The following is a 55658-nucleotide window of genomic DNA, read 5'->3' on the forward strand; positions in this document are numbered from 1 at the left end:
CATTTACAACGGATAGTATAAAAAAAGATGCATCTGTCCAGATTACCATTCCTTTAACCGGACAAATCGAGACAAGTGCGGCTACTCCAGATACAACCATTACCTACAATGACGAGAATTTTGATGAGGAAACTAGCACACTAGAAGCAACGGACTCTTCTGTAGAAATTACTAGTAATGAAGTACCAACAATTACAGGAGAAACAACAACGACTCTCCAACCAGGAGATACATTTGATCCAACTAGTACAATGACTGCTTCGGATAAAGAAGACGGTGATATTACTAGCAATATTCAAGTCATAGACAATTCTGTTGATACATCAAAATCCGGTACTTACAAAGTGACATATGAAGTAACAGATAGCGACAATAATACGGCACAATTTACACGTACTGTGATTGTGACGGAAGCTCCTATCATTACTGGAGATATTGAAACACGATTGAATCCAAATGAAACTTTTGATGATCCGATGAGCACGATTCAAGCAACAGATAAAGAAGATGGTGATTTAACTGACCAAGTGAAAATCACTAGTAATAATGTGGATATTAGTACACCGGGAAGCTATGAGGTTGTTTATGAAGTCACCGATAGCGACGGAAACAAAACGACATATACACGTAGCGTCATTGTAACCGAAGCACCAACGATTTCAGGTGATACACAAACGGCTATTAATCCAAACAGCACCTTTGATCCAATGAGCACGATGACAGCAAAAGATAGAGAAGATGGTGATATTACCGGAGATATTCAAGTTGCAGATAACCCGGTTAATACATCAAAATCAGGTAGCTACGAAGTGACCTATGAAGTAACAGATAGCGATGGGAATAAAGCCACCTTTACCCGTACAGTTATTGTAACCGAAGCGCCAGCCATTACTGGCGACAGTGAGACTATTTTAAATCCGAATGCTACGTTCGATCCAATGAATACGATGATAGCAACGGATAAAGAAGATGGTGATATCACAGGAGACATCCAAGTTGTAGATAACCCAGTTGATACGTCAAAACCAGGAAGCTATGAAGTGGCATATGAGGTAACAGATAGCGATGGAAACAAATCCACTTTCACACGTACTATTACTGTAACAGAGCCACCACGGATTTCCGGCGAAAGTGAGACGTATCTAAGTCCCAACGCCACTTTTGATCCGATGAACACCATGACAGCAACAGATAAAGAAGACGGTAATATTACAAGTAGTATAAATGTAACAAACAACACAGTTGATACATCGAAACCTGGCAACTACGAAGTGACGTATGAAGTAACAGACAGCGATGGCAATAAAGCGAGCTTCACACGTACCGTCGTTGTAACCGAAGCGCCAATCATTACTGGAGATAGCGAAACCCAATTAAATCCAAACGCAGACTTCGACCCAATGAGCACGATTCAAGCAACAGATAAAGAAGACGGCGACATTACAAACGCAGTGAAAGTAACCAATAACACGGTTGACACATCGAAACCAGGCAGCTACTTTGTAACGTATGAAGTGATAGATAGCGATGGCAACATTTCGGACACCTTTATTCGCACTGTAATCGTGACCGAAGCACCAACCATCTCAGGAGACAGCGAAATACGTTTAAATCCAAATGCAAATTTCGACCCAATGAGTACGATTCAGGCAACGGATAAAGAAGATGGCGACATCACAAGCACAGTAAAAATAACAAACAATACTGTAGATACATCGAAACCCGGCAACTACGAAGTGACGTATGAAGTAACTGACAGCGATGGCAATAAAGCAACCTTCACCCGAACTGTAACCGTGACGGAAGCACCAACCATTACCGGAGATAGCGAAACCATCTTAAATCCTAGTGCGATATTCGATCCAATGAGCACAATTCAAGCAACGGATAAAGAAGATGGTGATATCACAAGTAATGTCAAGGTGATAGATAACCCAGTGGATACATTAACACCGGGAAGTTATGAAGTGACGTATGAAGTAACTGACAGCGATGGCAATAAAGCAACCTTTACCCGAACCGTTATCGTCACTGCAGCACCGACCATCACTGGTGAAAGTGAAACCATTTTAAATCTAAACGCGGACTTTGATCCAATGAGCACCATGAAAGCAACAGATAAAGAAGATGGCGATATTACACAAAATATCCAAGTAACCAATAACACGGTCGACACGTCGAAACCAGGAAGCTACCTAGTAACCTATGAAGTGACAGATAGCGATGGCAATATTTCAGATACCTTTATTCGTACCGTAACCGTGACGGAAGCGCCAACTATCACCGGAGACAGCGAAACCCGATTAAATCCAAACGCAGACTTCGACCCAATGAGTACGATTCAGGCAACGGATAAAGAAGACGGCGACATCACAAGCGCAGTAAAAATAACAAACAATACTGTAGATACATCGAAACCCGGCAACTACGAAGTGACGTATGAAGTGACCGACAGCGATGGTAATAAAGCGAGCTTCACCCGTACCGTAACCGTGACGGAAGCACCAACCATCACCGGGGACAGCGAAACACGATTAAATCCAAACGCAGACTTCGACCCAATGAGTACCATCCAATCAACGGATAAAGAAGATGGTGATATCACTCAAAATATCCAAGTGACAAATAATACTGTAGATACATCGAAACCAGGTAGCTATCTTGTGACGTATGAAGTGACCGATAGCGATGGCAACATTTCATCCACTTTTATTCGCACCGTAATCGTAACTGAAGCACCGGTCATCAATGGGGACAGCGAAACACATATCAAACCAGAAGGTCATTTCGATCCAATGGAAGGGATTACGGCAACAGATAAAGAGAATGGTGATTTAACAGAGCGAATAAAAATTATTTCTAACAATGTAGACGTCAATGTTCCAGGGAATTATCAAGTAGTTTATGAAGTAACTGATAGCGATGGAAATGTAACCACCTTTACCAGTACAGTTGTTGTAGATTTAATCAATCAACCTTCTGAACGATCAAAGGATATAACAAATCCACCGAAAGATATGCAATCTGGAAAAAATGAGGTCGAAAAAAAGATAACAGAAACAAAAAGTGATGCGAAAACAGAAGAAAAAGTATCTCTTCCAAAAACAGGAGATCAATCAAATACTCCAACTGGTCTAGCAGGACTTGGATTGTTTGTGGTAGGATTATTCTCTTTCTTCCGTATAAAAAAATAAGCGTAACAAATGAAAAAGTAACTATCTAAACCACGGAGTCGAGTTGTTTAGATAGTTGCTTTTATTTTGTCATAGTTTTGAAATCAACATAGATAACAATGGAAAGGTCTTATATTTTAAAAAGAAGTATTTTTAATAAAAGTGTATTATGACGATTTATCTGGTGAATATAAAATTTCAAACATGACTAAATAGGGTATACCCTATTTAGACACATAGGTATTATTACAAATACATCTGTGTGAAATTAGGATGTATATTAAATGGTTTTGAAAAAAGGAGATTTTTATTATAATAGCTTATCTTATTCCAGTGTGAGTTCTACTAATCAAATTGCATTATTAATCTTACTACTTATAATTGTACTTGAATTAAATTTCGACTGATTGAAAAGACTATTGTCATTTTTAATTTTATTTTGCAGGATTTTAAAAGATAATTTGCACTAAAATTGGTGGAACTCTGATAACAATGGTCTCTAATTTTCTTCCTATAGACGTTCACCAAGCACTATAATCCGAGCCTGTGCAGCGTGAGTAGTATTTCTCAATCGTAACGCCATATGCAATTTTTTCTTTAGAAGGGTGCAATTTATCCTTAAAAATGACAGTATTATATCCCTAAAAGCGATATTTTTATATTAATCTATTTCAATAATCTGATTTACATAGTAAAATAATCATAGTTCTACATTTAATTGGATGGGAGTGTTGGGAAATGGAGTTTTGGAATAGCTTTTTCGGAATAATGGCCTCTGCATTATCTATTATCAGCATATTAGTAGGAGTCTTTCTATCTAGGAAGAACTCAAAAAGAATTAAAGTAGCAGAAGAAGATATACAAAATATTAAGATTGATAATTCTAAAAAAGCTACCTCTGGAGACGGCGGTATGTCATCAGTTGGAGATGGCAATAAAATAATAAATAAGAGTGGCTTGTGATGGAGCAGAGAAACAAAGCGCAATCGGGCGATTATAGTATATCATCAGTTGGGGATGGTAATGCAATTAGTATATTTAATGGATCAATACCAAAAACGATAAAACGAAGTATTGTATTTGATGTATGTATGTTGATAGCAGAGACTGAATTAGATTATGTGGATGAGTATTCAATAAGAGAGAATGTAGATTGGAATGAAAAATTAGAGTTTAATCGTGTAGGTATATTTGTTGATATTTTTGAAAATTATAGCAATGGCTACACAGAAGTTGAAAAAATATTACGCGGATATACTAAAAGGGAGGTAATGGTAAAGAAGATTCATACTATATATTTAAAAAAGGAAAAAGAGCGAGAGAAATTAGATAAAGATAGCGACTTTGTACTTGAAGAAGTATTTAATCAAATAAAAGAAAATATTTGTTCAGTATATTTTCTTTCTGATTCAGCAGATACTCTGATTGATGAGGAAGTTGATGAAGCAATCTATCTTATCATGTTTTATGTTTTTACCAAATGTAAATTATTGAAAAAAACGATAAAGTAGGTGACTTTGGTGCTAATTAATAAAGATGCCAAACCAAAAGATACAGTTTTGTACATCTCGGCTTGTGTATTAGATATAGCGAGTAAGCGGTGTTTGAAAGTAGACAACTTATACCAGAAAGTTAAAGAAATTTATAACATAGATATTGATTATCCTACATTTTTACTTGCTTTATATTTTTTGTTTTTACTTGAAAAAGTTAATTTTAATCAGGAGGAGTTGCTTTGTGTATATTAAAAAACTTTTACTTCAAGAAACTTATCCTGAAGTAAAATCTATAAGAGAAGTTTTGTTTAAATTAGGCACTAATTTTATAGTGGATGCAGGGAAATATAAGGAAAAAGGTAATGGTGTTGGTAAAACCACGGCGTTGAAATTAATAGATGTTTGTTTGGGTGCAAAGGACAAGAAATATATTTATACTGATTACGAGATGGATAGCGAGAATATAGATTTAAAGAATTATATTCATGAGTCCAAGATTCAAGTGATTATAGAGTTAGTGGATAAATGGGAAGATGAAGATGCTATACATAAAGAGTTAAAAGTGGATCTTTTTAAGGGTGGGAAAAAGTATATCAATGGTGAGAAATACAAAGAAGCTGATTATTGGTGTGAATTGAACAAGGCAATTTTTAATAATTATCAAAACGTACCTACTTTTAGGCAATTAATAGGTATGTTCGTAAGGATTAACCAAAAGTTTGATAATAATAAATTTTTAAAATATTTAGATTCACACACTAATGCTGCTATATATGAAAATATTTATTCTTATCTATTTGACCTTCATTCTCAAGATATAAGTACTGAGATTTTGAGGCTGAAAGGGGAGATAAAGGAAAAGGAAGATGATATACAACACTTAAAAAAAATTAACAGATTTAAATATGTGGATGTTATCAAACAGAAAATAGGTGTATTGGATAAAGAAATAAAGGAACTTTCGGAGGATTTAGCTGTATTAATAGATACAACTAAATTTAAAGAAAATGAACAAAAAATAAATGAGATTAAGCTAACTTATTCTAAAATAAATGACTTGATTGATGAAAGTATGTTTAAGAAAAAACGTTCACTCTCTATACTAGAGAGTGCTAAAAAAGAGAGTGAAGAATCAATAGATACATCATTACTTGAAAAACTTTATGAAGAAACCACTAAAAATTTTGGTAAGCTCGGAAAAACTTTTACTGAGTTAGTTAATTTTAACAAACAATTGGTGCAAAATAAAATTAGCTACTTTGAGAAGCAAGTAATTAAATGGTCAAGTAAGATACAAGTATTGGAGGAAAAACGAGAGAGTTTATTTAAAGAGCATAAGAGTGTCATTATGCTTATTGAAGATAATAAAATTAATGAGTATACAGATATTCAAGATAAACTAGGAAATGCCAGAGAAGATTTGGGAAGAAATAAACAAATTATTACAGTTTACAATGAGTTGAATAAGGAGTTAAGTTCGACGCAAACAAATTTAAATACACTTTTGGATTCACTTGAGAAGAAAGAAGATTCATTAAGTCTTTTTAACCGAAAGTTTTCTGAGTACAGTAAAATGACTAATGGCGAGGGTTATATTTTATTTCACAAAGAAAAAGGATTTCCTTTAGCAATAGAGGATATCGAAAAAGGATTGAGTACTGGGGCAAAAAAATCCGTAATAGCCGCATTTGATCTTGCTTACCAGGCATTTGCTGTTGAGATTGGGAAGAAAGTTCCGAAATTTATTGTTCATGACGTTATAGAAACTCTTGATAGAATTGCATTAGAAAGCATTGTAACTATTGCTAATGACGTTCAATGTCAATACATTGCTGCAGTCCTAAATGAAAAGATTGCCAACCATCACTCAATCAAAAATGAAGATATTATATTAACACTTTCTGAAAGCGAGAGAATGTTTAAGATGTAATTTTAAAGTGCAGGAAGCTTTAATACCAAAATGAGGACGGAAATAATGTTGCACATGTATTCGCTTGAACCCCTTAACTGTTGAAGGCAGTTAGGGGGTTATTTAGGTGCTAAAGGAAATTAATTAATTATAATTGTATAGTTTCTCTTATCATGCCTTAAACCATGTGAGAACAAAGCTCGCAATAATGGGGTAATAATATTGGGAATTAATGTGAACATGAATAACACTTATCTTCGGCGAAATTTTTTGTCTAAAGAGAGGCTAAAATATATTATATTATTTATTAGGCATCCCAAATTGGATAACTTAGTGCATATTTATTAAATAGAAATTCTTATGTAAGGGTAGATGGAAGCGCTATGTCTAAATAGAGTATACCCTATTTAGTCACAAAGGTGTTATTACAAACACAGCGTTTTCTGAGTGAAATTAGGATGTATATTAAATGGTTTTGAAAAAAGGAGATTTTTATTATAATGGCTTATCTTATTCCAGTGTGAGTTCTACTAATCAAATTGCATTATTAATCTTACTACTTATAATTGTACTTGAATTAAATTTCGACTGATTGAAAAGACTATTGTTTAAAGAGGGTCAAAAATTTTTAAGTTTTTGACATTCTTATATTTTTTGTCACTTTTCAATTTAAATGACAAATATAGGATTTTTTTTAAAAATGAGTGTGCAGAAAATCAGGCGTTTCTGGACACGCTCTTTTTTTATTCTATTTTTTAAAAAAGGAAGCTATTTAGTGTTCATAAACTCGTAATAAATTCTATGTTCAATTATATGTTATAGATAAAGTTATGGTACAATAGAGGTAATAAAGGAGTGATTTTTTTGAAAATAGGATATGCCCGAGTCTCTACCGGATTACAAAATTTAGATTTACAAAAAGACAGTTTAAATAAATTTAGTTGTGAGAAGATTTTCACGGATCATATGAGCGGAGTAAAAAGTAGTCGCCCTGGATTAGAAATGGCTATTGATTTTGTTCGCTCTGGAGATACGCTTGTTGTTTGGCGTTTAGATCGTTTAGGAAGGAATATGGAAGATTTGATTTCTATCGTCAATCGCTTAAATGCACGTGGAGTGAGTTTTCATAGTTTGCAAGAAAATATAACGATGGATAAATCTAGTTCTACAGGACAACTTATGTTTCATTTGTTTGCGGCATTTGCTGAATTTGAACGAAATCTAATTTTAGAAAGATCTGCGGCAGGACGAGCAGCTGCTCGTGCAAGAGGGCGATTTGGTGGTCGTCCTGAAAAATTAAAAGCACAGGACTTAGAGTTACTGAAGACACTAGTTGACAATGGGACTCCGATAAAAGCTATTGCCGAACGTTGGAATGTTTCTCGAACAACGATTTATCGTTATTTAAATAAAATGGAGGGAAAAGATAGGAAAAAAAATACTCACTAGTTTTTCACACTAACAAAGATTAGAGGGTACATAGTTTAGGTTTATAAAACATCAAAAGCCGGAACAAAAAGTTCCGGCCGGGATGAAAATGAGTATAATCAGTTCCTTTTATTATATGGGTAATAAAAGACTTATTGGATAATTATAGCAGAAAATAGAGCGTGTGTTAGTGGAAAATAAACAACGATGAGACCCCCTGGTTCGTTTTTTTATGTAAAATCGTTCACAATATGCTCACAAATGCTTTCTAACAAAATGCTATACTAAAAGGTAGGGAGAAATCCCCTCATTTTAGATAGAGAGGAAGCGACGAGATGAGCGAGATAAAAGTACGAGAAACCACTTTCCAAAGCCATGCAAGCAACTTGGCAAGCGCCAGTGATGGGAGCTATTTACCACTGAAAAATGGTAATATGCCCTATTCAAGAGCCAATTCGATTAATGAATTGCGATCGGCACTAATTGATTTATTGGATGTAGTGGAGTGTTTTCAAACAGTCACGAAAAAAGATAGCGAGCGACTGACTCAAATGGGAACTGCCTATGCGACACAAGATAAAAGCGCTGGACAGAAAATCAGTCAGCTGGAGGTGCGCTAAATGGATGCGACTTACAGCAAACTAGAACAACATCTTCAACAAGTACAAAAAGAAAAAACAACTGCAGAAACCCATATAGATCAAACTCGCATAAAGCAAAATAAACAAGACTGGCTGGAAGAAGACACGAAGCATTTTGAACAAGAAAAACTAGAACTCCTGGAGTATTTGCGTACTGGCTGGCTAGGAGAAGAAGCAAATGGGTTCCATCGTTTCTTAGAAGACCAACAGCAGGAAGAAGCGATTGCTTGGAAGAAAGACCTCCACTTGAAAAAAGCCCATTTGGAAATGGAACAACAAGAAAATAAGGCGCAACTCCACGCACTAGAAACGAAACAAACGACCTTGCAGAAGGAGCGGAGAGCATGAGCCGAATAGACATCGCAGAATTGAACGATTTTCTTCATGGTTTACGTAGTAGTAATGCAGAAGCCAAAGATATGATGGGAAATATCACCCAAGCAGCTGCCGATTATGCACAGGATGATAGTTTGAAAGGCGCAGCAGTGACCACATCCAAGCAGTATTTTACGGATACATATATGCCCATTATTCAAAGTATTATCGAAGCACTTAATGAAAGTGAAGAACGGTTGGCCCAATATATCCGAGAATTTGGCGCTCAGGTAGATCCTTCTCCTTCTGCCAAAGTCGATGCGCAGATTTTACAAGAAGTAATGGAAAAAGTCAGCCAGCTGCAGCGAAAAGAAGAAGATTTACACCAACAATTAACCGCTCCAAATACACGGCCAGACATGGAGCAAGTTTATGTCGTGAAATCAAGAAGTGTTCATACGCAACTTTTGCGAGCAATCGAAAAGGAAAATATTCTGGAAAGATACCTGGCATTTGAACAAAGTCATGGGGATTTCTTTAGCGCATTGCATGAACTTATTCTCGCAACCAGTCGTACGGTACAAGAATTACTTCAACATGTGACATTCAATGCGCAAACAGGTACTTACACCGTGTCACCAAGTATCACTTCGAGTTTGCAGCTCATGAAAAAAGCCCTGGATCATGCTCGAAAAGAAAATGACAAAGACCCCTATCCGGATGGTTTCGAAGACTATACCTTGTTTGCTTATACTTATGTGAACGACCAAGAAAAAAATGTGACCATGTGGTTAATTGAAAAAAATGGTAAACGGGTAGAAAACAAGGAATTACAAGACTTTCTCGAAAAAAACGGCCAAGATTTACCCCCTATTTCTTATACAGAACTATCAGGAGAAGCCTTGGAACGCAAAGTCAATGATTCCTGGAAAGAAGGAGTGAATTATTTAACTGGCCAAAAAGTAACGGATGCTAGTGCTGGTATCTTAAGAACCTCTGCGTATATTGCCAGTGGGAAAGATGTCATGGACGATACTGGGTTAACAGATATGGCTTTAAGCGCAGGATTTGGTATTGCAGCAGCAAGAAATAAACCAACAATAGTAAAACCGAAAACATCATCCATTCATGCAACACGTAGGTTTAAAAGTAGTGAAACGCTAAATGAACACTACGGGAAACATCACAAGGAGATAATGGATGCTTTAGACTTAAAAAAATATTCTTTGGGTGACTATGTAAATGATGCAAATCATGTGATTAATACAGGAAAATATGTTCCCGAACTAAATGGCTATGTGAGGCTGGTTGGTGGGAAAGGAAGGGCAAAATTCGCATTTGTTGGATTAGATAGAACGACTGGAGAGATAACAACATTTCATTTGAAGACAGTTAAGCAACTTATAAAAAAGGCACCAAGTCTGAATTTAGAGAAGTAGGAGGTTACAAAAATGATTACAATAAAATCAATAAATTGGTTAGATAAAGATGCAGAAGAAGCTGAAGTAATATTAACAGATGGGAGATACAGTGTGCTATGCTTCTCACATCCATGTACGTTAAAAATAAATGATGAATATGATGAAATAATTTATGGCTTTAACCCAGTAAATATTTTTAAACTTAGTGAAAAAGCGTATAGTATTGAAGAGGGAAAATCAGGTGGATTTAAACTAAAAGGAGAGCTTGTAGATTCAGTTGAATCAATTATTCAAATTGGTAATTTTAAAATAGATATATCTGACGGAGATATTGCTGGAGATATTTATAATGGGGATTTTTTAGAATTAACTGTTAGTAGAATAGATACCATGTGAAAGTCAATGACTCCTGGAAAGAGGGAGTGAATTATTTAACTGGCCAAAAAGTAACAGGTGCCAGTGGTGGCGTTTTAAGAACATCTGCTTATATTCCAGTGGGAAAGATGTTATGGACGATACTGGGCTAACAGATATGGCTTTAAGCGCAGGATTTGGTATTGCAGCAGCAAGAAATAAACAAATTTTAGCTAAGGAATTGGAAAGAATAAGGCTAGCTAAAGTAGGGCGTTGGATGTCGAGTGTTGAATATAAAAAAATGAAAAATACTGGTAAAGTTCAAATGTCAAAAAATGGAAATAGGACTTACGTGTCTTATCCAGCAGATAAAAATGCTTTTCCGTCAGCAGCTGATGATGCTCTATATGCAGAATTTAAAGTAGATGAAAAAACGATTTTTCCAGCTGGCAAAGAAGGCTGGGCGCAAATACCAGGTCCAGGTTCTTTAATTGACAGGTTTAATCAGAAAAAAGGATTGCCTGCAATTACAGAAATGCCAGAAGCTATTGATATAACTAATTTAGGAGGGAAGTAATATGCAAAACAATATTTTTAATAGCATCCGATTAGGCATCATCGCATGGTTAGATTCTAATATAGAAAGTATTGAGGAAAACGATATAAAAGTTACCATCATAAAAAATGAGAAAGATGGTTATGTGGTAGAATTTGATAATGACATATGTATGGCAGAAATTGTAGTTGAAGAAGCGACTTATACACCATATAGATACGTTTCTTTTGAAGTGGTATCTATAGTGGACAGTAAAGTTAAAATTATTTATTCCTGGTATGACGATGATACAAGTATGTTGACAGATATCGAGAAGGAATTAGATAAAGGAATTCAATTTCTAACTAATAATGAATAATTGGAATGGTTATACTAGAATGGACAGTAAAAATAAGCGGATTTGAGAAAAGGAGTCCAACATGAAAAGAAAAAACTATTCTAAAGAATTTAAATTCCAAGCAGTCAGCCTTATAGTAAAGGAAAAACATCCAGTTCGTTTTGTTTCCAAGCAATTAGAAGTACATGAAAACACACTCTATCGGTGGGTATCGGAGTATGAAAAACATGGTAATCGAGCCTTTCCTGGAAACGGTAGTAGAGAATTTGCTGCACAAAAAGAAGTAAAACGATTAGAAAAAGAAAATAAAAAGTTAAAGGAGGAACTGGAAGTTCTAAAAAAGTTCCAAGTTTTTCTGGAGCGAAACCATCGCTAATTTTCGCTTACATACAAAAGCATTTAAAAGGAAAACTTTCTATCAAGCGACTTTGCAGCTACTTAAGTGTCTCACGTTCGGGTTATTATGTATTTTTGAAACGTAGCCCATCTAATCTAGAATTAGAAAATGATGTGCTTAGCGAATACATTCGAACGATTTTCTTTGAGCATAAAGGAAGATATGGGGCAAGAAGAATACAAGTAACTCTAAAAAGGAAATATGGATTCTCTATCAGTCGAAAACGCATCGGACGTTTACTTCGTAAACAAGGTCTTTACACAAAAGGGATACGTAGGAAGTACCGAAAACAACCTACTATTCGGGATGCTAATCCTAATTTATTGAAACAACAATTTTATGCAAAAAAAGCAAATCAAATTTGGTTTGGTGATATCAGTTATATTCCAACCCAAGAAGGGATGCTGTATTGTAGTGTTTTTATCGATTGTTACTCACGTAAGTGTGTTGGATTCGCCATTCGTACTCATCTGCGTGATAGTCTTGTCATCGATAGTTTAGAAGCAGCTATCCATCAAGAAAAACCTAACAACGGGTTAATCATCCATACGGATCAAGGATGCCAGTACACAGGCCACCGCTTTTATGAATGTGCGATGCAGTATCACTTCACTCACAGTCAATCCCGTAAGGGAAATCCCTACGATAATGCCGTTATGGAATCTTTTATAAATCATTCAAATGAGAAATTCTACCAGGAAAACAATTTCATACTAAATCACAAGCAATCTTAACAATCATGGACTATTTAGAAACCTATTATAACTATGAACGAATTCATTCAAGCTTAAATTACCTTACGCCCCATGAATTTGAAACAATGAACGAATTCGCTTAATTTATATGTCTATTTTTCTCTTGCCATTCCATTAATAGTCATTTTTTCAACTAATGACAGATAATAAAACTACAATCAACGCCAAAATTGCAGGTAGACCTTGCTTTACTAGAATTCCTTTTGAAGAAGTCGCCCCTCCAAATAATGCTGCAATAACCACACAGCTTAAAAAGAAAATTTGTACAGTGCTGGCATACACATCACCCGCAAAAAACAAACCCCAAGCAAGACCTCCCGCCAAGAAGCCATTATAAAGCCCTTGGTTCGCAAACAATGTCTGCACTTTTTTATTCTCAAGTAATTCTTTTTCGACACCAAAAGTTTTTGCTGCCAGTTTAGTATTAGCGAAAAACATTTCTAAAATCATAATATAAATATGCTCAATCATTACGATGAAAGTTAAGATAAAAGCTAAAATAGTCATGAAAATCCCTCTTTTCTAACCCAAAGTATAGCATATAATAAATTATTTCTGATGAAATTAAGGCACAAATGTTGACTTCTCTCCCAAATCTACATAATATCAAACGTAGACTACTATATTTTAGTCTGAAAAGGGGGAATTTATATGCAACAAGAAAGAGCAATGGAGCGACAGATTCGGCCAATTCCGATTATCGCCTCATTTTTAATGGCAGGATTTATTGGGTTATTTAGTGAAACGGCATTAAATATGGCGCTTAGTGAATTGACTCAGGTATTTGATATTAGTTCAGCGACAGTGCAGTGGCTTACAACTGGTTACTTGCTAACGCTTGGAATATTAGTACCGATTTCGGGATTGCTTTTACAGTGGTTTACAACGCGAGGACTATTTTTTACAGCAGTAAGCTTCTCGATTGTAGGGACATTTATCGCGGCAATCTCACCAACTTTTGCAATATTGATGGTGGGGCGTGTAGTACAAGCAATAGGTACAGCATTGTTATTACCGTTAATGTTTAATACGATTTTATTGATTTTTCCAGAGCATAAACGCGGCTCAGCAATGGGAATGATTGGACTCGTAATTATGTTTGCTCCGGCGGTTGGTCCGACGATCTCTGGGCTGATTTTGGAAAACTTAACATGGAACTGGATTTTCTGGATTTCTTTACCATTCTTAATTATTGCATTATTATTTGGAATGAAATATATGCAAAATGTGTCGGTTGTGACGAAGCCAAAAATAGATGCTTTATCAATTATTCTTTCTACATTAGGTTTTGGTGGAGTTGTATTTGCCTTTAGTAGTGCAGGGGAAAATGGTTGGGGAAGTACGCCGGTATTAACTGCAATTATTGTTGGTGGGATTTCACTCGCTTTATTCGTATGGCGTCAACTAACAATGGAAAAACCGTTAATGGATTTAAAAGTGTTTAAATATCCGATGTTCACTTTGGGACTTATCTTGGTATTTATTAGTTTTATGATGATTCTTTCGACAATGATTTTACTACCACTTTATTTACAAAATAGTTTAGCGCTCGCAGCATTTTCGGCGGGACTTGTGTTGCTTCCGGGTGGAGTTTTAAACGGTTTGATGTCACCATTTACGGGAAGATTGTTTGATGCGTATGGACCGCGAGCATTAGTTATTCCTGGATTTGTTATCGCAGTTATTGCGTTATTCTTTTTAACAAGAATCGAAACGGATACGACTGCATTAACAATTATTATACTTCATTCCGTGTTGATGATTGGGATTTCAATGGTAATGATGCCAGCACAAACTAATGGCTTAAATCAGCTGCCTCCTAAGCTATATCCAGATGGCACAGCGATTATGAATACGTTGCAGCAAGTTTCTGGAGCAATTGGGACAGCAGTTGCAATTACGATTATGACAGCTGGGCAAAAAGCATATATGGAAACCGCGCAAGGAGCAGGACCTGAAGAAATGGTCGCATCACTTACTGCGGGCATTCAAAACGCCTTTATGTTTGGCTTAATCATGGCATGTATAGGATTAGTTTGTTCGTTATTTGTTCGAAAAGCAAAATAATTATCAGAAAAGGACTTCTCGCTTAGGTGAGGAGTTCTTTTTTTGACAAAAATTAGCAAAGCAGTTAAAATGATATTGAATAAAGTTTATAAAGTTTGTTTATTATTATGGTGAGAGGATGGATTTAATGGCACTCCCGCGTGATTTAAAAGAACTAAATAAGCGAAATATCAAATCAATTTTACGGCAAAATGGAGCAATGACAAAAGCAGAAATTGCGGAAATAACGGACTTAAGTGTAGTTACAGTGAACAAATTAATTCGTGCTTTAGAAGAGGATGATGAAATTTTAGAGCAAGATAGTTCGGTTGCAACAGGTGGAAGAAGAGCGGTTTCCTATACAATTAATCCGAATTTCCAACAAGTTTTAGTTGTAAGTTTGCAAGAAAAATGGAAGAAAATCACTTATTCCTTTTCTGTATATAATTTGTTAGGTGAAGTGGAATTTGTGGAAGATATGTCAGGCGAAGATTTAGATATTCATGCTCTTAAACGAAATATTAAAGATCATGTGTGCGCATTTCCAAAGATTTCTTGTATTGTGATTGGTGTCCCCGGAATTGAAATTGGTGGGAGACTGCGCGCTATGGATTTTCCACTACTTTTAAATGTGCATTTGCGAGAAACGTTGGAATCGGAAGTGAATTTGCCGGTCTTAGTTGAAACCGATACGAATGCTGCCATTTTAGGTTATAAAAATCGTCCCGTTACAGAAAATAACATTGTTGGGCTTTATTATCCAGAACGTTTTCCTCCGGGTGCGGGTTTGCTAATGAATGGCGAAATTTTAAAGGGGAGGAACGGATTAGCTGGAGAGATAAAACATATGCCGCTGCAAATTGACTGGGATAACTTTGATTTTTCGGTGGATAAGATTAAAGAACATATTCGAAAAATGGTGCAACTAACAATGAGCTTTTATGATCCGGAAACAATTGTTATCTATACAAATTTTTATTTTGGACAAAAAGATTTTATGGAAGAATTAGTGCAAGATTTGGCCAAAGTATATCCATATGCTATACTTCCCAAAATACAGTTATCGCGTAAATTTACGACTGACTATCGAATTGGTTTATTGGCTTTTGGGATTGATTATCTGGAAAATAATTTGACAGATTGGAGAATATAAAAAGATGAACCTTGAAAAAAGGCTCATCTTTTTTGTTTATTTAAAGAAATTTGGTAGGTATTCTTTATGGGCTTCTAGAAGTTCATCAAGCATTTCACGTGCAACAGATTCGCTTGGAGTTAATGGATTGATAGTCATAGCAAGTAGCGCTTTATCATAGTCACCAGTAACTGCGGCTTCTGCTGTTAGGCGTTCAAAAGTCTTGATTTCTTGGATAATTCCATTGATAGCAATTGGAAGACGTCCGCTTGCTAGTGGAATAGGGCCTTGGCGAGTGATAACACAGTTTGTTTCTACTGCGGAATCAGGATCAATATCAAGGATTGCGCCATTATTACGAGTATTTACGATTTGAATATCGCGTTTGTCGTTATAAATGGAATTAATTAGGTTACATGCTGCTTCACTGTAGTAAGCGCCACCGCGTTGTTCTAGTTGTTTTGGTTTTTCTGCTAGTTCTTCTTGTTTATACAGCTCAAATAGTTCTGCTTCTACTTTTTTAACAACTTCGGCACGTGTACCATGTTCTGCGTAGGCACGAGCTTGGTCTTCCAGTTGTTGTTTTGTTTGCCAGTAGTAGCGCAAGTAGTCGATTGGAATCATGTTTAGTGTACGTAAGAATGTTTTATCCCAGCCAGTTGCATTGATATTTTTCAAGCTTGAGCCAGCTTCATCTTCCGTCATTTTGTAAACAACGTCTTTGGTTACGTCTTTACCATTATGATAAACGGTTTTTGCGAATACCATATGATTTAAACCAACGAATTCTACATAAATTTCAGATACATCTACACCAAGAGTTTCAGCAATATTGCGTTCGATGCCAATAGGTCCATTACATAAGCCAACTACTTTCTTTTGGTTACTATAACGAAGAACTGCTTCTGTTACCATTCCAGCAGGATTAGCAAAATTGATTAACCAAGCATCTGGACAAAGACGTTCCATATCTTTACAAATATCTAAAATAACTGGAATTGTGCGAAGTCCTTTAAACATGCCGCCTGGTCCGTTAGTTTCTTGACCAACCACACCATATGAATTTGGGATACGTTCATCTTTAACACGAGCATCTAGTAAACCTACGCGAAGTTGTGTTGTAACAAAATCAGCGTCTTTTAATGCTTCTTCACGATCAAGTGTTAAATGTACTTCCATATTAACGCCAGCTTTTTTCACCATACGTTTTGCTAGGTTGCCAACGATTTCTAATTTTTCACGGCCTGCTTCTACATCCACTAACCAAAGTTCGCGAACAGGTAGTTCGTCTTGACGTTTAATAAATCCTTCAATTAGTTCGGGTGTATAACTTGATCCGCCACCAATAGTAGCGATTTTAATACCTTTACTCATTATTCATACCTCCAAGGATATTTTTTGAAAAGGCTTACTTCATTGTTAGTTACCTTTTCTTCTCACAGTTATAGTATAGAAATATTATGAAAAAATAGCTAGTATTTGGCTAGTTTTAGGTAAGGATTTTCTAAGTAGGAACTTGTTACATTTGAGTAACGAGGTGTTACATGATAAAATAAAGCGAAAAGAGGTGCGGAAATGCTTTTTTTGGATAAAAGTTTAGAATTAAATGACACGGAATTAGATATTTATAATTATATTGTGGCAAATTTAGATAAAGTTGTTTATATGCGAATTCGTGATTTGGCAACGGAAGCGCACGTAAGTACAACAACCATTCTGCGCTTTTGTCGAAAGTTTGGTTGTAATGGTTTTTCGGAGTTTCGCGTGAAATTGCAACTTTATTTGGAAGAACAAAAGCTTTCACAAATTGATATGTCAGACGAAACTACCTATATCGATTTTTTAAAACGGACAGCCCAACCAGAATTTAAAGCGCAAATTCAAAATGCTGCTCGAATTCTTCGCGATCGGGAATTAGTTTTATTTGCGGGAGTGGGTTCCTCAGGAGTTATCGCGGAATATGGTGCGATTTATTTTTCATCTTTATTTACATTAGCGCTCCATATTGAAGATCCACTAAATCATCCGTTTTATCATCTATCAAGCAAACTTTCCGATAAAATTTGTATGATTGCCCTTTCAGTCGAAGGGGAAAATGAAGATATTATAAAATATATTCACCAGCTTAAAGCGCAAAATTGTAAGGTGATTTCAATTACTAATAGCTCCAAATCAACTATAGCAAGGCTTTCTGATGCGAATATAGCTTATTATATTAATAAAGAAATGTATCAAGAAGCGAATATTACTTCCCAGTTACCAGCACTATATACAATTGAAAATATTGCCCGGGAAATAAGAACCCAAATTGATAAAGAAAAGAACTAATATTAAGTTTTGCTTGGATTTCTAAGCAAAACTTTTTTTGTAACAAAATTGTCACTTACGAAGAATTTTTTTATTTGCTACGATTATTCTTTGGGAGGTGAAATTATGTACAGTAATATGAAAGAAAAAGTCGTGTTTACATTTATTATGTGTTCTTTAATGATTTTATGTATGAGCTCTTATAATATTTTTCTTGAAAATGGTTTTGATACAGAGTCTTTTGTAATTATCTTAAAAGCTTTTGTTCCATTTGTTTTTGTGGGATTTTTATTAGACTTTTTTGTAGTAGGAAAACTAGCATCGCGTATTCAAATGCTATTAGTTAGTGAGAAAACTTCGAAATTCAAAAAAATTATTGTGATGCAATTATTAATGGTTACTTTTATGTGTGTTTTCATGTCAACGCTTAGTTTAATTATTAATCAGCAAGAATGGAGTCATCTAGGGATACTTATATTGCGCAATTATTTTGTTGCTTTATTTTTACAAATCGTTATTGTTTCACCATTTGTTCGTTTGATTAGTCCGAAGATCTTTGGGCTTTTGTAAAAGGAATAAGAAAAGCTTAGCATGAGATTAAACTCGAGCTAAGCTTTATTTTTATTTTTGTTTGCTATGATAAGCATCAAGTGCATCTTCCACCGTTTTCTTCGTATAACCATTATCAATAAGGTAACCAAGATCATGTTTTCTAAAACTTGTTTTTAAATGGTCGATAAGATCTGCAAAATAATATTCAATTCCTCTATCGTCAAGCCATTTTAGTAAGTCTTTCATAGATTCTGTAGCGGTAGTATCAATATTTATAATCGCGCTAGCTTCAAAAATGACTAATTTGGTATCATCTTGAATTGCTTCTTTTAAACCATCCGCAAATTTATTAAAGTTACCAAAGAAAAGAGAAGCGCTATAACGATAAATAACGACATTTGGAATTGGTTTGGCTTCTGGTTTGCGTTTTAAGTCAAAGTAGCCATGACGACCTTCAATTACTCCAAGAATTGCAATTGGAGAGTTTATCGAGCGACTTACGACATTAATGAAAGATAAGGCGATTCCAAGTAGAACTCCAAAAATAACTCCGACCAGAAGTGTTCCAAGTGCGGCAACAATCCAAACAGTTGCCTCGCGACGAGATACTTTAAATAAACCTTTCAAAACATCCACATCAATAATTCCAACAAGCGCTGCAAAAACAATTCCGGAAAGAACTGGCTGTGGCATATAATAAAGCAAGCCACTTAAGAGAGCAACAATAAGTGCGATAATAGTCGCTGCAACGATAGAAACCATTTGTGTTTTACCATGAAATTGTTCGTTTGCCGCTGTTCTTGAAACACTGGCACTTGCTGGAGGGCAACCAGAAATAGAAGCAACAAAATTGGAAATACCATAAGAAAATAACTCGCGATTATCGTCAATCGTATATTTATTACGTAGTGCAAAGCTCTCACTTGGTAATAGAGAACCAGCAAATGTTGCTATCGCGCAGATTAAGCCACCGCCAATTGCTAATGCCCAAGAACTTGCACCAAAATCAGGAAGCGCAAGAGAAGGAAACCCAACTGGGATTTTGCCAACAATATCTACATTGTACTGATCCAATTTAAAGAAATAAGCTGCAAGAGTACCTAGCATTAACACAACTAAAGACATAGGAACTTTAGGAATAGCTTTTTTACTGGAAATAACAATGATGACCGTAGCGACACCCATTGCAAGAGAAATCCAATTAGACTGGAAAAACTGGCCAACGATAATACCTAGGCTTGAGAAAAAACTATCTCCGCTTTCTTTTAGGCCCATTATCTTCGGGATTTGCCCCATAATAATAGAAACACTAAGTCCAGAAATAAAGCCACTAAGAACAGGCGCTGATATGTATTTAGCAAAACGACCTAGTTTCAATACAGAAAAAAGGACTAAAAATACTGCACAAAAGAATGCAAGAATTGGAGCAAGTGCAATTGCCTCTTTGGAACCTGCTGCAAGACCCGCAGTTCCTAAAATAATCGAACCAGTAATTGCGCTTGCAGTTGCATCGATACCAAAAATGAGCTGCGGCGAACTAGCAAAAATTACATAAGCGATAACTGGTAGAAAAGATGCATATAACCCGTAAATGGGTGGAAGTCCTGCTACTTGCGCATATCCCATTGCAACAGGAATCGTCAGTGCGGCGACTCCAACACCAGAAATAACATCATTTTTTAAATAGGATGCTTTATACCCATTTAATGACAGCAAAATGTGTTTAAACATAAGTTCCTCCCTTGAAAATATAATAATCATTTTATTCTACACTACAATAGTGATTAATGAAATCTATAGTATTTACCCTGTTTTTACCTAGTCCAATCATGAAAAGCCAAAAAACTACTCCGCTGTTGGATGTGGTGAAATAAAAAGCCACGATTCCATTAGTTCGAAATCGTGACTATCTTTAATTAGTTGTTTTTAGCATAAACAGCCATTGCATCTTTTAGGAAGGCGGATAATCCGTCACCAAATTGATCAATATTTTTTGTGAATCGTTCATCGGCTACGTACATTTCCCCAAGTCCAGCAAAAACTTCTAAACTATAAATATTTCCATGTGTATCATTTAAATAATGGAAAAAATGGTCAATTGCTTGTTGGGCTTTTTCAGAGGAAGGGGACAATTTACGAACTGCTGCTAAATGCCGAAATTCAGCATTAAAGCTTTCTTTTAAGGAAAGTTGTTCTTGTTCACTTTTATTTTTGATTATTTTATTAGCCTGTTCAAAAGTTTTGTCACCCCATAGTTGTCTTGCTTCTTCTTCATAGGGGTTCGTGGAAAAATCAAATCCAGTAAATTTTTCTTCATTAGTCATTGTTATTTCTCCTTTTTCATTCCTGATGGTTTGGTCAAGTGTTATTAACATCGTCTCAATACGATGTTTTTTTTCTGCCAATAAATGCTGTTGTAATTCAAGTGCTTTCGTTTTATCAAATAACGGATCATCAAGAATTTGTTTTATTTTTTTCAAAGGGAAATCAAGTTCTTTAAAGAAAAGAATTTGTTGTAATTTGTCGACATCTGATTCTGAATAAATACGATAACCGTTCAAATTATCTTTTTGAGGGACAAGAAGACCGATTTTATCATAGTGATGAAGCGTGCGCACACTTACACCTGTTAATTCAGCTAATTCTTTCGTTTGCATGAGTGATTCCTCCTTCTAATGCCACTATAAAGTATGACGTGGCGTAATAGTCAAGGTTTTTTTTGTTTATTATACTCTTTTTAATAGGAAAATAAAAAAACATGGAAAATAAGAGAAATTTCTCGTATGATGAAGGATGAATGTGTCTAAAATGTGACGAAATGTGATAGTAATTTAAAAGGGGATAGCGGCATGGGTAAGAAAATGAAATCCATGACTATATGGCTGTGGCACCATTTGACACCGCAAATTTTTGCGGTTATTTGCGTTTTTTAGCGAGGGTATTCTTTATATTGCAGCGGGTTTTTTATTATTATTTCAACATAAATATAATGATTATGCGATGTTAGCGATGATTTTTTGGCTTCCTTCAATTTGAAAGTGAAAAAACACCACTCGATTTCATTGATTTGGCGACAAAAGAATTAGAGTATGACGTGTAAAAATAAGAGTAACCTTCTATAATAGAAATTAGGAGGTAGCTCTTACTTTTGATTGGAGGGAAGACATGAACCTAGAAGAAATAGTTGCTTGTATGTTACTTACAAATAAAGAAATAAAGCAGACACAAACGGCGTATCAGCGGAAACAAGTATTTAATGCAAGATAGCCGTTGGGAAATCGATTATACAACCAATTTTATTGCAAAAGAACTGGAAGCGGATTTAGAAGTTTCAGATAAGTTTAAAACATTGTTACTAAGTCAAACTACGCAAATTAATTTAGAAAATAGTCTACCAATGGCTTCATACTGTACTTCTTGGCAGACGAAATAATGTTGTTTTCTTTTTCACAAGATTTAGATTTTTATGTTATAATGGAACGTATTAACGAACTAAAGGAGTGTTGGGTGTGAGAGCAGTATTAACAGTAGTTGGAAAAGATAACGTGGGTATTATTGCTGGTGTTAGTAAAAAACTAGCGGAACTTAACATTAATATAGAAGATGTATCACAAACTATTATGGATGGTTATTTTACCATGATGATGATGTGCGAAATTAGCCAAATCACCAAAGAATTTGATGAAGTAAAAGCAGAATTAGCCGAAAAAGGCGAGGAGCTTCAAGTGAAAATACATATTCAGCGAGAAGAGATTTTTAACGCAATGCATAAACTTTAAGGTGGAGGTGATTCAAACATGGAAACCAATCAAATATTTGAAACAATACGAATGATTGAAGAAGAAAAATTGGATATTCGGACGATTACAATGGGAATATCTTTACTTGATTGCATGGACGGTAATGGGGAAGTTGCAAGAAAGAAAATTTACCAAAAAATTGTCACAAAGGCTCGGGATTTAGTTTCGGTTGGAGAAGCGATTGAGTCTGAGTTTGGGATTCCAATTATTAATAAACGTATTTCTGTGACACCAATTGCCATTATTGCGGGTTCAAGTACGGACGCGGATTATGTGGAATTCGCAAAAACGTTAGATGCAGCAGCGAAAGAAGTGGGTGTTAACTTTATCGGTGGTTACTCCGCACTTGTTCAAAAAGGTTATACCAAAGGCGATGAAATATTGATTCGTTCAATTCCGCAAGCATTGGCTCAGACAGAACGCGTTTGTTCTTCGGTCAATGTAGGGTCGACACGGACAGGAATTAACATGGATGCTGTTCGTCAAATGGGTGAGGTCATTAAAGAAACAGCGAATCTAACGGCGGATACTCAGGGCTTAGGTTGTGCGAAATTAGTCGTTTTCGCCAATGCAGTGGAAGATAATCCTTTTATGGCTGGGGCATTTCATGGCGTTGGTGAGGCGGATTGTGTCATTAATGTCGGCGTTAGTGGTCCGGGTGTAGTTAAACGTGCCATCGAAAAAGTGAAAGGTGAACCATTTGACGTTGTGGCAGAAACAGTGAAACAAACCGCTTTTAAAATTACGCGAATGGGTCAACTTGTTGGTCAGGTAGCTTCCGAAAAGCTTGGTGTTCCTTTTGGAATTGTGGACTTATCACTTGCACCAACTCCAGCTATTGGTGATTCAGTAGCACATATTTTAGAAGAGATGGGACTTGAAATGGTCGGTACTCACGGAACAACAGCTGCATTAGCACTTTTAAATGATGCAGTGAAAAAAGGCGGCGTGATGGCTTGCGGACATGTTGGTGGTTTATCCGGTGCTTTTATTCCCGTTTCTGAGGATGCTGGAATGATTGAGGCAGTGAAGCAAGGAGCGCTTAATCTCGAAAAACTAGAAGCGATGACAGCAATCTGTTCTGTCGGTCTTGATATGATTGCTGTGCCAGGAGATACAACGGCGGAAACCCTCGCTGCGATGATTGCGGATGAAGCGGCAATTGGCGTTATTAACAATAAAACAACTGCTGTTCGGGTGATTCCTGCCAGTGGAACAAAAGTTGGCGATATGGTTGAATTTGGCGGATTACTCGGAACGGCTCCCGTAATGCCAGTGAACGGCAAGTCTTCTGCAAGTTTTATTGCTCGTGGCGGACGAATTCCAGCACCAATTCATTCTTTTAAAAACTAATAAAAAGGTTTCCTCACAAATTGGAGGAAACCTTTTTTAGGTTGTTTTTCGTTCTACTAAATGGAAATCTAAATCAAGTAGAGGTAAATTACTACCGAATAATTTATTCATAATAATTGTAAATGCATTTTCAGCTTGTGAGTATACAGGATAATGAATCGTTGTAATATCAAGTAAGTGAGCGATTTCCATATTATCAAAACCGCAAATCGCAAAATCCTCAGGGATGCTGTGTCCAGAGCGCCTAGCCTCCGTTAATAACCCCGCTGCAAAATAATCATTTGGTGTCAAAAAGGCATCAGGTTTATGTTCGATTTCTTCCCACCAATGAGCAATTTTTTCGCCATCTTGTCGACTTCCCATACCGTAAAACTGTCGAAATTCATGAGAATCAAGCTCGTAACGTTCGCAAAAATCCTTAAAAGCAAGCATGCGACTCTGTGTGTTAAGCCCAGTTGTATTTCCATAAACATTTACAAATTTCCGGTAGCCTTTTTTATAGAGATGTTCTAATCCCAATGTATAACCATCATATTGATTCATAAATACAGAAGGGATTTTTTCGCTCTCCACTCGTTGCCATGTCACAATTGGACCGTATTTCGTATAATGTTCAATCGTTTTCCAGTCATTAGAGCGAATAACCAAAACAAGTGCATCAATTTTCTTTTGTCGTAACATTTCTAGGGCTTCAAGTTCTTTATCTTGATCAATTCTGGTCATAAACAGCGTAACATTATAACCATGTTCTTGTGCCATCATTGTAAAACTCTTTAAAAAAACATTAAGTGAGTCTGTAAAACTAGGAATTACCATACCAATTAACTTAGTTGCTCCTTTTTTTAAAGAAACGGCATTTAAATTTGGGACGTAATCCAACTGATCTATTATAGCCTGAACGCGCTTTCTGGTTTCTTCACTGACATAATCACGTTTATTAATAACTCGTGAAACGGTTGCTGATGAAACGCCAGCTAGTTTCGCGATTTCTTGTATATTTGCCACTTGTCATACACCTCGATTTCTCGTAGCTCTATAATTAGTATACCAAAAAAGCCCGTCAAATAGCCAGTTTAGAAAAATTTAAAGTTATTGCTTGACCTGTAATGCATTACATGAATTATGATGAATTTGTAAAAGAAAACGCTTTTAAATTTTTAGGAGGTACATTAATTATGAAAAAAGGTGTAAAAATCGTTACAATTGGTGGAGGTTCTAGTTATACACCAGAACTTGTTGAAGGATTTATTAAACGCTATCATGAACTTCCAATTAAAGAACTTTGGCTAGTAGATATTGAAGCTGGTCGTGAAAAACTAGAAATCGTTGGTAATATGGCAAAACGTATGGTTAAAGCAGCTAATATTGATTGTGAAGTACATTTAACACTTGATCGCCGTGAAGCATTAAAAGATGCAGACTTTGTCACTACACAATTTCGTGTAGGATTGCTTGAAGCACGTATTAAAGATGAAAGAATTCCGCTTAGCCATGGTATTATCGGTCAAGAAACAAATGGTGCAGGTGGTATGTTTAAAGCATTCCGTACAATTCCTGTCATTCTTAGTATCGTAGAAGATATGCGCGAATTATGCCCAGATGCTTGGTTGATTAACTTCACAAACCCAGCAGGTATGGTAACAGAAGCAGTACTTAAATATGGTAAATGGGACAAAGTTATTGGTCTTTGTAACGTACCAATTGGCGCTATTAAGAGTGCATCAGATGTACTTGGAAAACCAGAAGAAGACTTATTCTTTAAATTTGCAGGGATTAACCATCTACACTGGCATCGTATTTTTGACAAAGATGGCACCGAATTAACGGAGACTGTAATTGATGGACTTTATGGACCAAATGCTAATCCAGGAAAAGTCGTTGAAAACATTAAAAATATGCGCTTCCTATATGAACAAGTAAAACATTTAAAAATGCTTCCTTGTCCATATCACCGCTATTACTACATGACAGATGCAATGCTTGAAGAAGAACTAGCATCATTCAAAAATGAAGGTACGCGCGGAGAAGTCGTGAAAAAACTAGAAAATAGTCTGTTTGAATTATATAAAGATCCAAATCTTGATTATAAACCAGAAGAACTATCTAAACGTGGCGGTGCTCATTATAGTGATGCTGCCTGTGAAATTATTAATTCTATCTACAATAATAAAGGTACATTAATGGTTGTTTCTACACGTAATAATGGTGCAATTGATGATGTTCCTTATGATAGTGCAATAGAAATTACAAGTGTTATCCGCGCACATGGGGCAGAGCCAGTTAATTTTGGTAAATTCCCACCAGCTCAACGTGGATTACTACAAGTGATGAAATCTATGGAAGAGTTAACTATCGAAGCAGCTGTAACAGGAGATTATGCAACAGCACTTCAAGCTTTCACTTCTAATCCACTCGTTCCAAGCGGCGACCTAGCAAAAACTATTTTAGATGAAATGCTAGAAGCGCATAAAGAATTCTTACCACAATTCGCGAAATAATAATAAAAAGGGACTCTGATTTTATGGGAGTTCCTTTTTTTATGCAAAAAATTTATAGAATTTTCCAAATCAAGTTGACTGACTATTTTATTTGTAGTAATATTTTAAAAGTATATCATAATTCTAAAAAGTCAAAAAACTAAAAAGGGGTTTTTTACATGTCGCAGATGCTAGCTTTTGTTACAGTTGTACTTATTTTATTTATTGGGGACGTTGTTGCCACAAGAACGAAAGCGTGGGTTCCTTCCGTTTTTGTATGTGCGATATTATTTCTATTCGGTTATTGGACATTTTTCCCAAGTAATATTGTTGAAATTGCGGGAATACCACCGATTGTTGCAACACTTTTAATGTATTTACTAATTACGAACATGGGAACTTTGCTTTCTGTTCGAGAACTAATGAATCAATGGAAAACGATTTTAATTGCGATTTCTGGGATTTTAGGAATTCTAGCACTACTATTTACAATTGGAACACTATTATTTGATTTTAAAACAGTTGTTGTAGTTGCCCCGCCGCTTGTTGGTGGAGTTGTTTCCTCGCTAATTATGTCGGAAGCGGCAAAAGCAGCAGGACTAGTAAGTTTATCCGTATTAGCAATTTTAATTTATGTTATGCAAGGATTTGCAGGTTATCCATTAACTTCGATTATGCTAAAAAAAGAAGGAAAGCGGATGTTATCTAAATATCGCTCAGGAGAATGGAAACCAACCAACGAAACCACACAAATTGAAGGTCAGGATACACACGAAACACCAAGACTTTTCCGGAAAATTCCTGATAAATATAATACCAATTATTTTAAATTTCTACGTCTTGGAATTGTTGGCTTTTTAGCTTATGGATGTTCGGTTCTAATTGATCCAATTTTAACAGTCAGTCCTTTTGTCCTTTGTTTATTGTTTGGTGTTATTGCTACTTCTATCGGGTTTTTAGAGCGCCAACCGTTACAAAAAGCGAGTGGTTTTGGCTTTGCGATTATGGGATTAATGTTGTTTATTTTTGATGGACTTAAAAATGCAACCCCAGAAATGTTACTTGATTTAATATGGCCAATGTTTGGAACAATTGTTATTGGTATTATCGGAATGTATATTTTTTCTTTCATTGTCGGTAAAATTCTTGGCGTAAGTAAAGAGCTTGCTTTTGCAGTATCACTTACCGCTTTATATGGTTTTCCGGCCGATTATATTATTACAAATGAAGTAATTAATTCATTAACGAGCGATCAAAAAGAGCGAGATGCTTTGACCAGTCATATGCTACCACCTATGCTTGTTGCCGGTTTTATTACCGTAACAATTGTTTCAGTTGTTTTAGCGGGCATTTTTGTAGGATTCCTGTAAAATAGAGAATGGGAGGAATGCCAGATGAAAACAAATCTAGAACGAATTAAACAGCATTTAGAAAAATTAGATACATATACCGCGACACCAGGAGAAGGAACCACTCGTCTTACTTATAGTAAAGAAGATTTAGGTGCGCGGAATTATTTAAAAAACGAAATGGCGAAAGTAGGATTGACGGTTACAGAGGATGCAATTGGCAATATCTATGGAAGACTTGAGGGAGCGAGACCAGATTTGCCAGCAGTTGTTGTTGGATCACACTTTGATTCCGTTCCAAATGGTGGTGCTTTTGACGGTCCAGCTGGCGTAATTACCGGACTTGAAGTAGCTACAGTCTTTCATGAACAAAAGTACAAGCCTTATTATCCACTTGAAATAATTGCAATGGTGGAAGAAGAAGGATCGCGTTTTGGTGCTGGACTTTTTGCTTCACGTGCTATTACTGGAAAAGTAACGAAGGAAATGTTATATCAGATGAAAGATAGTGACGGGATTACTGCAGCCGAAGCTATGAATAGTCTCGGATTTGATGCAAATAAAGTAACAGAAGCCATTCGTACAAAAGAATCAATCAAAGCTTTTATCGAGCTGCATATTGAGCAAGGACCAATTTTAGAAAATGCTGGCGAAGATGTTGCAATAGTTGATACGATTGTTGGTTTGACGGAAATAAAAGTAACGGTTAATGGGCAAGCAGGTCATGCTGGAACTACACCAATGAATAATCGAAATGATGCTTTAAATGCCGCCGTCCACATTTTAACACAGCTTCCAGAGCTCGCAATTCAAGAGGGAAATGGAACGGTGCTAACGGTTGGGAAATTAAACGTTTTTCCAAATGGAGCGAATGTTATCCCGAATAAAGTTGTTTTCACTGTCGATATTCGTGCAAAAGAAGAAAAACATGTCCAAAACACGCTGAAAAACGTGAAAGCTGTTATTAATCAAACACAACAAAACGGCATTACATGTGAAATAGAAGATATGCTTTATGAGAAACCTACTCAATTATCACAAGAAATTCACCAAGCTCTGTCTGCAAGTGCTGAGAAATTAGACTTTAAATACAGAACAATGGTTAGTGGCGCTGGTCATGATGCGATGATTTTTGCAAGTTTAACAGAGGTAGGACTTGTTTTTGTTCCAAGTCATAATGGAATCAGCCATGCACCAGAAGAATGGACTGATTATGATAAACTTCAAAAAGGTATTGAGGTTGTTTTAGACACAGTAACAAAATGGACGGAGGAAAGTGCAGATGAATAATAAAATAAAACAGCATATTTTAAAAGAAGAGAATGAAATGATTGCATTCCGTCGTGATTTACATCAACATCCGGAGTTGCAGTGGCAGGAATTCCGAACAACTGATCAAGTAGCAAAAGAGCTTGATAAACTAGGTGTTCCATATAAGCGCACAGAGCCAACTGGATTAATTGCTGATTTAGTAGGTGGAAAACCAGGAAAAACAATTGCATTAAGAGGGGATATGGATGCGCTTCCGGTACAAGAGCTAAACGACTCACTTGCTTATAAATCTACAGAAGATGGCAAAATGCATGCTTGTGGACATGATTCTCATACATCCATGTTACTAACTGCCGCAAAAGCGCTTAAAGAAGTTCAAGCGGAATTAAACGGAACTGTCCGTTTTATTTTCCAGCCATCTGAAGAAAATGCAGAAGGTGCTAAAGAAATGGTGGCGCAAGGAGCGATGGAAGGTGTTGACCATGTTTTTGGCATTCATATTTGGTCTCAAATACCAAGTAATAAAATTTCCTGTATAGTCGGTTCCTCTTTTGCTTCAGCCGATATTGTTCAAATTGATTTTAAAGGCCAGGGTGGACATGGCGCAATGCCGCACGATACGATAGATGCAGCAGTAATTGCTTCCTCATTTGTAATGAATTTGCAAGCAATCGTTGCCCGAGAAACAGATCCACTTGACCCAGTCGTGGTAACTATTGGGAAAATGGAAGTAGGTACTAGATTCAATGTTATCGCGGAAAACGCCCATTTAGAAGGGACAGTTCGTTGTTTTAATAACACTACACGTGCTAAAGTAGCAAAATCAATTGAACACTACGCAAAACAAACCGCCGCGATATACGGAGGTACAGCAGAAGTCGTTTATACAGAAGGAACACAACCAGTGATCAATGATGAAAAAAGCGCTTTGCTTGTCCAAAAAACCATTGTGGAATCTTTTGGAGAAGCCGCACTATATTTTGAAAAGCCAACAACTGGCGGCGAAGATTTTAGTTATTTTATGGATGAAGCACCAGGAAGTTTTGCTTTAATTGGTTGCGCGAATGCAGAAAAAGATACGGAATGGGCACACCATCATGGTCGTTTTAATATCGATGAAAGTGTCATGAAAAACGGAGCAGAACTATACGCGCAATTTGCTTATAATTATTTAAATCAAGATGAATTCTAAATAAGAAAAGCCTTCGCTAACGTAAGCGGAGGCTTTTTTCATAACTACTATTGTTTTTCAACTACATGTATATCTTCAAAGGAACCATATTTAGTCCACCAAGGAACGGCACCTTCATCAAGTAATTTATCAAGCGAAGTAATATTTTCTTTACCTTGAGTACGAAGCCATTCACGAAGCGCTTCTTCACCTTGTTTACCATATACTTCAATACCATCAGCCCATGTTGCGCGACCACAAAGCACGCCGCTATATTGAACGTTATGTTGATTTGCGAATTGAATAGTTTTATGGAACATTTCAGAAGTTACACCAGCACTTAAATAAATAAATGGAAGTGGGCTTAAATCAGAACATTCTTCAAAATGACGAGCAGCCTCATCTTGTGTATAAGCTACTTCTCCTTCTGCAAAACCTTCTACATATTTAAAGTTAACGGGTACTTCAAGTTTTAGAACATCTACCCCATAACGTGGTTTAGAGAATTCTTTAATGGAAGCTTTTACTTTTGCGGGTTTTAATTTGGCATACTCAAGCGAACCAGAATCAGTCACTTTTGCATCATAAGTAATCGGTTCTAAGAAAAATGGAATATCAACCGCGCGACATTCAGCACCAATTCTTTCTAAAAAGGCATATTTAATTTCATTGATTTCTGCTGGTTCATCAGGATCATAATAAACAAGAATTTTAACAGCATCTCCGCCATTTTCTTTAATACGAAGGGCAGATAAATCTTCAATTAAATCCGGTAATTTACCAGGAGTAGTTGCATCATAACCTGTTTTTTCATAAGAAGTTAAAAGTCCGCTTCCTTCATGACGAGCTTTAATTGCAGGAGTACCATATTCTAAATCAAGCAAGATTGCAGAAGCATATGGAGTTAGCTCTTCAGATACTAGTTGTTTAAAGTCTTCTACATCTTTTTTATTTTCTGTTCCTTTAGCTTGTTGAATCATCTTTTTAAGGGAGCCACGTTGGTCAATCGCAAGTGCAGCGATAACGCCTTTATCATTAGAGAGTCTTTGCAAACCATCAAATTTACCTTTTGTTATTTGTACCATTTTTATCTAATCTCCTTTATAGCAATTTGTTATTATTTAATCAATTTGTCCTCAAATACTATACCACTAAAAATTTTTTTGAAACATGGGTATATTTGCACATTGATTTATGAATGAGAATAAATTACTATGGATTTGGAGTGTTAGGCACTAGTGGAGATTTGGGATAATTTCCACAGATGCATATTTCTTTTGGGAAGTCATTTAATGATTAGACCAGGAGTGATGGAATGAATCGATGCGAAAGACATAAAAGAAAGAAAAGAAAAAACATCATTATCGTGTTGTGTGCTATGTTTATATTATTTGTAACTACAAGTTGGATAATTGTTGAGTTTCAAGTCAAAAACCAACAAGCAGTAACAAAATCTAAACCAGTACAAAAAAGTGCAGCGCTTAAACCGACAAAACCATTTAAACCAAAACCTGTCAAAGAAAAACCGACAGAAACAACCGTAAATAATCAAGAAATTGATAACTATTTACAACAAATTGATTTTAGTGGTTCGGCGCTTATTGTTCGTGATGGAAAAACCATAGTACAGAAAGGTTACCTGGATGCTAATCGTGAAACTAAACAACCGAATACACCAGATACACTTTACTACATCGGTTCGTCGCAAAAAGCAATTATCGCAACAGCAATTTTACAATTAGAAGAGCAAGGGAAAATAAGCACGGACGATCCAATTTCTAAATATCTGCCAAATTTTCCTAATGGGAATCAAATTTACATTAAGAATTTCTTGAACCACACATCAGGGATTGTTGGCCATCGAGAAAAAATTGGGACAATTACGCCGGAAAAGTTAATAGAAGATATTGAGAAACAGGGGATAGAAACTAATACTGGGGTATGGAATTATTCGGACTCAAATTATGCTGTTTTAGCATACTTGGTTGAAATTCTTAGTGGAAAGTCATTAAAAAGTTATCTCAAAGAAAAAATATTTGAACCATCAGGTATGAAAAATACAGGGTTTAATCAAAAAGATGTTAAAAAAGGGGGAAATGACTCAACAGGATATTATATTAATAAAGATGGCTCTTACAGGAAACCGGAATTAGTAGATTTATCACAAATGTATGGTTCAGGAGATATATGTATGACTGCCAAAGATTTATACTTGTTTGACAAAGCTTTAATGGATAAAAAATTAATTTCTGAAACAAGTTTGAAGAAAATGTTTACATCTGGAAGTACTTCTAAATATGGCATGGGATTTTACGTGGATCCAGGAAGCTATAATAGTCATGGGGTACTCAGTGGCTGGAATGTTTCTAATAGTATGAGTCATACTGGAAGAACCTATGTTATCTTATTTTCCAACATCCAGAATAATATTGCTTCCTTTGGAAAAGTGAATAACCATATTTACAATTTATTAAATAAATAGAAGAAACCTCGATTCTGAATATGGAATCGAGGTTTTCTTTTATTTTCCTGTAATTTGTTTTACGGTATCTTCCAATTGATAAAGTTGAGCAGCGGCGCTATAGTCACTCCATTTTGTGTTATCTACTTTATACACTTGGTTTTTCTGTACAGCGGGAATATCTTTCCAAACACCACTTAGCATTTCGTTAATAGAATCTTCATTACCATCTTCAGGCATTAAGATAAATAAACGATCTGCATCTTTTGCATAACTAGGTATTGCTTCGTTGGAAATTGCTTTTGTATCATGATTCATTTTCGCTTCGTCAGTTGGTGTGAAACCAGCTCCGGAAAATAATCCGTCGAAAACTTTTGGATCATGAATATAGATTTCTTTGCCATAAAATTGAATCACTGCCGCTTTTTCATTCTCCACTCCAGCATCTTTTAATGTTTGTTTAGCTTCTTTGGATGCAGTCACATAGTCTTCATCCCATTTTTCTTTTTCAGCTTTTTTATTTAAGAGATTTGCGATATTACTAAGTTGTTTATCAGGTGTATCTCCAAAATGTGTAATATATACTGGAGCGATTTTTTCAAGATTTTCTAAAAGATCTTTTTGGTAATCACTAATAATAATTAAATCAGGGTTTAAGTTGGCTACTTTTTCGATATTTGGTTTATCATTACCAACACTTTCTGTTCCTTTTGTTGCTTCGGGGTAGGTAGTGATGTAATAATCTAGCGTACCAACTGGTTTAACACCTAAAATTTCCATTTCGCTTACGTTTTGAAGCGCTACAATACTTTTCGGTGTTGTTGGTACTTTCACTTTACGATCAAGTGCATCCGTTACTGTTTTTGTTGCATTTTCCTTTTCTTTACTTGAGTCTTTATCTGAAGAACTGCCACAAGCGGTTAAAACTACTGCTAAAAGTAATGTCATAAAGATAGCAGCCCATTTATGCTTTTGATACATTATGTTTCCTCCCTAATTGAAAATGATTTTCATTATCGTTATAAAAATAATTATATCGAAAACGGGAGGAAATAACAAGGTGAAAATTAGCACAAAATGTTTTTATTTTAGAATTGGATGTTATCACCTATAGTAAGCGTTGGGAAAATTTCAGGTGATACAATAATAGCTCCTGGTAATACTTCATTTTCGCCAGATCGGAAGTAGATAGAAATATGACCAAGCTCTTCCAAGTTTTTATTTGCTTCTGAACCAACTTCTTCTATTATATACTCTTGTGTACCGAAAGTTAGTTTGTTTCCTTTTTGGATGACGTTATTAGGTGTTTGTTCAAATTCATGAATAACCGATATTTCGCGTAATTCATTGGTTGCTGTTGGTCCAAAGAGTATGACAATTTTTTCTTCTTCAAAAGCAGGGACAAGTGGACCAATCTCAATTATTTTACTTTGTGTCATAGTGAATTCCTCCTTTAAAAATTAGTACATTCCGATACTGAATACCCAAGCAATGACAACTGCTAGAACACCGGTGATCATCCGGCTATATAAAATGGCTGGAACCCCAAATTGAACAGTCTTTGGTTTAGCTTCAGCAAGTGATAGACCAACTGGAATAAAGTCGCAACCAGCTTGAGCATTAATAGCAAATAAAGCTGGAAGAGCATAAGTAACAGGGATAGCGCCAATAGCAATTTGCGAACCAATCAATACACCAATGACCTGGGCAATAACTGCACCTGGACCAAGAATTGGCGATAAAAATGGTAAGCTACAAATAAAGGCAATAAGTAACATCCCCCAAATTGAACCAGCCAGAGGGGATAGGGTATTGGCAATTAGTTTTCCGATTCCTGTATAGTTAATAATACCGATAATCATACTAATGAAAGCCATAAAAGGAATAATATTCTTAATAAGCATATCAACAGAATCACGTCCTGCTTGATAGAAAATTCCCATCGCTTTACCAATGCCGCGTGAAAATTTAACAAGGAATCCTTCTTTTAATTCATGAGCTTCTTGTTGATCTTCCTTGATTTTGGCGTAATCTTCTTTAAACTTTTCCCGGTCAAAAGGTTTTCCAGGGTTGGCTTCAGTAGTAGTGACTTCTATATCTTCAGGTTTTACACCAGAAACGAAAATATCTTCTGTAATATGTTTTGCTAGTGGACCAGAAGGAGAAGAAGGAAGAACATCTACTGTTGGAATACGTTTCATAGGATAGACGCCAATTCGTGCAGTGCCCCCACAATCAATAACTACGCACATCATTTCTTCTTCTGGAATAGAGTTTTTAAAACCATCAACTGCCTCTGCTCCTGATAATTCTGCTATTTTTTTAGCAACAGGATGAATACCGCCACCAGTGATAGAAACTACTTTTATTCTTGGCTCGCTAGGTGTTAAATCTAGCCCAGTCCCCCAACCACCTTGGCCTTTGTTTACATGAATGGATTGATACATTTTATTTGCCTCCTATCTATCTCAGACTTTTTCTTTTCGCATTAGGAATTTTGTAATGGTTTCTGTAATAACTCCACGCATTAAGATAACAACGATACCAGCTAAAAAGTAACGTACAGCAAGGCTTGACATACTATAACCGGCTTCAACAACCCCATTAGCGATACCTAAGTAAACAAAAAGTTCTCCGGCATTTGCATAAGGGAAAAGTCCAGTTACAGGGTGTAAAAATGAAACTACAGAGTCATAAAAGGCAGGTTTTTGATGTTCTTTTACAAAGCGACCAAACGTATAAGCCATTGGATTGGTTAGCATTAACACAGATAAAACTGGCATAAGTGTATAACGCAAAATTATATTTTTAGCAGAAAATTGGATGGCTCTGTTAACTCGCTCTTCCCCGATAAAAGCAATAATCGAGTAAGTAAAGGTTAAAAGGACAATTAAAAGAGGGACAATTCCCGTCATAAAACTTATAAACTGTTTACCACCGGCTTCGAAAAGACCGATAAAGTTCGTTCCAAACCATTCGATATAATCCATTCGGAAACACTCCTTTTTGATTTATTAAAGCGCTTTCAAACAACTGTTAACTGTTTTGATAACTGCTTTTTCTTGGATAGAATTTTTTTGTTTATTTGTTAATTCAGTGAGAATTTCAGATAATTCTTTTTGCTGATAGTCGGTAAAGGTTTTGAATTTTGCAAAAACCGTTTTTCCCGTTAAAATCTGACATTCATGAACAACTTGCTTTTCATTTACAACCAGTATTGCAACGGCACTTGAGCGGAATTTCAAGCGTTCCATTTCGGAATAAAGGTGAAAGCCGATTTTTCCAGCATATTTTGTCGCGACTTTATTCATATGGTGTTGATAATACCGCACTTGGAAAAAAGCTAAGAATGTCTGAGCGATAAAAATAAGGGAAGCAATTAGAACAATATTCATCTATTTTCCTCCTTATAATTGGCGGGAAAAGTAGGAAATAACCATTCCCGCCATGTTAAATTAATTACTAAAAGTTTCATCTTGTAGTTTTCTAAGTTTCCAAACGGTAGTAGACTCATCAAGTGTGACATCTTCGTCTGTAATGAAAGTACCAGCTTTAATATTTCGACGGGCTATAACCTCACCACTAATTAAGCCGATTGGAATATGCCCATTTGTTGCCATATCAACATGTGTTTCTAAGACGCCACGAACACAGAAACCGCCGATTCCATCAAGTTTTTCACCTGCTTGAATATCTTTTTTCGCGACAGAAACGGTTTCTGAAACTGGCGCGCCTTTTGGTACAATAGCATGATCATGATTAAGAACAGCTTTGGCAATTGTGAGTGGTGTTTCAAGACTTGCTAAGTGATAAGGACGGTAAAGGATGTGATGGTCGCGTTCACCTTTTTTCATTAAATAGCTTAATTCATGACTAACGCCTTCATTTTGTCCTTTAACAATAACGAAAACTCCTGGTGCTAAGCCGTCGACATATTCAACAACACCAAACTTATTTAAAATTCCGCCTTGTTCTTTTAAGTCTAAATCTTTAATAACAGAATCAACATCACCAGAGATACCGTGCATTCCAACTACATCAGGAACATAACCAATCGCATTGGAAAGTAAATTCATTTCAGCCATTGTTTTAGTACCATCTTGGAAAGCAGCTAACATATGAGAAGCCATATTTTTTCCATCTGCTTCGGCTTGGCAACTATCTGGATTAGCGTTGATTTTTAATTTATTGTTTTTTCCTTTTCCGGCAACAAGCACTTCCATCCCCATAGATTTGGAAAATTCATAAAGTTCAGTTATTGCAGCGGGCTCATCGCCATCTGAACCGGTATAAACTAAACCAGCACTATCATATAATTTTTTCATCAGTGGGCCGATTGTAATATCAATTTCAACATTAAGTAATACAAGTTGTTTTTTAGCAAGTAAGGTTTCTAGGGAAATTTTTGCTCCGACTTCTGGGACACCTGTAGCATCGACAATCACTTCTACCAGATCAGAATGAATAATTTCTTTAAAGTCATTGGATAATAGAATTTTTTCTTTTTTTGTAGCAGTAGCATTGTAAGAATCAGCAGCTTTTTTTGCGGCTTCCACATGAATATCACTAATACCAACTACACTCATTCCTGGAATAGCAGCGATTTGTGAAATCATCCCGAATCCCATTTGGCCGGCTCCGATAACTCCGACACGAATAGGATTATTTTCTTGTTCACGAGCAAGTAACTGTCTGTATAAAGTCATTTCAAGTTCCTCCTAGTAATCGTTTTCATTTATTAAAATAAAATTCCGGATAAAGCTGTTTTATTCTAATTAATGATAATTTGACATTTGTCACTAGTAGTGACAAATGTCGTATTTCACAAATTAAATATAACATTTAAACTTTTTTACGTCAATGAAATATTGTACATTTTTATTTTTAAATAAATAAAAAAAGCTCAAACTGATTGGGACAGAGAGCTTTTTACCAGCTTAACTTTTTTGGATTAATAGATTAATTAATCTTTGTTTTGAAGAATGTATTCAGCCATTCTATCAGTTATCACAATCACATCTATTAATCCAGCAGTGAGTGCGGTTTCGAGGGCGTCTTTTTTATGTAGTCCATTTGCAAGTGCAACAACAGTAGGGATATTTTTTAATTCTTCCAAGCTTAAGCCGATTACGTGCGTATTAATTTTTGTTTTAGCTTCTTTGCCGTTTGCTGTGTAGAAACGAGAATTAATGTCGCCAATGACATCTTTGTAACGTAATTCTTCTATAATTTCTGGGGTAATATAGCCAATTTCTTCCATTGTGCTGTGGTTATAAGGGCTAGAAATCCCAACTATCGCCATATCTACTTTTTTTCCTTCTTCCAAGACTTCATTAATATATTTATTTTTGGATAAATCGTTTTTCATTTCGGTATCTTCTACAAGTGCGGGTGCATAAAGATACTTAGAATGGCACTGCATTTTCTTTTTTAAGTCATAACAGATTTGGTTGGAGTGAAGATCAATATCACTGGATCCCATTCCGCCAATAAGGGGAATAATTGATAAATTTTTATGAGGGATATATGGAAATTCATTAGCAAATTTGCGAATCGTTTTCCCCCAAGAAATCCCAAGAGTATTAACTTTAGCAATACGTTTACTGAGCGTATAAGCGGCTTCTTTGGCTAGAAAATTCAATGCCTCTTCTTCGGACATATCATGTGTTGCGACTACAATTGCTTCTTCTAGTCCAAATTTTTCTTCTAATTTTTGTTCTAAGTCAACTGTGTAATAAGTTTCATCCTTAATAAAGATTTCCACAATTCCTAAATCTTTGGCACGTTGTAGTGTTTTGGAGATGATGGATCTAGATATCCCGACTTTTTTTGCAATTTGTGCTTGGGTCCAACCGTAATGATAATACCAGGTAGCGATTTTCACCATATCTCTTTTTTCTTCCCATTTCATCTTTATTACCTCCATTCTACATAATAACGGAACAAAAGTTATACGCTGTCACAAATGTTTCATGCTAATAGTATCATATAATCTGCTTTATGCAAAGTTGGGGAGGAAGTTTTATTTGTGTCAAAATGACAAACGATAACTTGCTTAGTGTTGGAGCTTTTTTCGTGAATAGTTAGAGAGTTCGTCCAGAAAATAACACCTTTTTCTTCTCTAGGGAGAATTTTAGCCAGCTTCGGCATGATATTATAAATTTGAGTTTTAAAGCAGTCTTTTTGCCGAAACACTTCAAGATTAATCCACTACTTTTAAGGAGATTGAAAAAATGAAAATGAAATGGAAAATATCTCTACTGCTTGTTTTATTATTTGCGTTCTTTGCTCCAGTTTATACAAGTGCGGTAGAAACAGAAGGAGATGCTGCTAATGAATTAGAAGCCAGCGAAGAAGTAAATGATATAGAAGGAGGTGTGGAAGAATCTGATCCTATCGAAGTGCTGCCAGAAGTCCTATTACCAGTAGCCTCCCACAAGATAGAGGAAACTAACGAGAATAGAACTAAAGCATTAACGAAAGAAAAATCTTTACTTACTACAGAACCAAAAAAAGTAACTGCAATCCCAACTGGTAGCACGATTGCTACTGTTTTTCCAGATGCAGAAATGGCGAGCACGATTGTTACATCATTAAATACCACATCCTATAGTCCGACCCAACAAAAAAGAACTTGGACGGTCAACGATATTATTACAGAAAATGATTTGCTAACAATTAGTCGTATTCTGGGAAATGGTGAAAAACTTAAATCTATTGAAGGAATACAATACTGTACACAGGTAATTGAAATTTCATTCACAGCTAATAGTGCTAGTATCGATACAGGTCTTGATAATATTGCACCTTTAGCAGAAGCGGTTGGTGGATATCCTAAACTGGAAACACTAACATTACGTTCGATGTTGAAACTTCAAGATTTGTCTCCTCTTAGTCAAATTGATGGTGGTTTTCCAAAATTAACTACTTTTACCATTGCCGTTATCTCGTGTAAAGACTATTCTTTTTTGACAAAAGTAGTTGGAGGATTTCCTCAATTAAAAAACTTGGTTATAAATACGGGTTACTTTAAGGATTTAAGTGTCCTTTTGCAAATCGATAAAGGTCTTCCTAATTTAGTAAATTTAAATCTGTCTTCAAATAAAATCAGTGACACTTCTTCATTAGCTAGTTTTAACGAGCTATCTCAATTAGAAGTCTTAAACTTAGGTAGTAATTTAATTGATAATCTAGATTTTTTAGAAAACCCAAGTGGATGGCCTAACTTAAAAGAACTTCTATTAAACTATAACCTAATAGGAAACAACGCTTTGAAAAGTTTTCCTAATGTATCTGCTGGCTTTCCAAAATTAGAGCGATTAGCTTTAGGGCAAAATAAAATTAGTGACATAACGTCACTAACGCAAAAGAATTTTTTAAATATGAAAAATTTTGAGCTTACTTATAATCAGATAAGCGATATATCTTCCCTAGCAAATATGCAGTTCAACTATTCAATTTATATTAATGTTTCTAAACAAGGAATATTGCTTCCGATTATTAATTCTGTTGCCACAAATCAAAGCTTTACAACTGAAAGTATAGATATTATAGACGAGTTAGGTAATAACCAACCGCCTAATACGTTCTTGCCATATACAGGGACTTATCAAGCGATAAATTCACAAATTACTTGGCCAATAAGCACTATGATAACTGACCCCTCATACGCAAGGAATGGTTATATTATTCCTTACATTCCAGCACATGATGGAGTTTCTTATGGATGGAATTATACAAGAAATGAAAATAAAAGGAATGTGAGCTTTAGTGGAACAGTCTATCAGCCATTAAATTATGTGCACTTTCCACCGACAATAACAGCAGATAATTCACAAGAATATGTCGAAAATGAAACAGTAACGGAAGCTGATTTTTTAACAGATATACATGCCACTACAGATGATGGGTCTCAAATAGATTCCGACTTTGAAACAGTTGTTGATAAATCAGTTCCGGGTGATTACATGGTGACACTAATAGCTTCTAATGGCGTGGGTGCCGCGACGCCAGTATCCGTAACAGTCCGTATCCTAGCTAGTTTAGAGTTGGAAGTTCCTGCCAGTTTTCGAATGGATGTGGATGCGAATGTAGATGCAATCCCGACTTCAGACACGAACCAAACGCTAAAATGTTATGGAGCTATGGGGGTGGCCGATTTAAAAGTAACTGACCGTCGAAGCGTGAAACCAGGCTGGACAGTGACCGCCTCGATGACCCCATTTACGAATAGTAAGGGAGATATACTAGAATCTCCGCTTAAATACCAGAGTCAAACATTAGCAAGTGGTGCAGTTTATTTAGGGACAACTAATCAACCGATAGAAGTCAAGGCGGCGAGTAGTCAGACTGGATATATTACCACTACTTCCGACCTCCAAGACCGATTAACAATGGATGTCCTTCCGAATGATGCTTTGGTTGATGATGCCTATGAAGCAAACATTACTTGGACTTTAGAAGACGCTCCTAGATAAAAAAATTTCTAAATATCTCTTCCTTTTCAAGCCTTGCAACACATATCAAGCATTATTTTAGTTAATTACAATTCATTTGTGTCAAAAAAACAAACTGTATTTTTCGTTATGCAGGAACATTTTCAAACCTATTACATATTTTCAAGTAGGAAAAAACAGTCTCCTTGTCTCTTCGTAGAGAAAATTTATCAATGAGCACATGGTAGTATAAAATAAGTTCTCGCCCCATCTATACATATTTTATTTAATACGTTATTAAAGGGAGTGGTTTTTAATGAAAGATTTATTTACCCATGAAGAGTTCGTTGGCATGATGCAGAAATACGGTTTGAGACATACTAAGCGTAAATTAGTACGTGGCGAAAATATTCTCACACATGCAGTACATCTTGATAGTGTCATTTTATTAATGGATGGTTACATAAGTAGTTATACCTGTGAAGCTCCTGAAAAATTATTATCTATTTTTGAACCCGGTATTTTTTTAAGTTATTCGATTTTGGAAGAAACTCCGATGATTGTGACGAATATTGCGCTATCAGACACATGCGAGATATACGAATATAAAAAAGAAGATATCGAATATGCATTAACCTTATTTCCGGAAAATTTTGGGTTTCAGTATTTTTTTCTTAAAAAAATTGGGCGTCATTTATATTATCGAACTTTATTAAATGGGAAAAAACACAAGGAAAAACTATACTATGCGATGAAATATCTGGGGGAGCTTATAGGTAGCAAGGATGAACAAAATAATATTGTGCTACCAAAGGAAATTACGATAAATATATTAATCGAATATAGTACTTTATCAAGAGCAGCATTTTATCGACAACGTATTCATTTATTAGAGAAAAAAATTTTGAAAACAAATAAGAATAGTTTTATAGTGCAAGACATTACACCGGAAATGTTTTGATATTTGAATAGGATTGATTAAAGGAGAGCTGCAAATAATGAACATTAATTGGAAGACATTTTTGCTTGTTGTTTTATTATTGGCACTTATTGTTCCTGTTTATACAAAAGCCGTGGAGACAGGAAATGAGGTTAAAGATTTAAGTGAAGTAGAAGGGGGAGAAAAAGTCGATAATACGCAAGAAAGTATTACTTCAACAGAACCAGTCGAAGTGTTGTCAGAAATTCCTTCCATACCTAAAAAAACAGCTAAAAGTTCGTCTGATACCGAGGCGTTAACCAAAATCAAAGAAGTACCTAAAATCACTGCTAAGCAAAACAATGTATCAGCTATTTCAAATGGCAGCACAATCTCGGATATTTTCCCCGATACGGTAATGGCCAGCACAATTGTTAGGGTATTGAATTCAACTACTCTTAGCCCTACACAGGTAAAAAGAAATTGGACAGTTAATGATGTTGTTACAGAAAATGATTTACGAACTATTTTACAGTTTTGGGGAGTTGGTCAAAATATCACATCTATTGAAGGGATACAATATTGCACAAATCTAAGAGAAATTTCGATTGCTGATAGAGTTAATGATGATAATAGTAAAGGGGTTGTAAGTTTAGAACCCTTGTCAAAAGCAGTTGGCGGATTTCCGAATCTTACTGAATTAAAGCTTGACACAATGCAAGCTACGGATTTGTCACCACTTGGCCAAATTGAAGGTGGTTTTCCAAAGCTAGAAAGAATATATATAAGGAATTTACCAGTGACAAACGCTTTTTTTATTAAGGAAGTGGATGGAGGTTTCCCTAAGCTAAAGGAATTAACTATTACGAAGTGTAAAGTAGACAATTATCCCTCTTTTTCACAAATTGAAGGTGGTTTTCCTAGCTTGGAAATTTTAAATTTGGGCGAGAATAAGTCGATTGATAACCTAGATTTTTTAATACATTCTGGTGGATTTCCAAAGTTAGAAGAGCTTTCTTTATTTTATAACCAAATTGATTCTACTGCTTTAGAAAGCCTAGCTAATATTCCAGGTGGTTTTCCTAAATTAGAAAAAATTAGTGTTACTGGCAATAAAATTGATGATTTAACTCCATTAACTCGAGTAGATTGGCCATTGTTAAGGTATATTTACATCGATAGAAATAATGTAGCTGATATATCAGAATTAAAAAACATTCAATCCAAGTATCGTATTTATATTGATGTTCGGGAACAAAGTATATTCCCTCCTAAAATTAGTTTGGATATTAGAGGAGGGTCAGGCATTTCAGTTAAAAGTGCAGATTTTAAGGATTTATATGGGGTTAACATACAGCCTACCACTTTTAAACCTGAGAACGGCTTGTATCAAACAACGGATTCTATGATTACTTGGGAATGGCCAGGTTCTGCCCCTAATCCTTACTATTACAAAGATTTTGTTAGATATAAGGGTGTCACATATAGCTGGGATAAAATTTATTATCCAACAGCTGAAATAAATATTGAGCAGGTAATGTATTCTGGTACAGTTTACCAGCAAGCGGATTTTATGCATTTTCCTCCTACAATATTAGCGGATGGGATGATAGAGTACGGTGAAAGAGAACAAATAACAGAAAAGCAATTTTTACAAGATATACATGCAACTACTGGTGAGGAGGATGAGGGGGTATTAGTAGATTCTAATTTTGAAAAAGTTGTTAATACTTATAATCTAGGCACCGAGTATTTGGTTACTTTAACTGCTTATAATCTATATGGAAGTGCAACTCCTGTAACTGTTAGAGTTCGTATTGAGCCAGCATTTGATATGCATTATCCTGCTACCTTCCGAATGGATATTGATAATAATCCAGATGCAGTGCCAATTTCGGATAAAAAGCAAATACTTCATGCTTACGGAACACCTATTGATCCTAAAGTAAATATTGTTGATAGGAGAGCGGCTGAAGGGAGCTGGATCTTAAGTTCGGCAGTATCGGTTTTTGAAAACAGTACCGGAGATATTCTTGAAACTACGCTTAAATACCATAGTGACACGCTTTCTTCTGATATATTGCTGAATTCGACTAATCAACCTATTGAAAAAAAAGGACCTGCGGGAACGCCGGGTACTGATTGGACTGATATTTCACTCCAAGATTGCTTAAGTATGGAAATTTTACCGAACGATGCACTGGCAGGAAGGGAATATACAGCAACAATAAATTGGACGTTAGAAGATGTGCCGCATTTATAACCGGATATTTTAGATAAAAGGAGCTATTTAAATTGAAAAAAATAGGATTCATTTTGCTTTGTTGTTTATTTATGTATACTTCACCCGCATTTACTGAAGCATACACAGATACAGCCAATAGCCAAGCAGGGATAACTTTTACAAAAGACTCGAGACCTCCTAGAGATGGAACGGATAACCAACAAGGTACTTTTCCGTCTAAAGCACCAATAAAAAAACTTCCCAAAACTGGAGAAAGTTCTGATTTTTACTTAGTTTTGGTTGGGTTGGGTCTGCTTTTCATCGCTAAAAAGAGTTGTTTAAGGAGGTGATATAAGGCAAGGGAACTAGGTTTACAGTACGACAAAAAAAGGATAACAGAAAGAGGAGAATTATAATGACAAGCAAAACAGTAAAAGTAACAACAGCGAGTTTATTAGCACTAGGACTAATGGTAACTCCAGCACTTTCAGGAGATTTTGCCAAAGCGGCAACGACAGTATCAAAAGATTCAACAGGAACAATTAAATTTGACAAAAGCACAACACCAGATCCAGACCCAATTGACCCAGATCCAATTGACCCAGATCCAATCAATCCAGATGATCCGCCAGTAGGTTCAGATGATCTTTGGATTTTGGCAGTATCTGATTGGGATTTTGGGATTCATAATGTAGCTTCTTTATCTACAGGCGCGCTTAATGTCAACGCAGCAGATGCAACAATTTCAACTTATACAGATACAAATGCCAATGGAAAACAAGATTTGCCAGCGGAAGCAACAGTAGCCAAAGCGGTAACACCATATGCGCAAATTAGTGATGTTCGAGGTACCAACACTGGTTGGACACTTTCTGTTACAGGTAGTGCATTTGTAGATTCTTCCACTCCTGCAAAAACTATTCCAGGTGCACAATTAACTATTCCAAAATCAACAGTTAGCTCTGCGGTTTCTACTGCACAAGCCCCAACTGGATATGATAATGTAACAATTTCAATGACCGGCTCAGGTGCGGTCCCAGTAATGGCAGCACGTGACAAGCAAACGGCAACACCAACAAACTTTAGCGATGATGAAGGAATGGGAACTTGGACAGATAGCTTTGGTTCAGCAGCAACAAATGCAACAACTGCCTCTAAACCAAAATTAACCATCCCGCAAAATGTTGTTGTAGCGGATGGGACTTATGAAAGTACTTTAACTTGGACTTTAAGTGATACACCAGCTATCTAACATTTTTTAAAGAGAAAACTTCATTGTACGATGTTGTTTTCTCTTTTTATATTAAGTATCTAGGAGGAAAAAGCGACTTGAAAAAAATACTTGCTATCATCTTTGCTTCTACACTAATGGTCATATGTCTACCAAATCATTCTACAGAAGCATCAGAAAATAATAGTTTCTCTGTCAAAGCAATCCTTCCCGCAAATCAAGCATCTAGTGTAACGTACTTCGATTTACAAATGAGTCCGAAACAAGAACAAACGATAAAAGTGGAATTAACGAACCAAAGTGACGAAGAAATAACCATTGAATGTTTAGCGAATACAGCAGTTACCAATGATATGGGCTATGTTGATTATTCAATCCCAAACACAAAACCAGATAAAACATTAAAATATCCTTTTGCGGAAATTGTTACAGAAGGCGCAAATGAAATAACTCTTAAACCAAATGAAACAAAGGACTGGACTGCAACTATCCGCATGCCTGCAAACAAATATGATGGTATTATTTTAGGCGGACTACATTTTCAAGAAAAGAAAGATGAAGATGCAAAGAAGAAATCAGAAGAAAAAGATGTTCAAATTAAAAATGAATACGCATATGTTATTGGTGTGAAATTAACTGAAACACCAACTGTTGTAAAACCAGATTTAGCTTTAAACAGCATTAAACCAACAACTAAAAACTATCGAAATGTAGTTGAATTTAATTTACAAAATACAAAAGCGACTTTAGTTGGTGAACTAAGCGTGGATGCAAAAATATATAAAAAAGGGAACAAAGAAGTTTTACATGAATCAAAGCGAACCGATCTTTCTATGGCGCCAAATTCTAATTTTGATTACAGCGTAGACTGGGAAAACCAAGCATTAAAACCAGGGAAATATCAACTTCAGTTAGTAGCCAAAACAATAGATGACACATGGGAATGGACGAAAGACTTTACGATTTCATCTGATGAGGCAAAAACAGCTAATAATACTGCTTTAGGTCTTGAGAAAGATTATACTTGGCTTTATATTGCGGGAGGCATTGTGCTATTGCTTCTTATTATTACGGCTACTTATTTTATTGGTAAACGAGCTGCGAAGAAAAAACAAAAAGACGAATAAACCACGAAAAAACAGCTTGAAATTCAAGAATAGACTCTTGCTTTCAAGCTGTTTTTTATTATTTTTGAATTTTTTCTGTTTCGACGACTCGCAAACCTTTACGTTCTAAGTGTGCCACAATCTCATTTTTCTTATCTTCTGTTACACCAGTTGGTAAGGATACAAGCACGCGGCGAATGAAGTCTTCGGATTGATTGTCGAGTGTGATAAGGCTGGCAATACTTGAATAACGGTCGATGATTTTGGTGATTTTTGTTAAGGCACCTTTTACTTCACCAGTTGCAATCGTAAGTACATAACTAGTTGTTTTTACATTCCAACCATCTTGGAGTAGTCCAAGTAATTTTCCATGCGTTAAAATACCATAAAAATGACCTTGCTCATTTAAAACAGTGATATACGGTAACTCTTTAATAGTAAAGAATACTTCAAAGAAAGAAGCATTCACACAAATATGTTTCGAGGCATTTTTGATTAAGCTCATTACTGGGTCGCTTAAGCTACCACCATTTGCAGCATGTTTGTAAATGTGCATTTTATAAATATTACCTAAGAATTTTTCGCCTTTTTCGTCTAATACAGGAACACAGCGATAACCAGATTCTTCCAATAAATTGATAGCCTCTTGTAATGTAGCGTCTCCAGGTACCGTTGTTAAATTTATTTTAGGGATACAAAGGTTTTTTATCAACATGTTATTCACTCCATTCTTCTTCCCTTTTATTCTAACGTAAAGTAGGTCTTTTGTATAGAAAATCACTATGGGTTGTTGCGATAATTCGAAAAAAACGTGATTAATTACTTATATCCGCCTTAACTTTTGGTTAAAGGTTTAAATTTTCCAAAAAAAGTGTATTATTAACTATGCTATGTAAATATTTAATAGGAAGAAGGAAGTAGAAAAATGGGACAAGAAATGTTGAATTTTGATTATTATAACCCTACGCATATTATTTTTGGTAAAAATCGTTTGGAAGAATTAAATCAGGTTATTCCTGCAGATAAAAAAGTTCTACTATTATATGGTGGTGGAAGTGTTAAAAAATTTGGTACGCTAGATAAAGTGAAAGCAGTTCTGAAAAACAGAGAAATCGGTGAATTTGGCGGAATTGAAGCGAATCCTACATACGAAACTTTAATAAAAGCAATTAAACTTGTGAAAGAAGAAAACTATGATTTCTTGCTTGCTGTTGGTGGTGGTTCTGTTATTGATGGTACAAAATTTGTTGCTGCAGGAGCTTTGTTTGACGGGGATCCAATCCATATTTTTGGTAGTGGAATTGGAGAAAACCGTCCTATTACAGAAGCGCTTCCATTTGGGACAGTTTTAACTTTACCAGCAACCGGTTCTGAAATGAATAGCGGTGGCGTGGTAACTTTTGTTGAAAAGAAAGCTAAACTTGGATTCGGAAGTCCATTTACTTATCCAGTGTTTTCTTTACTTGACCCAGAACTTACATATACACTACCTGCGCGCCAACTTGCGAATGGAATTATGGATGCGTATGTGCATGTTATGGAACAGTATATGACTTATCCAGTGGGGGCTTTACTTCAAGATCGTTATGCAGAAAGCTTGTTACAAACATTGATTGAAATTGGACCAGATGTAATCGACGAAAATAATCACGACTATAATACTCGCGCGACTTTTATGTGGTCGGCTACAAACGCATTAAATGGTACACTATCTCGAGGTGTTCCGCAAGATTGGGCGAGCCATGGTTTAGGTCATGAAATTACCGCGCTTTACGGAATTGACCACGCTCGAACATTAGCCATTGTACTTCCATCACTTTTAAATGTACGTCGAAATGAAAAACGAGAAAAATTAGTGCAATATGCTGAACGAGTATGGGGCATAACTAACGGTGATGAGGATGCAAAAATAGATGCAGCAATTGCTAAAACACGTGAGTTCTTTGAAAGTCTAGGTGCGGGGACTAGATTTAGCGATTATGGTCTCGGCGAAGAAGTAGTGGAACAACTTGTGAATCAATTAGAACGGCATGGTTTAACAAGTATTTCAGAACGTGGCGATCAAACTCTAGAAGTATCTCGTCAAATATACACAAATGCATTATAATAGTTAATGAACTTTTCGTAAACACCAAAAAAATGGTAGCTTATTTATTTAATATGAGAAGAAAGGAAAGAGGCGATTTTTCTTGAGTACAGATAGTCCTGCAAAAGAAAAAACATTTTTTGGGCATCCGCGTGGACTCGCAACCTTATTCAATACTGAATTTTGGGAGCGATTTTCCTACTATGGGATGCGCGCAATACTTATTTATTATATGTATGATACCGTTGCGAATGGCGGATTAGGGTTTAGTCAAGCAACGGCAACAGCAATAATGTCAATTTATGGGTCACTTGTATTTATGTCTGGGGTTATTGGTGGCTGGTTTGCTGACCGAGTTTTAGGGCCTAGACAGACGATCTTTTATGGTGGAGTACTGATTATGTTCGGTCACATCGTGCTAGCATTACCAAATGGTGGAGCGACGGCTTTATTTATCTCCATGGCGTTTATTATTCTTGGAACTGGCTTGCTTAAACCTAATGTTTCTAATGTAGTTGGAGACTTATATCCGCCCGAAGACAATCGCCGAGATGCTGGTTTTAGTATTTTCTACATGGGAATTAATTTAGGAGCATTTATTGCACCTTTTATCGTTTCAGCTGTTTCAGATAAAGCTGATAGTTTCCATGCTGGTTTTAGTGTAGCAGCAGTTGGTATGGCAGTGGCGCTAATAGTTTATGTTTTGACTGGTAAAAAATATTTAAAAGAAGCAGGCAAAAAAGTACCAAATCCACTTCAAAAATCAGAAGCAAAAAGCCTGACCGTCAAAATTATAGGAATTATTTTGGCAATCGGTCTATTAATTGCTATTTTAACAATGATAACAGGTAGTCTAACCATTAATACCATCATTCTTGCTGTAACTGTAATGGGTGTTGGCGTTCCGCTTGCTTATTTCATTATGATGATGACAAGTAAGAAAACGGAACCAGATGAGAAATCTAGATTAACTGCATACATACCATTATTTTTAATCGCAGTTTTATTTTGGATGATAGAAGAACAAGGATCTAGTACGTTAGCGATTTTTGCTGCTGAAAGAACTGATTTATCAATTGGTGGATTTAATTTAAATCCTGCTAATTTCCAGTCGCTTAATCCAGTATTTGTGATTATCCTTTCACCAGTATTTGCTTGGATTTGGACACGGCTTGGGGATAGACAACCATCTACTCCACGTAAATTTGCACTAGGGTTATTCTTTGCTGGTTTATCTTTTGTTATTATGATGCTTCCGGGGATTTTGCACGGAGACACAACCACGCTAGTAAGTCCGCTTTGGTTAGTGCTCAGTTTCTTCATCTGTATTTTTGGGGAAATGTTTATCTCGCCAGTTGGCTTATCAGCAACAACGAAACTAGCTCCAAAAGCATTTGCATCTCAAACAATGAGCTTATGGTTTTTATCAGATTCGATGGGGCAAGCTTTCAACGCGCAAGCAACACAATTCTTTAGTGCTGATACAGAAGTTGCGTATTTCGGAATCACTGGTTTTGTAGCGATTGCTTTTGCGATAGCACTATTCATCTTGGCACCATTCTTGAAAAAGTATATGAAGGGTGTTCATTAAGACGTTTAGAAGTACTTTCTCTTTCATTAGAGGAAGTGCTTTTTTTATATGGAAAATAAATTAGTTTGCCATTAACAGCTAGTATTGCTAATATTAAAGGGAGAAGTGATAATTTAAAGGAGTGTATACATGGAATCATCAAGCAGGGTAGTAATTTATTTGACACGACATGGAAAGACGATTTTAAACACACTTGATAGAGTACAGGGATGGGCAGATTCCCCACTTACGGAAGAAGGAGCACTTGTTGCACATGATTTGGGTCGAGGTTTAAAAGGGACTGATTTTGTAGCCGCTTACGCAAGTGACCGAGGACGTGCAATTGAAACAGCGCAAATAGTGATGAAAGAAAGTGAAAATCATCATTTGAAATTAGCCAAACTAGCAGAAATTCGCGAATTCGGTTTTGGAAAATTTGAAGGTGAGTATAATCAAACAGTGCTGCAAATGGTGGCTAATGAGCATGGCTTTGATACCATTGAAAGCTATTATGATAAGACAACCGGAAATGATTCTAATCTCGTTATTGATACTGTACATCGACTAGATGAAACTGGTATGACGGAAAACTCCACTATTTTTGAAGAACGATTGACTGCAGGATTGGATGAAATTCTTATGGATGTGAAAGAAATAGGCGGAGGAAATGTTTTAGTAGTTGCTCATGGGATGGTTATTCACCGGATAATTGATATGATTGATCCAGGTCAAAACTTACAAACAATTGAAAATGCTAGTGTCACAAAAGTTATCTTTGAAAATGGAGCATATTCCATTGAAGAACCAGGTAATATGTTTTATGTTGAAGCTGGAAAACAAACGCAAGGGGGAGTTTAATTGTCGGATATAAAATTAACTGTCTATTTAGTAAGACATGGAAAGACGATGTTTAATACAAGTCGTCGCGTGCAAGGATGGTCAGATACACCGTTAACGAATGAAGGAATCAAAGTAGCTGAGTTTTTAGGTCGTGGACTTCGGGATACTCCGTTTGAAGCGGTTTACACAAGTGATAGAGGACGTACAATTGAAACAGCTGAAATTGTTTTGCGTGAAAGCAATCAATCACATTTAACAATTAATGAATTACGTGATTTCCGTGAATTTGGTTTTGGGAAATTTGAAGGTGAATTAGAAGATGTGATGTTTGGTAAAGTAATGGAGCATCTAGGATTTGATACATTAGAAGAAGCTTTCGACAGCTTTGGTGATGATGGCTACCGAATTGTTTCTGAAACAGTGGAAAAGTTAGATGAAACAGGAATGTCAGAGAGTTACGAGGAAATGGAACAAAGACTAAAAGCAGCTTTACAGACAGTCAGTACAGAAAATACAACAGATGATGCTAATATCCTAGTTGTTTCACATGGCATGGCAATTAATGCAATTGTTTCCTTCCTTAATCCTAAATTAGTAGATCCGGAACTTGCTAATGCGAGTGTGACAAAAATTATATTCAAAAATGGACAGTGGTCGATTGAGATAGTAAATGATTTAAGCTATATAGAAGCTGGGAAAGCAGTTTTAGCATAAGAAAAGACAGCAGAACTATGTGTTCGTTCTGCTGTCTTTTTAGTTTATTTTACAAATTTAATACAAACTGGTTCAGGTACTTTGACATCTTTTTGAAGTAATGTGAGTGAACCATCTTCTTTATTAACACCAAAAACAGTTACATTGTTGCTGTTTTCGTTTGTAGCTACGAGAATGTCACCAGTATAGTCAAGGTCGAAATCACGAGGTCCTACGCCTTCTACAGGTGTTGTTTGTGCAAGTGTTAATTTACCATCTTCGGCAACGGCAAAGCTAACAATCGCATCTTGACCACGATTGGAAACATATAAGAAACGACCATCTGGAGAAATATGAATTGCACTGCCCTTATTTTCTTTTTCAAAGTTAGCTGGAAGAGTAGCAATTGTTTGGATCACTTTTAATTCACCTGTTGATTTATCATATTCGGCAAAGATCACTTCGGAAGTTAACTCTGTCATAATATAAACAAAACTTTTATTTGGATGGAAAACAAGATTACGTGGACCGCTTCCTGGTTTTACATCTAATTCACTTGCTTGTTCAAGTTTACCAGCAGTAGCAGTATAAGTAGTTACTTTATCTGTACCAAGATCACATGTGACAACATATTTTTGATCTGGTGTAAAGCCGGCAAAGTGTGCATGGGGTTTTTCTTGACGTTCGTGAATGCTTTTACCCACGTGTTGAATAGTCGAAATTGCTGGTTTTACTGCTCCATTTTCAGTTGGATAGCTAACAATAGTTCCTAAATGATAATTAGCAGATACAACAATGGAACCATCCTGAGACGCGTCAACATAACAAGGTGGGTTCCCAGGTGCTAAATCTTGATTGATTAACGCCAGTGAGCCATCTGATTCGATAGAAAAAGCAGCAACGCCACCTTTATCTCCATCTTTTGCTACGGAATAAACGAATTTTTCGTCATCTGAAATTTTAAGGTATGTTGGGTTGTCCATTTTTCCAGCTAATGTATTTTCTTTAATTTCGCCAGTCGTTTTGTCGATTACAAGACGATAAATTCCTTGGCTTTCGACTTTGGTGTATGTACCAATATAAGCTGTTGCTTCATTATTTGACATGTTAAATCCTCCTATAAAAGATATTTCCTAGTTAATTATAGCATAGTGGGGAAAAGATATAAAAACATCAAGTTTATTGCAATATTATTACTTAAATGATGAAAAATAGTATTTTAGTCTTTTATGAAATATTTTTGTAATAAAAGTATTGACTAGGAAATAAAATTAATGTAAAATGTAATTATCCCATAAAGATTGTCGTTTGAAATAATTTAATTAAAGATAAATCACTTCCCCCGTAGAAATGTTTTTAATTATTTTATATCAAATAAACACTCCTTAAAAGATAGTTGTAGCACAGAATTTCCCAGGTTCTGTGCTATAATTATGTATAGAATAATGAAAAAAGAGCTTATTTTTAAATAGCTCTTTTTTTATGCGAGAGGATGATTACATGCTTTTTCAAACACACTTTGGAAATAAACAGTATAGCTGGGTTAACATTGATATAGACGAAACCAATAAATTAGAAGAGTACTTTGCGAATTATGGGGTGGATGATGAGGTCATTGCTTACTCTATGGACAGAAATGAAAGAGCGCACTTTGAATATGATCAAAAAACAAAGTCTTTTGTATTGATTTTTAATGTTCCTGATCAAAGGAAAATAGATAATCATCATGAAACAATTCCGATGGTGTTTATTATTAAAGGCTCGCAAATAGTAACACTTACTAATAAAAATAATCAATATATTATTGAAAATATGAAAAAGCATTTAGAAGAGGATACAGAAAAGACACTATACCAATTTTTATTTAGCAGTTTATATATTATTATGGATTCCTTTTTCCCTTATGTAGAAGAAATGGATGTGGAAAGAAAGACAATCAATGATAAGCTGAAAATTAAAACGACTAAAAAGAATTTACTTTCCTTATCGGATTTGGAAACAGGAATAGTTTACTTTGTATCTGCCTCTAAACAAAATGCGGCTTTACTCGAGCAAATGAAGGCGCACATGGTGTATCGTGGTTTAAATGAAGTGGAGAAAGAACAGTTTGAAGATGCTTTGATCGAAGCTAGACAATTAGTGGAAATGACAGATTTAAGCTCACAGATTTTGCAACAGTTATCTGGAACCTATAATAATATCTTAAACAATAATTTAAATGATACGATGAAAATACTTACAGCGTTGTCGATTTTGTTGACGGTACCGACAATCATTACTGGATTCTTCGGTATGAACATGCCACTTCCGCTTGAACATAATACATTTGGATGGGTAGTGACGATTTTTATTAGTGTTATTTTGTGGTTTGGACTTTCCTATGTTTTGCGGAGATTGATGAAATAGAAAGCCTCCGATTGTGGATAAAGGATGAAACATTGGTGTTCAGAAAGGAAAGACGATTTTTGCTTCTTTTATCCGATATGTATTTTTTACAATTGACTGATATAAAAGAATTTATGAATACAAAATTAGCTTTTTTTGAATGAACCAAAATTAAATGGAGTTAAAGAAAACAAAATGAAACCAGTCATCTGAGTGTCACTTTTACAAGCTAATCGCATTTTTTTAAAGAAAAGATTACATACGTAGGTGTATTTATTGCATTTGCTTTAATCTTACGAGTAGAAAAGATAGTTGCGTGTAGGCGCACAAAATCATTTTAGATGATAAGAAGAAGGCCCCATTTGAAGTATAATTTTTAAACATAAGAACACTTCGCTAGTTTATTGGTTTTATCACTTTTTTAGCAAAGGTGTTCTTATTTTTGTACAAAAAAAGTCCAGATGCCAATCAATTTGACTGGTATCTGGACTTTTTTGAAGCTCTTTATTTTTCGTTTCAAAATGGATTTAACTATAAAAAAATTTCAGCTTAATATCTTGATCATAATTTCCAAAACCGCGACCAAAAAGTGTACAACCACCAGCATTTTTGGCATCATCTTTTACTTCAATACGTAAATGCCAAGTATCTTCATTGCTTGGGATATCGGCAATAGTAATATCGGATAAAGCGACACCATCCATATTCGTTAAATGTTTTGTAATACGGATTGTTTTAAGTAAACCATATTGATTCAAATTATCTGGATACCAATCCGGTGTATATTTTCCTCGTATGTCTGCAAAATCTCCTGGACTTGTCCACGTACCTAATGTTACACCATTTAAAGTAAAAGTAATATCTGAAGGCCAATTATCATTGGCAAAAGGAAATTCAGATGAAATTTCCATTGAAATTTCCAGCATTTCTAATTTTTCGTTTTTAGAAAGAAAATTAGGTGTTTGATATTCCACAAACCCCTTTGTAAACCAAAGAATACGGGCATCCATTCGACGAGTATCTATAAAGTATTTTGGTTCATCCACTTCGCCAATAAATTCATTCATCGTTGCTAAACCACAAGTGGGCTCTACTGAGTAATTGGTGTAATGACCAACTGGAATAAACGTTTCTTTGGAGTCGAAAGCATTGAATATTTTTTCAGGAAAATTGATGTCGATTTTATCTACACGTAAACTAGAAATTTTCTTTTGACCGACTTTTTCTGTTTTTATAATATTTGCATCTTCCAATTTTTTAATATGCATCGTGATGATTGCGCTACTAAGTCCTAAAGCATTGGCTAATTCTTTGACGCTCATTTTATTTCTTGAAAGCAACTGAATAATCTTGATTCTCACCTTACTGGCTAACGATTCGTACACAGGTAAAGCTTCTTCATTGACTTCTAATTGCATGTGTTTCACCTCACTGTCTTTTATTTTATCTTAGTATTTATATTAATTA

General features: G+C 35.7%; 54 protein-coding genes and 4 pseudogenes. 42 read left to right on the forward strand and 16 right to left on the reverse strand.

Annotated features, from left to right (window positions below):
* The 17 genes and pseudogenes from HCJ50_RS13435 to HCJ50_RS16120 all read left to right on the forward strand — a co-directional run.
* Positions 1 to 3194: LPXTG cell wall anchor domain-containing protein (locus HCJ50_RS13435; protein ID WP_185395528.1), on the forward strand; the 3194-nt coding region annotated here is incomplete at its 5' end.
* A 717-nt stretch (positions 3195 to 3911) separates the two neighbouring features.
* A complete protein-coding gene (locus HCJ50_RS13440) occupies positions 3912 to 4136 on the forward strand; it encodes a hypothetical protein (protein ID WP_185348720.1) in 225 nt (74 codons plus the stop codon).
* On the forward strand, positions 4136 to 4684 hold the full coding sequence (locus HCJ50_RS13445; RefSeq protein ID WP_185348718.1) for a hypothetical protein: 549 nt from the start codon (positions 4136 to 4138) through the stop codon (positions 4682 to 4684). The genes HCJ50_RS13440 and HCJ50_RS13445 overlap by 1 nt, the downstream gene beginning before the upstream one ends.
* A 9-nt stretch (positions 4685 to 4693) precedes the next feature.
* Positions 4694 to 4921 (forward strand): ABC-three component system middle component 6, encoded by a 228-nt coding sequence (locus tag HCJ50_RS16115; protein ID WP_376698823.1) that lies wholly within the window; start codon positions 4694 to 4696, stop codon positions 4919 to 4921.
* Complete coding sequence (locus HCJ50_RS16030) at positions 4911 to 6599, forward strand: DUF2326 domain-containing protein (RefSeq protein WP_185348716.1); 1689 nt, start codon at positions 4911 to 4913, stop codon at positions 6597 to 6599. The genes HCJ50_RS16115 and HCJ50_RS16030 overlap by 11 nt, the downstream gene beginning before the upstream one ends.
* Before the next feature lie 448 nt (positions 6600 to 7047).
* Positions 7048 to 7170, forward strand: a complete 123-nt coding sequence (locus HCJ50_RS15885) for a hypothetical protein (RefSeq protein WP_260443072.1) — start codon at positions 7048 to 7050, stop codon at positions 7168 to 7170.
* 272 nt (positions 7171 to 7442) lie between these two features.
* Complete coding sequence (locus HCJ50_RS13455) at positions 7443 to 8027, forward strand: recombinase family protein (RefSeq protein WP_185395527.1); 585 nt, start codon at positions 7443 to 7445, stop codon at positions 8025 to 8027.
* Between the two features lie 314 nt (positions 8028 to 8341).
* Positions 8342 to 8626 (forward strand): DUF3130 domain-containing protein, encoded by a 285-nt coding sequence (locus tag HCJ50_RS13460; protein ID WP_185349609.1) that lies wholly within the window; start codon positions 8342 to 8344, stop codon positions 8624 to 8626.
* A complete protein-coding gene (locus HCJ50_RS13465) occupies positions 8627 to 8995 on the forward strand; it encodes a ribonuclease P (RefSeq protein ID WP_185349607.1) in 369 nt (122 codons plus the stop codon).
* Positions 8992 to 10401, forward strand: coding sequence for a T7SS effector LXG polymorphic toxin (locus HCJ50_RS13470; protein WP_185349605.1), 1410 nt, complete (start codon positions 8992 to 8994; stop codon positions 10399 to 10401). The genes HCJ50_RS13465 and HCJ50_RS13470 overlap by 4 nt, the downstream gene beginning before the upstream one ends.
* Before the next feature lie 12 nt (positions 10402 to 10413).
* Entirely contained in the window at positions 10414 to 10779 is a 366-nt protein-coding gene (locus HCJ50_RS13475) for a hypothetical protein (protein WP_003719695.1), read from the forward strand.
* Positions 10779 to 10981, forward strand: a pseudogene (locus tag HCJ50_RS13480) (hypothetical protein); the annotation flags it as partial. The gene HCJ50_RS13475 and the pseudogene HCJ50_RS13480, both read left to right, overlap by 1 nt.
* A gap of 57 nt (positions 10982 to 11038) precedes the next feature.
* Entirely contained in the window at positions 11039 to 11314 is a 276-nt protein-coding gene (locus HCJ50_RS16135; RefSeq protein ID WP_446499850.1) for a TreTu family toxin, read from the forward strand.
* A 1-nt stretch (position 11315) separates the two neighbouring features.
* Positions 11316 to 11651: a hypothetical protein gene (locus tag HCJ50_RS13485; protein WP_185395526.1), complete on the forward strand. Its 336-nt coding sequence runs from the start codon at positions 11316 to 11318 to the stop codon at positions 11649 to 11651.
* Positions 11652 to 11712: 61 nt separating this feature from the next.
* A complete protein-coding gene (locus HCJ50_RS13490; protein ID WP_185395525.1) occupies positions 11713 to 12006 on the forward strand; it encodes a transposase in 294 nt (97 codons plus the stop codon).
* 41 nt (positions 12007 to 12047) lie between these two features.
* The gene (locus HCJ50_RS13495; RefSeq protein WP_311769583.1) at positions 12048 to 12761 is read left to right on the forward strand and encodes an IS3 family transposase; all 714 of its coding nucleotides are present in this window, start codon (positions 12048 to 12050) and stop codon (positions 12759 to 12761) included.
* Positions 12762 to 12766: 5 nt separating this feature from the next.
* A complete protein-coding gene (locus HCJ50_RS16120; protein WP_185348356.1) occupies positions 12767 to 12865 on the forward strand; it encodes an IS3 family transposase in 99 nt (32 codons plus the stop codon).
* Positions 12866 to 12911: 46 nt separating this feature from the next.
* Here HCJ50_RS16120 and HCJ50_RS13505 read toward each other — a convergent pair whose 3' ends face one another.
* Positions 12912 to 13289, reverse strand: a complete 378-nt coding sequence (locus tag HCJ50_RS13505) for a DUF1304 domain-containing protein (RefSeq protein ID WP_185348350.1) — start codon at positions 13287 to 13289, stop codon at positions 12912 to 12914.
* A gap of 144 nt (positions 13290 to 13433) precedes the next feature.
* Between HCJ50_RS13505 and HCJ50_RS13510 the strand changes: the two genes are divergently transcribed.
* A complete protein-coding gene (locus tag HCJ50_RS13510; protein WP_185348348.1) occupies positions 13434 to 14849 on the forward strand; it encodes a DHA2 family efflux MFS transporter permease subunit in 1416 nt (471 codons plus the stop codon).
* A gap of 127 nt (positions 14850 to 14976) precedes the next feature.
* Entirely contained in the window at positions 14977 to 15981 is a 1005-nt protein-coding gene (locus HCJ50_RS13515) for an ROK family transcriptional regulator (protein ID WP_185348354.1), read from the forward strand.
* A 36-nt stretch (positions 15982 to 16017) separates the two neighbouring features.
* On the opposite strand, the gene HCJ50_RS13520 is transcribed toward HCJ50_RS13515, so the two are convergent.
* Positions 16018 to 17334 carry a 6-phospho-beta-glucosidase gene (locus HCJ50_RS13520; RefSeq protein ID WP_185348346.1) on the reverse strand — a complete coding sequence of 439 codons (1317 nt, stop codon included), beginning with the start codon at positions 17332 to 17334 and terminating at the stop codon, positions 16018 to 16020.
* 201 nt (positions 17335 to 17535) lie between these two features.
* On the opposite strand from HCJ50_RS13520, the gene HCJ50_RS13525 reads away from it, so the two are divergent.
* Both HCJ50_RS13525 and HCJ50_RS13530 read left to right on the forward strand, forming a co-directional pair.
* Positions 17536 to 18288, forward strand: a complete 753-nt coding sequence (locus tag HCJ50_RS13525) for a MurR/RpiR family transcriptional regulator (protein WP_185348344.1) — start codon at positions 17536 to 17538, stop codon at positions 18286 to 18288.
* A 105-nt stretch (positions 18289 to 18393) separates the two neighbouring features.
* Positions 18394 to 18837: a hypothetical protein gene (locus HCJ50_RS13530; RefSeq protein WP_185348342.1), complete on the forward strand. Its 444-nt coding sequence runs from the start codon at positions 18394 to 18396 to the stop codon at positions 18835 to 18837.
* Positions 18838 to 18888: 51 nt separating this feature from the next.
* Here HCJ50_RS13530 and HCJ50_RS13535 read toward each other — a convergent pair whose 3' ends face one another.
* Together HCJ50_RS13535 and HCJ50_RS13540 are read right to left on the reverse strand one after the other, a co-directional pair.
* Positions 18889 to 20550 (reverse strand): SulP family inorganic anion transporter, encoded by a 1662-nt coding sequence (locus tag HCJ50_RS13535; RefSeq protein ID WP_185348340.1) that lies wholly within the window; start codon positions 20548 to 20550, stop codon positions 18889 to 18891.
* 185 nt (positions 20551 to 20735) lie between these two features.
* The gene (locus HCJ50_RS13540; RefSeq protein ID WP_185348338.1) at positions 20736 to 21476 is read right to left on the reverse strand and encodes a MerR family transcriptional regulator; all 741 of its coding nucleotides are present in this window, start codon (positions 21474 to 21476) and stop codon (positions 20736 to 20738) included.
* Positions 21477 to 21668: 192 nt separating this feature from the next.
* Between HCJ50_RS13540 and HCJ50_RS15890 the strand changes: the two are divergent.
* From HCJ50_RS15890 to HCJ50_RS13555, 5 genes and pseudogenes are all read left to right on the forward strand, one after another.
* A pseudogene (locus HCJ50_RS15890) lies at positions 21669 to 21749 on the forward strand (hypothetical protein); the annotation flags it as partial.
* Between the two features lie 89 nt (positions 21750 to 21838).
* Positions 21839 to 21919, forward strand: a pseudogene (locus tag HCJ50_RS15895) (diguanylate cyclase domain-containing protein); the annotation flags it as partial.
* 156 nt (positions 21920 to 22075) lie between these two features.
* Positions 22076 to 22252: pseudogene (locus HCJ50_RS13545) on the forward strand (class I SAM-dependent methyltransferase); the annotation flags it as partial.
* Between the two features lie 76 nt (positions 22253 to 22328).
* Positions 22329 to 22598 (forward strand): ACT domain-containing protein, encoded by a 270-nt coding sequence (locus HCJ50_RS13550; RefSeq protein ID WP_185348336.1) that lies wholly within the window; start codon positions 22329 to 22331, stop codon positions 22596 to 22598.
* 18 nt (positions 22599 to 22616) lie between these two features.
* Positions 22617 to 23972: a PFL family protein gene (locus tag HCJ50_RS13555; RefSeq protein WP_185348334.1), complete on the forward strand. Its 1356-nt coding sequence runs from the start codon at positions 22617 to 22619 to the stop codon at positions 23970 to 23972.
* Between the two features lie 36 nt (positions 23973 to 24008).
* Here the strand turns inward: HCJ50_RS13555 and HCJ50_RS13560 are convergent, their stop codons facing one another.
* Positions 24009 to 24977 (reverse strand): LacI family DNA-binding transcriptional regulator, encoded by a 969-nt coding sequence (locus HCJ50_RS13560; RefSeq protein WP_185348333.1) that lies wholly within the window; start codon positions 24975 to 24977, stop codon positions 24009 to 24011.
* Between the two features lie 170 nt (positions 24978 to 25147).
* Between HCJ50_RS13560 and HCJ50_RS13565 the strand changes: the two genes are divergently transcribed.
* The 4 genes from HCJ50_RS13565 (at position 25148) to HCJ50_RS13580 (ending at position 30262) form a co-directional block, all read left to right on the forward strand.
* Complete coding sequence (locus HCJ50_RS13565) at positions 25148 to 26470, forward strand: 6-phospho-beta-glucosidase (RefSeq protein WP_185348331.1); 1323 nt, start codon at positions 25148 to 25150, stop codon at positions 26468 to 26470.
* A 158-nt stretch (positions 26471 to 26628) separates the two neighbouring features.
* Positions 26629 to 27819, forward strand: coding sequence for a hypothetical protein (locus tag HCJ50_RS13570; protein WP_185348329.1), 1191 nt, complete (start codon positions 26629 to 26631; stop codon positions 27817 to 27819).
* Positions 27820 to 27843: 24 nt separating this feature from the next.
* A complete protein-coding gene (locus HCJ50_RS13575; RefSeq protein WP_185348326.1) occupies positions 27844 to 29088 on the forward strand; it encodes a Zn-dependent hydrolase in 1245 nt (414 codons plus the stop codon).
* A complete protein-coding gene (locus tag HCJ50_RS13580) occupies positions 29081 to 30262 on the forward strand; it encodes a M20 family metallopeptidase (RefSeq protein ID WP_185348324.1) in 1182 nt (393 codons plus the stop codon). Before HCJ50_RS13575 ends, HCJ50_RS13580 begins: the two co-directional genes overlap by 8 nt.
* A gap of 47 nt (positions 30263 to 30309) precedes the next feature.
* On the opposite strand, the gene HCJ50_RS13585 is transcribed toward HCJ50_RS13580, so the two are convergent.
* On the reverse strand, positions 30310 to 31326 hold the full coding sequence (locus tag HCJ50_RS13585) for a tagatose-bisphosphate aldolase (RefSeq protein WP_185348322.1): 1017 nt from the start codon (positions 31324 to 31326) through the stop codon (positions 30310 to 30312).
* A gap of 230 nt (positions 31327 to 31556) precedes the next feature.
* Between HCJ50_RS13585 and HCJ50_RS13590 the strand changes: the two genes are divergently transcribed.
* Positions 31557 to 32723 carry a serine hydrolase domain-containing protein gene (locus HCJ50_RS13590; RefSeq protein ID WP_185348320.1) on the forward strand — a complete coding sequence of 389 codons (1167 nt, stop codon included), beginning with the start codon at positions 31557 to 31559 and terminating at the stop codon, positions 32721 to 32723.
* A 39-nt stretch (positions 32724 to 32762) separates the two neighbouring features.
* Here HCJ50_RS13590 and HCJ50_RS13595 read toward each other — a convergent pair whose 3' ends face one another.
* The 7 genes from HCJ50_RS13595 to HCJ50_RS13625 form a co-directional block, all read right to left on the reverse strand.
* Positions 32763 to 33683: an ABC transporter substrate-binding protein gene (locus tag HCJ50_RS13595; protein WP_185348318.1), complete on the reverse strand. Its 921-nt coding sequence runs from the start codon at positions 33681 to 33683 to the stop codon at positions 32763 to 32765.
* 107 nt (positions 33684 to 33790) lie between these two features.
* Positions 33791 to 34141, reverse strand: a complete 351-nt coding sequence (locus HCJ50_RS13600) for a PTS glucitol/sorbitol transporter subunit IIA (RefSeq protein ID WP_185348316.1) — start codon at positions 34139 to 34141, stop codon at positions 33791 to 33793.
* Between the two features lie 21 nt (positions 34142 to 34162).
* Positions 34163 to 35149, reverse strand: coding sequence for a PTS glucitol/sorbitol transporter subunit IIB (gene srlE, locus HCJ50_RS13605; protein WP_185348314.1), 987 nt, complete (start codon positions 35147 to 35149; stop codon positions 34163 to 34165).
* Positions 35150 to 35170: 21 nt separating this feature from the next.
* A complete protein-coding gene (gene srlA, locus HCJ50_RS13610) occupies positions 35171 to 35692 on the reverse strand; it encodes a PTS glucitol/sorbitol transporter subunit IIC (RefSeq protein WP_185348312.1) in 522 nt (173 codons plus the stop codon).
* Positions 35693 to 35716: 24 nt separating this feature from the next.
* Entirely contained in the window at positions 35717 to 36097 is a 381-nt protein-coding gene (locus HCJ50_RS13615; RefSeq protein WP_003718649.1) for a transcriptional regulator GutM, read from the reverse strand.
* A 60-nt stretch (positions 36098 to 36157) separates the two neighbouring features.
* Positions 36158 to 37408 carry an NAD(P)H-dependent oxidoreductase gene (locus HCJ50_RS13620; RefSeq protein ID WP_185348310.1) on the reverse strand — a complete coding sequence of 417 codons (1251 nt, stop codon included), beginning with the start codon at positions 37406 to 37408 and terminating at the stop codon, positions 36158 to 36160.
* Positions 37409 to 37665: 257 nt separating this feature from the next.
* Positions 37666 to 38613: a sugar-binding transcriptional regulator gene (locus HCJ50_RS13625; RefSeq protein ID WP_185348308.1), complete on the reverse strand. Its 948-nt coding sequence runs from the start codon at positions 38611 to 38613 to the stop codon at positions 37666 to 37668.
* Between the two features lie 322 nt (positions 38614 to 38935).
* On the opposite strand from HCJ50_RS13625, the gene HCJ50_RS13630 reads away from it, so the two are divergent.
* From HCJ50_RS13630 to HCJ50_RS13655, 6 genes are all read left to right on the forward strand, one after another.
* Complete coding sequence (locus HCJ50_RS13630) at positions 38936 to 41179, forward strand: LapB repeat-containing protein (RefSeq protein WP_185348306.1); 2244 nt, start codon at positions 38936 to 38938, stop codon at positions 41177 to 41179.
* Between the two features lie 274 nt (positions 41180 to 41453).
* Complete coding sequence (locus tag HCJ50_RS13635) at positions 41454 to 42098, forward strand: cyclic nucleotide-binding domain-containing protein (protein WP_185348304.1); 645 nt, start codon at positions 41454 to 41456, stop codon at positions 42096 to 42098.
* A 37-nt stretch (positions 42099 to 42135) separates the two neighbouring features.
* Positions 42136 to 44319: a LapB repeat-containing protein gene (locus tag HCJ50_RS13640; RefSeq protein ID WP_185348302.1), complete on the forward strand. Its 2184-nt coding sequence runs from the start codon at positions 42136 to 42138 to the stop codon at positions 44317 to 44319.
* 32 nt (positions 44320 to 44351) lie between these two features.
* Positions 44352 to 44630 carry an LPXTG cell wall anchor domain-containing protein gene (locus tag HCJ50_RS13645; RefSeq protein ID WP_185348300.1) on the forward strand — a complete coding sequence of 93 codons (279 nt, stop codon included), beginning with the start codon at positions 44352 to 44354 and terminating at the stop codon, positions 44628 to 44630.
* A 65-nt stretch (positions 44631 to 44695) separates the two neighbouring features.
* Positions 44696 to 45532, forward strand: a complete 837-nt coding sequence (locus HCJ50_RS13650; protein WP_185348298.1) for a WxL domain-containing protein — start codon at positions 44696 to 44698, stop codon at positions 45530 to 45532.
* A 77-nt stretch (positions 45533 to 45609) separates the two neighbouring features.
* Positions 45610 to 46638, forward strand: a complete 1029-nt coding sequence (locus HCJ50_RS13655; RefSeq protein ID WP_185348296.1) for a DUF916 and DUF3324 domain-containing protein — start codon at positions 45610 to 45612, stop codon at positions 46636 to 46638.
* Between the two features lie 58 nt (positions 46639 to 46696).
* On the opposite strand, the gene cbpA is transcribed toward HCJ50_RS13655, so the two are convergent.
* Positions 46697 to 47332, reverse strand: coding sequence for a cyclic di-AMP binding protein CbpA (cbpA, locus tag HCJ50_RS13660; protein ID WP_003718653.1), 636 nt, complete (start codon positions 47330 to 47332; stop codon positions 46697 to 46699).
* Between the two features lie 210 nt (positions 47333 to 47542).
* Here cbpA and HCJ50_RS13665 point away from each other — a divergent pair, with 210 nt between their 5' ends.
* The 4 genes from HCJ50_RS13665 to HCJ50_RS13680 all read left to right on the forward strand — a co-directional run bounded on the left by HCJ50_RS13665 (position 47543) and on the right by HCJ50_RS13680 (position 51827).
* Entirely contained in the window at positions 47543 to 48724 is a 1182-nt protein-coding gene (locus tag HCJ50_RS13665) for an iron-containing alcohol dehydrogenase (RefSeq protein WP_185348291.1), read from the forward strand.
* 82 nt (positions 48725 to 48806) lie between these two features.
* On the forward strand, positions 48807 to 50294 hold the full coding sequence (locus tag HCJ50_RS13670) for a peptide MFS transporter (RefSeq protein ID WP_185348289.1): 1488 nt from the start codon (positions 48807 to 48809) through the stop codon (positions 50292 to 50294).
* Between the two features lie 129 nt (positions 50295 to 50423).
* Positions 50424 to 51131 (forward strand): histidine phosphatase family protein, encoded by a 708-nt coding sequence (locus HCJ50_RS13675; protein WP_185348287.1) that lies wholly within the window; start codon positions 50424 to 50426, stop codon positions 51129 to 51131.
* Positions 51132 to 51827, forward strand: a complete 696-nt coding sequence (locus tag HCJ50_RS13680) for a histidine phosphatase family protein (RefSeq protein WP_185348285.1) — start codon at positions 51132 to 51134, stop codon at positions 51825 to 51827. It abuts the gene before it with no gap.
* Positions 51828 to 51871: 44 nt separating this feature from the next.
* On the opposite strand, the gene HCJ50_RS13685 is transcribed toward HCJ50_RS13680, so the two are convergent.
* Positions 51872 to 52912, reverse strand: coding sequence for a lactonase family protein (locus HCJ50_RS13685; RefSeq protein ID WP_185348283.1), 1041 nt, complete (start codon positions 52910 to 52912; stop codon positions 51872 to 51874).
* Between the two features lie 394 nt (positions 52913 to 53306).
* Here HCJ50_RS13685 and HCJ50_RS13690 point away from each other — a divergent pair, with 394 nt between their 5' ends.
* A complete protein-coding gene (locus tag HCJ50_RS13690; protein ID WP_185348282.1) occupies positions 53307 to 54212 on the forward strand; it encodes a magnesium transporter CorA family protein in 906 nt (301 codons plus the stop codon).
* A 506-nt stretch (positions 54213 to 54718) separates the two neighbouring features.
* Here the strand turns inward: HCJ50_RS13690 and HCJ50_RS13695 are convergent.
* The gene (locus HCJ50_RS13695) at positions 54719 to 55609 is read right to left on the reverse strand and encodes an ArsR/SmtB family transcription factor (RefSeq protein ID WP_185348280.1); all 891 of its coding nucleotides are present in this window, start codon (positions 55607 to 55609) and stop codon (positions 54719 to 54721) included.
* Positions 55610 to 55658 lie beyond the last annotated feature (49 nt).

This window comes from Listeria immobilis, assembly GCF_014322765.1.
Classification (GTDB): domain Bacteria; phylum Bacillota; class Bacilli; order Lactobacillales; family Listeriaceae; genus Listeria; species Listeria immobilis.

Coding starts and splice junctions, on each gene's coding strand:
- HCJ50_RS13555 (WP_185348334.1), top strand. CDS start 22,617: ATGGAAACCAATCAAATATTTGAAACAATACGAATGATTGAAGAAGAA.
- HCJ50_RS13475 (WP_003719695.1), top strand. CDS start 10,414: ATGATTACAATAAAATCAATAAATTGGTTAGATAAAGATGCAGAAGAA.
- HCJ50_RS13460 (WP_185349609.1), top strand. CDS start 8,342: ATGAGCGAGATAAAAGTACGAGAAACCACTTTCCAAAGCCATGCAAGC.
- HCJ50_RS13650 (WP_185348298.1), top strand. CDS start 44,696: ATGACAAGCAAAACAGTAAAAGTAACAACAGCGAGTTTATTAGCACTA.
- HCJ50_RS16120 (WP_185348356.1), top strand. CDS start 12,767: ATGGACTATTTAGAAACCTATTATAACTATGAACGAATTCATTCAAGC.
- srlA (WP_185348312.1), bottom strand. CDS start 35,692: ATGGATTATATCGAATGGTTTGGAACGAACTTTATCGGTCTTTTCGAA.
- HCJ50_RS13635 (WP_185348304.1), top strand. CDS start 41,454: ATGAAAGATTTATTTACCCATGAAGAGTTCGTTGGCATGATGCAGAAA.
- HCJ50_RS13520 (WP_185348346.1), bottom strand. CDS start 17,334: ATGAGTAAAGGTATTAAAATCGCTACTATTGGTGGCGGATCAAGTTAT.
- HCJ50_RS13615 (WP_003718649.1), bottom strand. CDS start 36,097: ATGAATATTGTTCTAATTGCTTCCCTTATTTTTATCGCTCAGACATTC.
- HCJ50_RS13585 (WP_185348322.1), bottom strand. CDS start 31,326: ATGGTACAAATAACAAAAGGTAAATTTGATGGTTTGCAAAGACTCTCT.
- HCJ50_RS13695 (WP_185348280.1), bottom strand. CDS start 55,609: ATGCAATTAGAAGTCAATGAAGAAGCTTTACCTGTGTACGAATCGTTA.
- HCJ50_RS13515 (WP_185348354.1), top strand. CDS start 14,977: ATGGCACTCCCGCGTGATTTAAAAGAACTAAATAAGCGAAATATCAAA.
- HCJ50_RS13590 (WP_185348320.1), top strand. CDS start 31,557: ATGAATCGATGCGAAAGACATAAAAGAAAGAAAAGAAAAAACATCATT.
- HCJ50_RS13580 (WP_185348324.1), top strand. CDS start 29,081: ATGAATAATAAAATAAAACAGCATATTTTAAAAGAAGAGAATGAAATG.
- HCJ50_RS13620 (WP_185348310.1), bottom strand. CDS start 37,408: ATGACTTTATACAGACAGTTACTTGCTCGTGAACAAGAAAATAATCCT.
- HCJ50_RS15885 (WP_260443072.1), top strand. CDS start 7,048: ATGGTTTTGAAAAAAGGAGATTTTTATTATAATGGCTTATCTTATTCC.
- HCJ50_RS13690 (WP_185348282.1), top strand. CDS start 53,307: ATGCTTTTTCAAACACACTTTGGAAATAAACAGTATAGCTGGGTTAAC.
- HCJ50_RS13540 (WP_185348338.1), bottom strand. CDS start 21,476: ATGCAAACGAAAGAATTAGCTGAATTAACAGGTGTAAGTGTGCGCACG.
- HCJ50_RS13565 (WP_185348331.1), top strand. CDS start 25,148: ATGAAAAAAGGTGTAAAAATCGTTACAATTGGTGGAGGTTCTAGTTAT.
- srlE (WP_185348314.1), bottom strand. CDS start 35,149: ATGTATCAATCCATTCATGTAAACAAAGGCCAAGGTGGTTGGGGGACT.
- HCJ50_RS13525 (WP_185348344.1), top strand. CDS start 17,536: ATGCTTTTTTTGGATAAAAGTTTAGAATTAAATGACACGGAATTAGAT.
- HCJ50_RS13445 (WP_185348718.1), top strand. CDS start 4,136: ATGGAGCAGAGAAACAAAGCGCAATCGGGCGATTATAGTATATCATCA.
- HCJ50_RS16135 (WP_446499850.1), top strand. CDS start 11,039: ATGAAAAATACTGGTAAAGTTCAAATGTCAAAAAATGGAAATAGGACT.
- HCJ50_RS13440 (WP_185348720.1), top strand. CDS start 3,912: ATGGAGTTTTGGAATAGCTTTTTCGGAATAATGGCCTCTGCATTATCT.
- HCJ50_RS13575 (WP_185348326.1), top strand. CDS start 27,844: ATGAAAACAAATCTAGAACGAATTAAACAGCATTTAGAAAAATTAGAT.
- cbpA (WP_003718653.1), bottom strand. CDS start 47,332: ATGTTGATAAAAAACCTTTGTATCCCTAAAATAAATTTAACAACGGTA.
- HCJ50_RS13490 (WP_185395525.1), top strand. CDS start 11,713: ATGAAAAGAAAAAACTATTCTAAAGAATTTAAATTCCAAGCAGTCAGC.
- HCJ50_RS13505 (WP_185348350.1), bottom strand. CDS start 13,289: ATGACTATTTTAGCTTTTATCTTAACTTTCATCGTAATGATTGAGCAT.
- HCJ50_RS13595 (WP_185348318.1), bottom strand. CDS start 33,683: ATGTATCAAAAGCATAAATGGGCTGCTATCTTTATGACATTACTTTTA.
- HCJ50_RS13530 (WP_185348342.1), top strand. CDS start 18,394: ATGTACAGTAATATGAAAGAAAAAGTCGTGTTTACATTTATTATGTGT.
- HCJ50_RS13470 (WP_185349605.1), top strand. CDS start 8,992: ATGAGCCGAATAGACATCGCAGAATTGAACGATTTTCTTCATGGTTTA.
- HCJ50_RS13485 (WP_185395526.1), top strand. CDS start 11,316: ATGCAAAACAATATTTTTAATAGCATCCGATTAGGCATCATCGCATGG.
- HCJ50_RS13625 (WP_185348308.1), bottom strand. CDS start 38,613: ATGAAATGGGAAGAAAAAAGAGATATGGTGAAAATCGCTACCTGGTAT.
- HCJ50_RS13570 (WP_185348329.1), top strand. CDS start 26,629: ATGTCGCAGATGCTAGCTTTTGTTACAGTTGTACTTATTTTATTTATT.
- HCJ50_RS13665 (WP_185348291.1), top strand. CDS start 47,543: ATGGGACAAGAAATGTTGAATTTTGATTATTATAACCCTACGCATATT.
- HCJ50_RS13685 (WP_185348283.1), bottom strand. CDS start 52,912: ATGTCAAATAATGAAGCAACAGCTTATATTGGTACATACACCAAAGTC.
- HCJ50_RS13640 (WP_185348302.1), top strand. CDS start 42,136: ATGAACATTAATTGGAAGACATTTTTGCTTGTTGTTTTATTATTGGCA.
- HCJ50_RS13675 (WP_185348287.1), top strand. CDS start 50,424: ATGGAATCATCAAGCAGGGTAGTAATTTATTTGACACGACATGGAAAG.
- HCJ50_RS13630 (WP_185348306.1), top strand. CDS start 38,936: ATGAAAATGAAATGGAAAATATCTCTACTGCTTGTTTTATTATTTGCG.
- HCJ50_RS13600 (WP_185348316.1), bottom strand. CDS start 34,141: ATGACACAAAGTAAAATAATTGAGATTGGTCCACTTGTCCCTGCTTTT.
- HCJ50_RS13465 (WP_185349607.1), top strand. CDS start 8,627: ATGGATGCGACTTACAGCAAACTAGAACAACATCTTCAACAAGTACAA.
- HCJ50_RS13535 (WP_185348340.1), bottom strand. CDS start 20,550: ATGTTTAAACACATTTTGCTGTCATTAAATGGGTATAAAGCATCCTAT.
- HCJ50_RS13510 (WP_185348348.1), top strand. CDS start 13,434: ATGCAACAAGAAAGAGCAATGGAGCGACAGATTCGGCCAATTCCGATT.